This is a genomic window from Pseudomonas cichorii, from assembly GCF_019719005.1.
Lineage (GTDB): Bacteria > Pseudomonadota > Gammaproteobacteria > Pseudomonadales > Pseudomonadaceae > Aquipseudomonas > Aquipseudomonas cichorii_E.
In genome coordinates this window covers 1-57,671 of record NZ_JAIGPJ010000019.1, presented here as the reverse complement: position 1 = coordinate 57,671, position 57,671 = coordinate 1, and the positions used below count along the sequence as shown (strand labels likewise).

Sequence of the window (57,671 nt, the reverse complement as noted above, 5' to 3'; positions counted from 1 at the left end):
GAAGAAAACCCTGAGCACCTTGCTTACCGCTTCGGCACTGCTGCTTGCAGCCCACACGGCACAGGCTCACCAGATCTGGTTCGAGCAAGCCCCGGACCGCAGCATGACCTTCTACTACGGCGAATATGACAGCAATATGCTGGAGGTCACTCCTGGCGGCATGGATCGCTTCAAGGCACTGGAAGCTCAGTGGACAAGTGCATCAGGCACGACTCCGCTGAAAATGAAACTCGAGCGCGACCACTTTTCGGTTGCTCAGAAGCCAGGCAAGAATGATTCATGGCTGGCCTTCGACAAGCAGTATCCGATCTTTCAGGTCAAGGACGAAGGCAAGACCGTCAGCGCCTACTGGACGCCAGCCACCCGCTGGGTCAGCGACTTTCGTGTACGCGAGCCCGAACTGGACCTGGATATCGTGCCGACAGGCGTCGTAAAGGGCGATGAAGTGGAGTTTCAGGTCTTTCACCTGCACGACCCGCTGGGCAATGTTCCGGTGAGACTGTCTTCCGGCTCAGGATGGGTGCTGCTGGCCAATACCGATGGCGAAGGCAAGGTCAGCTTCAAGCTGCCCTGGAAAGGCACCTATGTGCTGGGTATCGAATACCGCGACCGCTCGGAGGGCGGTGAGCGTGTCGGGATCGATGGCAACAAGGAAAAATACGACATCCTGGCCTATAGCTCGTCGCTTTCCTTCCACAAGGATACCGGCCTTGCGCCTCTGCCCCGAGCCGACTCAAGCCTGCCGGCTTCGGAAATCGCTCGTCTGAACAAAAAGTGATTGATGGAGCCTTGTCATGAAAGCTGTTTTCCAGACCCTGCTGGCCGTGACCTGCGCCCTGCTCATGAGCCAGGCCAGTGCCCATGGTGTCCCCCAGCCACAGCACGGTGGCCTGATCGAGGATGCCGGGCTGGTCGCCATTGAAATGGTTGCTGAGGGCGATACGGTCGATCTGTACCTGACTGATCACGATGAGCCCGTCAGTGCCGCGAATGTCACGGGCGTGCTCACCATCACCACCCGCCATGCCCGGACAAAGACCGATATCGTTGCGCTCAGCGGCAATCAACTGCAAAGCCGGGGCGTGAGTTTCAAATCGGGATCACGGGTCAGCGCCCTGTTGACTCTGGCGGACGGCAAGACCAAGGTCAGTGCGCGGTTCAAGGTTCCGTGATGGTTTGAAGGTGGCTTTGTGGGTGATCGATGTTACTTAAACTAACGAAAATGCCCTGCTTGCAGGACATTTCTTACGGACCTGTCCCTATCATCCGCACGAAGTTTCCTAGAAAATCCCAGCCCCTTGAGTGGGTGTTTTTGGCTCTCCAGGCTGTGCCGGTCACTGCTCATCAGTGATCGGGTTTAGCAGCCTGCGTTAATTACTCACCATGCAAGTTCGTTAAATAGAGACACCACGCAGTCCACTGCGAATTGGTTGAAGCATTTCGAGTGGATACCGCTCTCCCCGAACAACGATACCGATGAGCACCAATGCGCCGGAAGGCCATCTTTCGGCCCGAAGCGGACTCCTAATTTTTAAGCATAAGCGGGTTTATGCTCGCGCATGCATTCTGGCAATCGCTACAAACCACATTCTTTGGTAACTGTCTCTACCACAAGCGTTTCGGGCACCTGACCAGTATGCATGTCCAGGATTTTTAACGAGCAACCCTGCTCAGGGGTTGATTGGCTCATCTGATAGGTCGCTCCAGCTTTGGGAACGAAGCTGCTGACGTTCAAACAGGTTTTGCCAATCAGTGAACCCGGGGTGGGCTGGTGGATCTTTGTGCCCGAGCTCACGGCGATCAAGTAAATACGTCGATCAGGCTTGATAAAGAATCGATTTTTTTCGGGCTCCGACTCCGAAACGGCACCCAGTACACCGGTTTCGTCTGTGTCGGTGCAACGGTTGTCATAATACGCATCGTACGCCTGGAAGCCTCCAGAAATGAGGGCGTTGGTGCTCCACTTGGCAATCAGGGTTGCATGCGCAGCGTTTGGTGCTGGCTGCTGGTAGTGACCAACGCAGCCCGTCAACAAGGCCAAGCATAAGAATAGAACGGGTTTGATCAATTTCACACCGGTGGAAAACGAGGAAAGGAAGCAAGTTGGTTATCGACTGCTTTGTGGTAAGCAATAGTGCTGAGTTAAGGATTCTCCGATCAAGTCCGCAGGATGCCTTTTCAAAATCCAAAAGCATCGGCCATGCCTCAACAGCCCAAAGCCCCAGTATTCTCACTCGTCACTATCTGCAAAGGCACATGAACACAATGCCGCTTTAGATCAAAGACGGGTGCCTCCTGCAACTCGACCAGCAACCGGATCAGGGAGGTGCCGATTAGCAGTGGCTGCGAATCGATCACCAGGCTGACTACTCCCTGCTCAAGCGCCCTATGCGAGCTGGACGTCGACTCCAGCAGAATGCTGCAGATCGACGGCCGTTCGGGTAACTGGGCCAGTGCCTTGATGATGCCGTCGCCGCCCCCGCCTACAACGCACAGTCCGCGCAGGTCGTCATGGCGGGCCAGCAGGTCGAGGGTGGCTTCTTCGGTGATGTCATCGTTGTCCATGTTCACCAGCGGCTCCAGCAGGCGCAGGTGCGGTGCGTGTTGCGTGAGGTAGCTGCGCAGGCCGTCAACCCGGGCCTGATGCCCGAGAAAGCGATGGCCTCCCATCAGCACCCCGACGCATCCTTCGCGGGCACCCGAGATATGGGCGACCAGCCAGCCCATGGTGCGTCCAACTGAATGGTTGTCCTGACCGACATAAGGCCCTTGCGGGGTCTCGTGGAAGTCCGACAGCAGGGCCACTATCGGCACCCCGGCGGCGCGTATCTGCTGAATGGTCTGATTGATCAGCGGATGAGCGAAACTGACGACGCCCAGTCCGTCGTATTTCACTGCCAGTTGTTCGATCTGTCCGGCAATCACGGCCGGGGTACGGTCGGTGATGTACTCGAAGTGGCAACTGAGATTGGCATCGGTCCAGGCCCGAGCAGCCTCATTGATGGCAGCGGCAAGGTTGGCGTAGAACTCCTGAGCCGTGCCCAACAGCAGAATGCCAAAGCGATAGTGAGGGCGACGCTCACGGATTCGCTGGCCGATCAGCCGGGCAGCGAAATAACCGACCGACTCGGCCGCTTGCAGCACCTGCTCGGCCGTTTGCGGGCTGACCGGTGCCCTGTCGTTGAGCACCCGGTCAACGGTGGCAACACTCAATCCGGCGCGCTCGGCCACCGTGGCAATGGTAGGACGTTTCTTGTTATTCATCGTTGATCCCTTGATAGAAAACTATCATTCCGCTCCGGGGCTGGATGATAGCTTGATAGAGAATGAATTCAAGGGATTGAGTGACTTACTGCAACTGCCTACTCTTTTCTCCAGCGATGCAATCAAACAAACATCGCGGCAAGTTCCAACAATAAACATGCTTGCGGAGAATAATAAAATGCCTGAACACGATTCAGCCTTTGAACAGGATATTCAATACAAGCGCCGGGATTATCGACTGACCGGTCCAGAGGCAGCACGTGCCGCGCAAAAAGGTCTGGTCTCGGCCACCTGGTATCAATGCCCTGTCCCTCGCAAGCGCATGAAGGAATTGATGCAACGCAGCGATGGTCCGGCCCTGCTTGATACCGCGCTGTGGTTTCTGACGCTGGGGCTGTCCGGTTGGGGTGGCTACTGGTTCTGGGGAAGCTGGGCCTGCGTGCCGTTTTTCATTGTCTATGGCGTGCTGTATGGCACCGCCTCCAATGCCCGCTGGCATGAAACGGGCCACGGCACGGCCTTCAAGACCCGCTGGATGAATGATGTCGTTTATCACATTGCCAGTTTCATGTGCATCTTCGAGCCCCATGTCTGGCGCTGGAGCCATGCCCGTCACCACACCGACACCATCATCGTCGGCCGGGACCCGGAGATCGTCGAACCACGTCCGCCCAGCCTGTTGAAGATGTTTCTGAACCTGCTCAGCCTGCCCCGCGCACTGGAAACCTTTCGCGGTGTCCTGCGCCATGCCCAGGGCCATGCGAGTGATGAAGAACGGGATTTCATCCCTGAATCCGAGCTGCCCAAGGTCTTTCGTGCGGCGCGGATCTGGCTGGTGATCTATGCCCTGACCATCATGGCCGCACTCTATCTGCACAGTTGGCTGCCGTTGATGTTTATCGGTCTACCGTCACTTTATGGCGGCTGGCTTTCCTATCTTTTCGGTATTACACAACATGTAGGGCTGGCCGAAGACACATTGGACCACCGCACTAACTGCCGAACCATTTATATGAACCCTGTGCTTCGGTTCCTCTACATGAACATGAACTATCACCTGGAACATCACATGTTTCCCATGGTGCCCTATCACGCCCTGGCCCAACTTCATGCCGAAATAGTCGACGATTGTCCGCCGCCCTATCGCAGCCTGTTCGAGGCTTTCAGGGAGATCCTTCCAACGGTCTTGAAACAGCGCAAGGACCCGACCTACTTCGTTCGCCGTCCATTGCAGCCACGCCGGGAAACCAGTGAACAGGTGCTTGCCGAGTCCTGAACGCACCTCGCTGCCCCCCCCCCACGAAAACAACAAGAGAGATTGCCATGACCGACCAATGGATCGATGTATGTGCTGTGGACGACATAGACGAAGAAGACGTCATTCGTTTTGACCATGCCCAGCGCACCTATGCGGTTTACCGCTCTGCCGACAGTGAGTTCTTTGCTACCGACGGGCTGTGCTCCCATGAAGCCATTCACCTGGCCGACGGACTGGTGATGGATCATGTGATCGAATGCCCCAAACACAACGGACGCTTCGACTACCGCTCCGGCCAGGCATTGGGTGCTCCGGTCTGCGTCAATCTCAAGACCTACCGGGTCCGGGTCGAAGCGGGACGTGTCCTGCTCGGCCTCGGCCAGTGAAAGGAGCGTCCGTCATGTCTGCTCCATGGGTGATAATAGGCGCCGGTCATGCAGGTGGCCGTGCGGCCCTGACTCTGCGGGCCGAGGGTTACAGCGGTCGTCTGGTGCTGATCGGCGATGAAAGACACCTGCCCTACGAGCGTCCGCCACTGTCCAAGGAGTTGCTCAAGGGCACAATGGACCTTGCCGCATGCAGCCTCTGCGATGAGGCCAGGCTGGCCGAGCTGAACATCGAGCATCTGTCGGGCAACCCGGTGACAGCACTGGACCCGTCGCGCCATCGCCTGCAACTGGCAGACGGAAACTGGCTGGATTATGCCCGTCTGCTGATTGCCACCGGTGGCCGGGCACGGCAGTTGCCCGTTGCTGCACATCGGCCCGCCAACCTGCTTTATCTTCGCAGCCATGACGAAGCCATTGCCTTGCGAACGTCGCTCAAGCCGGGAACTCGTCTGGTGGTGATCGGTGGCGGCTTCATCGGCCTGGAGGTCGCGGCCACTGCCCGAGCCCTGGATTGCCAGGTGACCTTGCTGGAGGCCGGGCCGCGTCTGGCGGGTCGAGCCCTGCCGGAGCCTGTATCCGCCGCATTGCTGGAACTGCATGTGCGCAATGGCGTGAACGTGCGTCTGAATGCAGCCATTGAAACCTTGCAAGACACGCCCCGAGTCGAAGTCGTGCAACTGGTCAGCGGCGAGCAATTTGCCTGTGACCTGGTGGTAGCAGGTATTGGCATGCAACCCAATATCGAGCTGGCCAGAGCGGCAGGTCTTGAAGTCGGCCAAGGCATTCGTGTCGATGAACAATTGCGTACCAGCGCCCCGGATGTATTTGCTGCCGGGGATATCTGCGAGTTTCGCCTGCACCCAGAGGGTGACTTTCAGCGTCAGGAAACCTGGCGCAATGCCGAAGCCCAAGGGCGGCATGCGGCACTGAATATGCTGGGTGCCGAGCAACCATTCAACGATCTGCCCGGTTTCTGGAGCGATCAATACGACTGGGGGCTGCAAACCATAGGGCAGGTTTCAAATAGCGAGCCTGATGCCACACGTGCCACCTCAGCGGAGGGCTTCGTGCTGTTTTACCTCGACCCGCAGCAACGCCTGATCGGTGCCTGCGGCTGGGGACCGGGTAACAGCGTTGCCAAGGACATCAAACTTTGCGAACGGCTGATCGGCAGTCAGATCCGCCTGGATGCGGGGCAACTGGCCAATCCCGATAGGCCACTCAAGCAACTGCTGAGGAGCTGACATGCGTGAATTCCTGATATTTCAGTCACTCTGGGCAATGCTCGATCATCAGGGGCAGTGCGACCTCTCTCTTGAGGCGCAACTGGAGAAAATCGCGGCAGCAGGGTTTGATGGCATCACCGATCACTTCTGGGTCCCCGGACATGTGAAACGGCTAACCTCTGCTGCCAACGCTCAGGGCTTGCAGATCGAAGGCCAGTTGTTTCCCCGCACCGTGGACGATCTGGCCAGAGCCATCGATGTGATTTCACCTTACGGCTGTCACCACCTCACCCTGCAAGCGGATGTGCGCCCCCGTACGCTGCGCCAGGCCATCGACCTGCTCGAAGGCTGGCAGCGACTGGCCGAACAGGCAGACTTTCCGATACTGGTGGAAACCCACCGCTACCGTATCACCAGCGACTTGCTGTTCACCCTCGACATTCTGGCCGAGATGCCGGATCTCAAACTTCTGGCCGACCTGTCCCATTACGTTGCGGGCCGAGAACTGCCCCTGCCACCGGACAAGGAAGACGAGGAACACTTGCAGACCATTCTGCGCCACAGTTGGGGATTTCATGGTCGGGTCGCCAACAGTGAACAGGTGCAAATACCCATCACCTTTGCCCAGCATCGACCCTGGCTGGACTACTTTCTCAAGCTCTGGCGCTACGGCATCGAGGACTGGCTGAGCCGCCCGTTCGGCGAAACCGGCAGCCTGTCATTTACCTGCGAACTCGGTCCGCCACCCTATGCCATCACCGGCCCGGACGGACGCGATATCACCGACCGCTGGGCCGAAGCGCTGTTGCTCAAACAACTGATCGGCGAGGTCTGGCGGGAATTCCAGCCGGGGTACAACGGTTAACCGGCACCCGTATTTCTTTCCCGCTTCATCTGTACTACCAGAGTAAAACGGTCATCCGGATGAATGGTTTCGGACACCACCATCAAGGCACCTGAATCGTCGCGATACTGGCGAATGATCTTCAGGCCGGGTGAGCCCGTCTCGGCATTAAGGCTCCTGGCGATCTCAGGCGTCAGGAGCACCGCTCGCACCTGCTGGTCCACCACGTCGATATGGCGGCCAAAATGCTGTTCGATCAAGGCTGCAATCAACTCATCAGGATGCTGCTTGGCCAGTTCGATCACGGCCGAGTAGTCGTCCTGTGCGTAGACATCCGTCCAGCAAAGAGGCGCATTGATGTTCTGCTGGTCGACCCGAATGCTCGACACGCAAAAGTAATGCTCACCCGGTTCAAGCCCCAGACGCCGAGCCTCGGCGATATCGGCCACGAAATGACGAACATTCTGGATGCTGCGCACCTGTGTCTCAGCCAGATGCACCAGATCCGACACCGATGCCAGTGAGTGCGAATAGCCACCTCTCGGTGAACTGGCCTCGACCCGCGTCCCTACCCTCTTGCGTCGTGATACCAGGCCCTGGCTCTGCAATTGGGTAATGGCCGCGCGCACGGTATGACGGCTCACTTCATAAAGCTCACATAACTCGAACTCGGTGGGTAACAGGCTACCCACGGGGTAGCGGCCGCTGGCAATGCCTTCCAGCAAGTCCTTGGCAACAACCGCATAGCGCGTCTGGTTCATACCTTTCATCAGTCCCGATCTTTCTGCGAGTTGACAGTGTATCAGCGAGCAGGCAAGAATTATGTACGTACATTTATAATATGTCCGACCAATAACAACATATCAGGTACTTCTTCATGTCCAGCACCGTCTTCGACTCCGCCCTCTTTCGCGATATGTTCGGCACCGCCGAGATGCGCGCCGTGTTCTCCGACAAAGCCCTGATCGAACGCTATATCGAAGTCGAGGTTGCCCTCGCTCGTGCAGAAGCTCGCTGTGGCGTGATCCCCGCAGAAGCAGCCGAGCAGATCGCCGAACTGGCCACTTACTCGTCGCTGGATCTGGCTCTCATGCAGCATGAAACCGAAATCGTCGGTTACCCGATCCTGCCTCTGGTCGAACAACTGTCCAGAACCTGCGGCGAAGCCGGACGCTACGTGCATTGGGGTGCGACCACCCAGGACATCATGGACACCGCCGTGGTGTTGCAAGTACGTGCAGCCCTGGCCATCGTCGAGCGTGACATTCAGAGCGTGCGCAACCTGCTGGCCGGTCTGGCCCTGCGTTATCGCGACACGCCGATGGCTGGCCGGACGCACTTGCAACATGCCCTGCCGATCACCTTCGGCTACAAATGCGCGGTCTGGCTGAGCATGTTCGATCGCCACGCCGAGCGTCTGGTGGAGTTGCGCCCACGGGTGGAAATCGGCCAGTTCGCCGGTGCGGCAGGCACTCTGGCTTCATTGGGCGACAAGGGTCTGGAAGTGCAGGAAGCCTTGATGGCCGAGCTGGGGCTTGGTGTCCCGCAGGCGACCTGGCATGTGGCTCGCGATGGCTTGGCTGAAACCCTGAACTTCCTGGGCCTGGTGACCGGTTCGCTGGGCAAGATCGCGCTGGACATCATGATGATGATGACCAGCGAGCTGGGCGAAGTGTACGAACCCTTCGTCAAGGGACGCGGTGCCAGCAGCACCATGCCGCAGAAGCGCAACCCGATTTCCTGCGAGCTGATGTACGCCGCCGCCAAGGGCGTGCGTCAACAGGCGGGCCTGATGCTCGACGCCATGATTCAGGACTTCGAGCGCTCCACCGGCCCGTGGCAGGCCGAGTGGATCGCCATTCCCGAAGCCTTCGCCCTGAGCGCCGCCTCGCTGGGCCAGGCGACTTTCATGCTTGCCGGGCTTGAAGTGCGCCCCGAACGCATGCGCAAGAACCTGGACATGACCCAGGGCCTGATCGTGGCTGAAGCCGTGATGATGGGTCTGGCTCCGGCATTGGGCCGTCAGGTCGCCCATGACGTGGTGTATACCGCCTGCCGCATGGCCAACGATCAAGGCATCAGCCTGCTCGACGCCCTTCTCGCCCAAGGCGAAGCCACCGCACAACTGGACATCGAAGAACTCAAGCGCCTGACCGACCCGGCCAACTACCTGGGCCTGGCTCCGCAGATGGTCGATATCGCCCTGTCCCGAGAGGGCTCCGTCAAACGCTGACCTGCCGAAGGCCCGGTGAAAGCCGGGCCATTGCCTTTGCTTGCCAATAAAAACAATGAGAGTGCAACCATGTCCACGACCGCTAAAAAACCGTTCTACAAGGACCTGACCTTTCAGGTTGTCGCTGCAATGGTATTGGGTATCGCCTTCGGCTTCATGGCTCCGGAACTGGCGGCCAAGTTCAAGATCCTCGGCGATATCTTCCTCAAGCTGATCAAGACCGCCGTTGCGCCACTGGTGTTTTTCACCGTGGTTCATGGCATCGCCTCGGCCGGTGATATCAAACGGGTCGGCAAGGTGGGCCTGCGCGCCCTGATCTATTTTGAAATAGTGTCCACCATCGCTCTGGCGCTGGGTTTGCTGTGGGGCAACCTGCTGCAGATCGGCTCAGGCATGCATGACGCCCACCCGAGCAGCAATACCGCAGCGGCAGCCAGCGCGGCAATCGCCAAGGGTCACGCGCCAACTTCGACGCTGGACTTCATCTACGGGATCTTCCCGGACAACTTCGTCGGTGCTTTCTCCGGTGGCCAACTGCTGCAAGTGCTGGTGATTTCGGTGTTCTTCGGCTTTGCGCTGCTGGCGCTCAAGCCCGAGCGCCGGGAAGTCATCGAGGATGGCCTGAATCGCATCTCCGAGTGCTTCTTCGAGTTCATCAACCTGATCATGAAGTTCGCGCCGCTGGGTGCATTCGGCTCGGTGGCCTACGCCGTCGGCAGCAACGGCACGGCGGTATTGATGTCCCTGGCCAACCTGGTGCTGATGTTTTACGTCTGCATTGCGTTCTTCATCTTCGTTGTGCTGGGCGTGGTGTGCCGTATTTCCGGGTTCAGCCTGTGGCGGTTCCTGAAATACATCAAGGATGAAATCTTCATCGTCCTGGGAACGGCTTCGTCGGAAAGTGCCCTGCCACGCCTGCTACAAAAGCTGGAGAAGTTCGGCTGTTCCAAACAGAGTGTGGGCCTGGTACTGCCAACCGGCTATGCCTTCAACCTGGACGGCACGTCCATCTACATGTCGCTATGCGTGCTGTTCATCGCCAATGCCTACGGCGTACCGCTGAGCTGGGAGCAACAACTGGGCATCATCGCCCTGATGCTGGTGACCTCCAAAGGTGCCGCCGCCGTGTCGGGGGGCAGCTTCGTGGTATTCGCGGCAACCGTGACCGCCATCGGTGTACTGCCCGCCGAAGGCCTGGCGCTGCTGTTCGGGGTTTACCGCTTCATGTCCATGGCCATCGCCACCTGCAACACCATTGGCAATAGCGTCGCAACAGTGGTGGTTTCCAAATGGTCGGGCGAGTTTACCGAAGCGACAGCACAGGCCGAATACACCCGTGTGTTGGGGCGTAGTCCGCAGGCTGCGTTGTAAATTCAGTAGTGGGGCATCAAGGCCCCGGAGCAATCCGGGGCTTTCTTTATCCCTGCACACCTGCGCCAGTTGCCCTGATGACGATCATCTTCGTTCAGCCGCTCCGAACACCTCGAAACAGATTTGAAAAATCTCGTCGGGCTCAACGAGCACAAGTCATGAAACCTGTACCCACTGAACCCGATAATTTTCCAAGCTTCAAGGTCTGGCACCCAGACGACGAATGGCAGTCTCTATGCCCCCTCAAAGCGACGAAAGGCATAGCCATGTGCTATCCATAACGGTAACACAAGAGTAAATTTTGGATCCAAGGCAGCGCAATTCATCCGCAGGAGCACCGATGAAAATTCAGACTTGTTTGCTGGCACTCTTGATCCCTGTTTTCTCGGCCCATGCCGCCGAGAAAACCATTGTCGTTCCCAGCGACCCGACCGGAAACTACGCTCTAGTAGAAAAGAGCGGAAACGCCGGACAGCGTGTGGTCATCACCAAACGCGAAGGCTTTCTGGGCGTGATCTATTCAAAGCGCGTCTATAACTGCCAGAACCGCACGGTGAATCTGGTAGGTACCGGAGCAACGCTGGAGATCCTGGAACAATCGCGTCCGGTCAGCGGCATGGGCCCGATCATTCGTGACTCCACGGCTGAAGATATTCATGCCGAAGCCTGTAGCTGACAAGACACCGAAAACAAAAAGGGGCGCCTTCAACAGGCGCCCCTTTCTTTTGCACTCAGAGCCAGGCCTTTATCTGCTGGCTAACCGCGTTGGTTGAAATCCCGTAGCGGTCATGAAGCGTTGGCAAGGCTCCGGCATCCAGGAAGGCATCCGGCAGGGCAATCTGCCGGAAGGTCGGGGTTACGCCGTTGCGCAGCAGTACACCCGCCACCGCTTCGCCCAGGCCACCAATGATCGAGTGGTTTTCAGCCGTCACCACCAGTCGTCCCGGTTTGCGTGCTTCGGCCAGGATGGTCTGCTCGTCCAGGGGTTTGATGGTCGGGACATGCAATACCGCCACGTCCACACCATCGGCCTGAAGCTGTTTGGCTGCTTCGAGGGCGCGCATGGTCATCAGGCCTGTGGAGATGATCAGCACATCGTTACCGGTCCTGAGGGTTTTCGCCTTGCCCAGCTCGAAGGTGTAACCATATTCGTCCAGCACCAGAGGCACGTTGCCCCGCAGCAGACGCATATAGACCGGGCCTTGGTGCGCGGCGATGGCGGGCACGGCCTGTTCGATTTCCAGCGCATCGCAAGGGTCGACGATCATCAGGTTCGGCATGGCGCGAAAGATCGCCAGATCATCGGTGGCCTGATGGCTTGGGCCGTAGCCGGTGGTCAGGCCAGGCAAGCCGCAGACAATCTTGACGTTCAGGTTCTCTTCGGCAATCGCCATGCAGATGAAGTCATAGGCACGACGCGAGGCGAACACCGCATAGGTGGTCGCGAACGGCACGAAGCCTTCCCGGGCCATGCCCGCTGCGGCGCTCATCAGCAGTTGTTCGGCCATGCCCATCTGATAGAAACGCTCGGGATGCGCCTTGGCGAAGATATGCAGGTCGGTGTATTTCGACAGGTCGGCAGACAACCCGACGATGTCCTGACGCTGATCGGCCAAAGCCGCCAGGGCATGACCAAAGGGAGCCGAGCGGGTCGCCTGCCCTTCGGAGGCAATCGAGGCGATCATGGCCGAGGTGGTGAGGCGTTTCTTCGGCGCTTCGCTGCCGGGTGTGTTGTTTTTCAAAGTGCTCATACGGTTCTCCCGGTTTCCAGCCCAGCGTCCAGATTGTCCAGTGCAACATCCCACTCGTGTTCATCCACCCGAATGAAGTGGGTCTTTTCACGGGTTTCCAGAAAGGGAACGCCCTTGCCCATACGGGTATCGCAGATGATGACTCGCGGCTGTGCGCCGCTGTGATTGCGCGCCGCATCGAAGGCCTTGACCAACGCCTCCAGATCATTCCCATCCACTCGCTGGGTAAACCAGCCAAAGGCCTGCCAGCGGTCGACGATAGGCTCAAAAGCCAGGATTTCGCTTGAATGGCCGTCGGCCTGCTGGTTGTTCACATCGACAATGGCGATCAGGTTATCGAGCTTCCAGTGGGAGGCGGACATCACCGCTTCCCAGGTTGAGCCTTCATTCAACTCGCCGTCAGACAGCAGGTTGTAGACGAAGGAAGACGACTTCTTGCGCTTGAGGCCCAGGCAGGCTCCCACGGCGATGCCCAGCCCGTGACCCAGCGAGCCACCGGTGATTTCCATGCCCGGCGTATAGGCAGCCATCCCCGACATGGGCAGGCGGCTGTCATCCGAGCCGTAGGTTTCCAGCTCATCGGCGGGAATGATTCCGGCCTCGATCAGTGCGGCATACAAGGCAATCGCATAGTGCCCGATGGACAGGTAGAAACGGTCCCTGCCCTCCCATTCCGGGTCTTCGGGCCGATGGTTCATGGAATGGAAGTAGGACACCGCCAGCAGATCGGCAGCACCCAGCGCCTGGCCGACATAGCCCTGGCCTTGAACCTGGCCCATGAGCAAAGCATTACGGCGAATATTGTGAGCACGTTGCGCCAGGGTCAGGGCGCCGGTCGATGTATCAATAGCAGTCATTCGGGAAACTCCTCAACTTAGCGGTTGACCAGTGCAGCCGGGACACGCAGCACCAGAAAGGCACCAAAGACCAGCACGCCTGTAATCAGGTACATGCCAATGGCACTGGAGCCTGTAGTGGTCGTGATCCAGCCGATCAGATAGGGGGAACAGAAGCCGGCAAGGTTGGCAAAGCTGTTGACCGCTGCGATGCCTGCCGCCGCCGATACGCCACCCAGCAAGGTGGTGGGCAGCATCCAGAACAGCGACGACGCGGACAGAATTCCGGCAGCGGCCAGGCACAGGCTCATGATCGACAACAGCAGGTTGCCGCCCATTACGGCCGCCAGACTCAAGCCTATCGCCCCCGCAATCATCGGGATCACCAGGTGCCAGCGCCGCTCGCGGTGCTTGTCACCGCTGCGCCCCATCAGCAGCATCGCGAAGATGGCGCAGATATAAGGCACGCTGCTCAGCAGGCCGATGTGCAAAGGATCAGACACACCGGCATTACGCACCAGCGTCGGCAACCAGAAGGTGATGGCGTACTGGCCCATGACCACGCAGAAGTAGATGCCCGCCAGCAACCACAGACGCCGGTCGCGAATAAAGGCACCTGTGGATTCATGGACGACTTTCTGGCTGTTGTCTTCTTCAAGCTCACGCAAGACCAGCGCTTTTTCATCGTCATTGAGCCAGGTGGCCTGATGCACGCCATCCTTGAGATAGCCCAGCACCATCAAGCCGACCACCACAGTGGGAATGGCTTCGATGACGAACATCCATTGCCAGCCCGCCCAGCCGTGGTAACCGGCAAAGCTGTTCATGATCCAGCCGGACAGCGGCCCGCCGATCATTCCTGACAGCGGAATGGCGACGAACCACAGCACCGTCATGCGCGCACGACGATAGGACGGAAACCAGTAGGTCAGGTACAGCAACAGACCAGGAGCCAGACCGGCTTCGGCAACCCCCAGCAGGAAGCGCAACACATAGAACTGCCAGGCGGTTTCGACGAAGGCAAACAACGCCGAGATGATGCCCCAGGTAATCATGATCCGGGCAATCCAGATCCGGGCACCGACCCGATGCAGAATGATGTTGCTGGGCACCTCACACAGGAAGTAACCGATGAAGAACATGCCGGCACCCAGGCCGTAGACTGCCTCGCTGAGGGCCAGGTCGTTCATCATCTGCAATTTGGCAAAGCCGACGTTGACCCGATCCAGATAGGCGCACAGGTAGCACAGCATCAGGAATGGCATCAGTCGCCAGGCGGTCTTGCGATAAGCGTTGGAGCGCACGGTGGTGACCGCGTCCGCAGACAAGGTGGTCGTTGTCATGATGGTCTGATCTCTTGTTTTTATTGACCGCCAGGCTCGTGACCCGGCGGTATCATCGATACAGAACAGTACGGGCAGGATTGGCCCGCCCGGTTTAGTGAATCAGCATGCCGCCATTCACATCCAGAGTAATGCCGGTCAGGTACGAAGACAGATCGCTGGCCAGGAACAACGCCGCATTGGCCACGTCCTGAGCAACGCCCAGACGCCCGAGTGGAATGCCTTCGATAATGGCGTGGCGACGCTCATCCTGCATCAGGCCGCCGGTGATGTCCGTATGGATCAGGCCCGGCGCGATGGAGTTGACGCGCACATTGTCCGGCCCCAGTTCCCGCGCCATGGCCTTGGCCAGCCCCAGCACACCGGCCTTGGCCGCGCTGTAGTGAGGGCCGCCGAAGATACCACCACCGCGCTGGGCGGAAACCGAAGACATGCACACGATGCTACCGCTGGCCTGTTTGCGCATGGCCGGGATCACCGCCTGGGACATGAGCAGTGTGCCGCGCAGGCTGACATCCAGCACCTTGTCGTAATCGCTGCGACCGATGTCCAGGGTCTTGAGTGGCTGGGTGATACCGGCGTTATTGACCAGCACGTCGATGCGGCCAAAGTGTTCCAGAATGCGGGCCACCGCCTGAGAGACATGAGCTTCGTCCGCCACGTTGGCAGCAAGGCCCAGATGGCCTTCCCCCAGCGAAGCGGCGGCGTCACGGGCGGCAGACTCGTCCAGGTCCAGAATGACCACGCGAGCGCCCTGCTGGGCAAACGTGGCGGCAGTGGCTCGGCCGATGCCCCGTGCAGAGGCGGCGCCGGTGATGATTGCGATCTTGTCTTGAAGAATCATGGGCAGGGTTTTCCTGATTTGTTTTTATTGGATCGACCCAGGTCGAATCGATGACCCAGCTTGTGCCCCGCCCCGAAGCTGAGCAATAACGCGACTTTCAGCAAGTGCTGAAAAAAAATCAGCACTCGGCCAATGAATCGGTGATATTTGGACGCAAAGAAAAGCTGACCAAGGCCGGATACCCGCATGCATACCCCAGGCGACCCTTCACTCAATCTGCCACCGCTCAAGGCCATTCAAGCCTTTGAACAGACTGCCCGCTTCGGCAATGTGGCGCGCGCCGCCGAACAACTCAACCTGACGCCTTCGGCAGTCAGCCATCAACTGGCCAAGCTGGAATCCATGATCGGTCGCCAGTTGTTTCTGCGCACGGCAAGAGGCGTGAGCCTGACGCCGGTGGGTGAACAGTACCTGTCGGAGATTTCAGGGATACTGCACAGCTTCGCCGTGGCCACCGAACGGGCCGCCAGCGATATCAGTCTGGACTGTCTGCGACTGCATTCCGCACCCAGCTTCGGCTTTCTGTGGTTGATGCCGCGCCTGGAAAGATTTCGCCAGAGTAACCCCGATATTCAGCTGAATCTGTCGTGTTCCTACGAATCCCTGCATTTCAGCCGCGACAAGATCGATGTGGACATTCGCCATGGGCTACCCGACTGGCCAACGCTGGAAGTGCGCACGGTGCGCAACGAACAGATCGCGGTCATGGCTTCGCCTGCCCTGCTGCACAGGAGTCCCATCCACAGCGCAGCAGACCTGCTCGGCAGTCCACTGATCCTGTCCGAAGCAACGCTTATCAAATGGCCACAATGGTTTGCCCGGCACGGCCTTTCCCGCCCGGAAAAACCCTACCCGCTGAGTTTCGACCGCTCGTACATGGCCCTCGAAGCGGCCAGTCAGGGTCTTGGCTTTGCTCTGGAAAGCACCCTGCTGGCCCAGAAGTATCTGGCCAGAGGCGATCTGGTGGTTGTATCACCCGAAGAGTTGAGCGCACCCATCACCGCCCACCACCTGGTATTCCCAAAGGCCCATGCCGGTTTTCCCAGGGTGAAGCGGTTTCTGGAGTGGATGCAGAGTGAGTTGGGTGGGGATTTTTCGTATTGAGGATCTTTGAATCGCGGCCTGATCCGCGCTCATCAAACATGAACCAACGCCATGAACTAAATGAAACTTCGTAGGAGCGAATTCATTCGCGAGACGGTATTCCAGGCGATAAATTTTCTTGGGATGTACCGGCCTCTCGCGAATGAATTCGCTCCTACTTCGATGGCTCTAAAGAACCCCTAGCAACGCCCAGACCCTTCTTGCCTCGGCATCGGAAGTAATCAACTCCGAAAGCAGTTCCTTGAGGGGTTTGTTGCCCCACTCCACGCCTTTGCGGATCAGGTAAGGCACCGGGCTGTGGGGTTCGTTTCTGGCCAGGTAATCGGCTATCAGCAACAATTGCCGATAGGCCTCTTCACGATTGCGGGGCTCGCTGAAGGCCCGTGCTGCGGCGTTCGACTCAGGCGGGGTATCGAGGGTCATGTCGGCAGAGGCCTCTTCGGTTTCCGGCGGCAAGGGTTGTGGGGGATGCATGGCGATGAATTCCTTGAACAGTACCGACAGGGACTCAAGCGCCAACTTCAGTGGTGCGTAAGACGGACCATCCTCGGCAAAATACCCTGTACTCCAGCTATCCAGCGCCTCCAGTTTCTGCAACGCCCTCTGGGTGATTTCATGGCTGCTCAACCACCAGGCAACCGGCGTGGCGCGCACCCGTTCATTGAGCCGGGCCTGGTCGCTGGCAGCGTTTTCGGCGGCTATTTTGGACGCCTTGCTGTCGTTGATCTGCACTCGGTTGCGTTGCAGTTTCTGCCAGTCACTCAGGACATAACCGGCAAACTCGCCTTCCCGGCTCTCGAACAAGTGGAATTGCGTGCGCAGCAGTTCGGTATAGCGACGCACGATCCACTCAAGGGGCGTCGCGCGCCATGACAGGTCGCCATCAGCCGGTTGTGGATGCAGCTCCTCTGGGTAGCGCTCGCACAGGCCGATCAGCAGGCTCAAGGCATCAACGATTCCAGAGCGGGCGTCCTTGTGCAGCCAGGCCTCGCCCAGCCAGCCGGCAATCATCAGGTCCTTGCTTTCCCTGAGCATGACCGCGGTCGCAATCGCTTCAACCTGCCCCCAGTCGGCACGCTTGATGTCCGCCTGCCAGACACCCATCGGCAAGCTGGCATCGTCTTCACGGCGCAACTGGCGCAAGCGGTCGTAGATGGGCTCGTGGCGCAGGTTCACGCCGCAGGGCGATTGTCCGAACAAGGGTTCCAGCAGTTCGCTGACCCGTGATGAAAGCTGACTCATCGATACACTCCAGCATCAACTACAGAACGAGGGGACGAGCCGAATGGCGAGCGAGGTGCCTGCACCGGCAAGGGTTGGATCGACAAAGGGGCTTTGCCGCCCTGGCTCATCAGCGACAGGCGCACGAACATCAGGGTCTGGTTTTCTTCATTGGCCGGCGCATGGACAGGCACTTCAAGTGACAGTGGGAATTCCGTGTAATCGACGTTGGGCTGACGTTGCACCGACACATGGGCGCTCATCAGGCGCAGCAATGACCACGGCCCAAGGTATTGCCACTCGGCTTCCAGCCCGTTGACACGCAAGTCGGACTGCAACGGATCGTTGACCGGGCGCTGAGTACCATCCCGGGCCCAGCGCAGGATCAGGCTGAGCGGCTGACCGACATTCCAGTGCAGGACCTGCTGTGCCTGGCCCGGATAACTGATTTCACGGTTTCCCGATACCAGTTTCCAGTTGATGACCTGATCGGCACCGCGCTCACTGTCACGATCCGTGCGCCACTGGATTTCCATGTCCGCGCCCACCAGCCCGGCCTTGTCACGCATCAGCAACGCGCCAAGCCAGGGTCGGGCCAGCTTCAGGCGTTCAAGAAACTCGGCAGCCGCCGCCCGGTCCCGGGACTGGGCATTCTTGAGCCCGTCCTGAGCCTGTGGCAAACGCTCGTCGATCAGGGTCAGGAAATGCTGAACCCGCGCCGGGTCGGCATCCGCCGCGCTCAGGTCATGAGCGAAGGGGAAGCGTCCCGACAGATATTGATTGAAGTAGCTGGCCAGTGCGTTCCAGGCTGCAGTGCCCTGCTGTTGTTGCAAAAGCTGGCAACGGCGCAGAGCCGCCTGTTGCAGGTTCAGCCAGCGCTGGGTCAACTGCCCGGTGCTGACCGGCACATTGGCCGACTGCAGAATGGTCAGGCAGGTGTTCTCGTCCATGTCGTTGAAGTCGCGACTGAGCAACTGAGTGATCAGGGCCGGAGAGCTGGACGGGTTCTGTGCCTTGTACTTGTTCATCTCCTCGCTCAGGGAAGCGAACCGGGTCACTTCCTCGACGCTGACCAGCGGCAGGTTCTGCAATTGAGTCTTCAGCCACTCCACCGCCGGTGCATGTTGCTCGGTGATCTTGGAGATCACCGCGAACTGCTGGTCCAGGCCGCGTTTGAGATCCTGAGCATCCGTGGCGCGCAACAATTGCAGACCAAAGTTCTTGCCGCCATCCCATTCACTGATGTCAGCACGATCCCGGAACAGCGGTTGTTCCAGCACCATGTCGGTCGCCGTCGAGATATCAGCCAGTGCGACCCGGTTCAGGTAGTTCTGAAGGCTGATGGCGAGCTGGGGATGCTTGAGCTCGATAAAGGCCTTGTGCAGCGCCAGTGCCTGATCGGTACGGATATCGAAAAGCCGGACGTCCTCTTCAGATCCCGACGAAGACGCATGGGTACTCAGGCTCGACCACATGGAATCTGCGGCGGCCTCTTCGGCAGTGCTCAACATGGCCGGGCGATACATGGCCGGAATATTCGGCAGTTCTTCACGGGCATACAGCTTGTAGCTGTTGTAGTGATTCAGGGCGATGCTCAGGCCGTCGTTATCGATATGCTGCGCCGGCCCGTTTTCACCGCGGCCGTCCTGACGCAACGCGCTGGCCACGAAGTCGCGGCGCAGCAACGAGTTGATGGCCGCATGCAGTTGCGAAACCCGCTCCTGCAAGGTCAGTTGCCCACTGCCACTCTGGGTCAGCAGGCTATTGCTTGCGGCGCCCTGAGCAATCCATTGCCCTTTGAAACTGTGCTGCAACTGGGCCGCCTGGCTTTCAAGCTCCTGGGCAACCTGCGGCCCCAGCAACTTGCTTTGCCTGACACTGTCCATCATCGCCAGATAACCGGGCACCAGTTCCTGGCCTTTGCCACGGCTCCAGGTGGCATTGGTCAGGTCGATGACTGCCTGCAAATCGTCGATCAGGTCCTTGATGCGTTCCAGTTCTTCAAGATCGTTCTCGGTACTCGACTCCAGACGCTCCAGATGCAGCTTGAGATAACCGGCGGCGGTGATGAAGTTGTCCGCCCGGTAATATTGAACCAGCCACTTCTCCATGAGCTTGGTGAAGTTGGTGGTCACTTCCTTGCGATGAGCCAGTAGGTCCAGCGGTTGCAGAGATGAAGCGCCCTTTTCCACCATCAGCCGGTTATAGAACGACTCGCGATGCAAGGTGCCCGCATTGAGGTTCAGGCTCAAGGCGTTATTGCTCAAAGGCACCAACTCATCCAGCGGCGTTTTCTGGTTGCCCAGCGACAGGCTGTACAGATTGCTCATCTGCTCCAGACGGGTTGCCCGCTCCACCAGATCCCTGGCCTTGACGTAACTCTGCCACAGCGCTGGGTCGTCGCCCTCTTGAGCGGAGCGCCGGTCACTGTCGGTGATCGCCAGCAATTCTTTGGTCTGAGCCAGCAGCAAGTCATGCAAGGGCTGGCGCATGTGGCTCATGGACATGTGCCGCAATACTCCGTCCAGACGGGTATCCAGCGAAGAAAACCAGGAGCTTGGGTAAACCGGAGAAGCGAAATGCCAGCGCGGCGCATTCTGCAGCACATTCCAGAACGCCTGCACATTGCTGCGGGTCAGTTCCTGGCGGTGAGCGTCATCGCTGACCTGTACGTAATTGCGCTGAGCCTCTTGCAGCAGGCGGGACAACTCATCGGCTTCATCTATGGAATAGCGCCAGACCCAGAGCATGGAAATGCCCCAGACCACGCCAAAGACCAAGGCACCAATGGCCGTGACCCGCTGCCAGCGCCGACGCAGATGCAAAAGGCGCGGCACAGGTTGCGCAAGGCCGCGCTCGGCATTGATGCGATGCTGCCAGAGCATTGAGGCGAAGACGCTCTGCATGAGCGGCGCATCGGTTGCCGACAGCGTTTCATGACCCGGAGCCGATGCCTGATCGGCGGTGAAATACAGCCCCCGAAAACGTACCGCCTCGCCTTGGGCATTGCCCTGAAAGACCGGCTCCAGCAGCATTTGCAGGGAACGGCGCAAATCCTTCAGACGCTCGGGCAGGAAACTCAGCTCACCACTCAAGTGGCCCGACAACGCCCCCACCTGAACAATGGCTTCCGAAAGTGCCTGCACCACGGAATCGAGCGCAGTATCGCTCCACTGTGATTGCCAGACCATTTCCGGGTCATAAGGCGAACTCCAGCCCAGGATCTGCTGGCGAGTATCCTGAGGCAAGGCCATGACCAGATCCTGAAAGCCGGGAATCTCGTCCATGCCGTTGATCACCACGTACACCGGCACACTGAGCCCAAGGCGTTGCAGCAGATCGATAAAGCGCCGACGCGCCGCCAGCCCGAGTGAGGCCGCGCGCTCACCATCCAGAAGATCGGCAGCCGAGATGTTCCAGACCACTCCGTCCAGAGGGCGCTGACCACGGATGCGCAGCAACAGGCCCAGCAGGCTAGCCCAGCCGTTACCCTGAAGCTTCATGCCTTCTTCGGGCATGAACAGCGACTGCGGCACCACCAGCACCGCGCCTTCGGGATCGGACCACCAACGGCCAAACCATGCGGGCTTGTCCGTTGGCGAAAGATTCCAGGCCGAGCACAACTGGGAGCCCTGAGCCTCATCGCCCACCATCAACAGCCAGGAAGTCTGGTAGTGATCGCGCACGCCCTGATCCTTCTCCATCTGGCGCACGGCAAAATGGAAACTGCGAATCGCCGCACCGCCACGGGTACGCAACCACCAGATGCACAACAGCACAATCAGCAGGACGATAACGATGCCGATCACCCAGCCCAGCATTGCCAGCGTCATGACAGGCTCTCCACAACGGCAAAGGGCGTCGCCAGATGCAGGACCGGCTCCAGACGCTGGCCGATGTCATGCCAGAACAATTGACCGATACCGATAAACAACAGCGTGAACGCCAGAATCACCAGTCCCAGACGCAAGCCGTCAGGCAAGGATTTACGCAGCGGCAACTGACGCGGCGCAACACTGGAAGGTTCGGCCAGCAACTGGCTGACATTCGCGTAGTCCGGCTCGCGCTGGCGAGTGAAGGTAAACAGCGCATGACGCCATTTTTCGTGCAGGGCCTGACCGCGCTCCCCACGCAAGTGGCCGTGAAAACCGAGGATCAGGCACAGCAGGTAAACGTTGCCCAGATCGCGATTGGTGGAAACCTGCTCATCGAGCAAGCGCTTGATTTCCAGCGGTAGCCGCTGACCGGCCTGACGGCTTGAATACAGACGCGATTCAAGGGGCTTTTCCTGCCAGGCGCTCTGCCCTGACCAGTCGGCGTACAGCAGGGTTTCGTCCACCAGCGCGACAAAGGCATAAACCATGGCTTTCATCTGCTGAGTCGCGGAATCCCCCACATTGGAGAATGCATTGCGCCACAGACGACGCGTGATCCGGGTCGAGAGTTCGGCTACGGCCTCCACCAGCTTCGGGGTATCTTCGCCACTCTTGTCCAGTTCGTTCCAGGCGGTCAGCCACTGCTGCCACGCCTCGCGAAAAGCGCTACTCAACGGTGCATCCTGCATGACGCGCACCCGCGAAACGGCATTCCCTTCAGGCATACGACTTCCCTACCGTACTCAGGCGGATTCGTTGGTGGTTTTGTCGATGAACAGAACGACTTGCCAGGGGCTGACCGCGCCTCCTGAAATGGATGAAACGATGTGCAACGGCTGAGTCGGGTCGAACCACTCGCCACTGGCCTGGATGACAAACAGCCGCGTGTCATCGCCCGTGCTGTAGGCAACCTGTTCCTGACGACTCATCGCCTGATGGGACAAACCGCTCATGCGCTGGCGTGCCAGCACCGGAATGTGCGGCCCGGAAGCGATGATTGCCCTGCCCAGCCAGTCGGTTGCCGCCTGCGTGGCCGCACCGGCCGGCATGCGCAAGCCGACCACCAGTCTTTGGCGAGGCTTCTGCTCGGGCAGCGTAATGGAAAAGACATGCTCGGCCTGCTCGAAAGGCACACTGCGAAAGCCGACTCGCACCTGCTCCAGAGTGTGCTCCAGCCAGGTCAGCACCTGATCGTAGCCGCGATACAGATCGAGAAAATCCAGCGGCGCATAAGCTGGCACACCCGAAACCGGGTCCAGTGCCGACCAGCTACCGGTCATGCCGAGCAACAGCCCATGCAAACCTTGAGCGGTAGCAACGCGACTGTTCAAGGCACCTTCCACTTCGGGCAATCTGGCCCAGAGCGCAGCCGATTGCAGACGGATTTCTTCGGCATCGTCCTGGTTACCCGCCTGCTGGGCCTGACGCAAACGGCCGGCGAGAAACATGCATTTCTCCCGGGTCCGGGCGCACAGCTCGGCCACGCGACGCCCCAGCAAGGACTCAGGCAGGATCAACGGTGTCGGCGCGACATAGGGCAATTGAACGAAACCGCCACCTTCTTTACGCACATGCAGCAGAGGCAGGCAGATGGAGTCGGCCCTGTTGGCCTCGGTGACCAACCGTGGATTGGGTCGCCAGACAGTGATGGTTTCCGGGTTCTCGCCACTGGCCAGATCCGGCAACGAATCGCCGAGCACCGATTGCAAGCGGCCCTTGAGCGGCAACAACTGACCGGCGCGCCACAAGGGGCTGACCGCCAGATAAACCATCACGGTGGACGTCGGGGATGCTGCAGCGGCCTCGTTGATATCAAGTTCCACCATCGACCCCGATCCGGCACGAATGCTCAGGGGCATGCCATCAGGCAAGGTGGCGTCCAGCGCCAGAATGCGAACCTGCCCGGCAAACAGGGCCGAAGGATCCAGATCAAGATTCGAAACACCCCAGTACCAAGGATTTGATGCCTGGGCCAGATGGGCGGCCAGCACTTCGGCCCGCAAGCCTTGCAACTGAAAATGCTGGGGCAGCAATTGCATGCCTTCGTGCCAGCAGACTGCATCAGGTAGCACGCTCATAAGGTTTCCTTGACATCCTGTGTGTGGCGCATGGTCAGTGCGACGCAATACTCAGTGAACATTTTCGTCGAACAGCGTCATTTCCCGGCTATCGAATTTCAGCCATATCCTTCGCTGACCATCGAGCCGCAGACGGTGCGCGCCGGGCGTATTGTAATTGGCAAAAACCAGCAGCCCCATGGAGGGCTTGCCGTCCAGCGGGAAAGTACCCGATTCGATCAGTTGCCCCGGCACCAGCTCCATGCCCCAGACAGCCATGAGCTGGCGGTAATCGCGGCGGTATTGTTCACGCTCGCTGAACCACTGGCTGGCGGTCAGGCCGGACAGTTTATTGAGCAGGTCGGGGTCATTGACGGAGATGAAATCGACAGCGACAGGCGAGTCATCGTTGGCGCGCAGGGCTACGTCCAGGACGAGTGAGTCGACGCTTACCTTTGGATCCAAAAACGAACAGCCCGTGAGCGTGAAAACAGCCAGCAATACGGCAATCCATTGTCGGTATTTGAACTGTTTTACGGTCATGATTGTCCAAGAAAAATTTTGTATTGCTTTTGGGCGTTCCTGTTATAGCATCAAGGCCAATTCGCCACCATGACGAATTTAGACGATTGCAGAAATAGACCCGTGCGGATCTGTTCTGCGGTCAAGCAAGGGAATGCGAGCATTGGGAAACCGTTGCATTGCGCCCGCCTTATGCATCGGAGTTCAGCCACCATGGCCGAGAGTACTCAGCACAAGCTAGACAGGGTTCGCCCGCCTCGTGTTCAGATCACCTACGACGTAGAAATCGGTAATGCCATCGAGAAAAAGGAACTGCCGCTTGTAGTCGGCATCCTGGCCGATCTGTCAGGCAAACCTGATGCTCCTCCTGCAAAACTGATCGATCGACGTTTCGTTGAAATCGATCGCGACAACTTCAACGAAGTGCTCGCCTCCATCGCTCCACGTGCGGCCATCCAGGTCGACAACACCCTCAGCGGCGACGACAGCAAGCTCAACGTCGAACTGCGCTTCGGCCATATCGACGATTTCGATCCCATCAACCTGGTCAAGCAAGTCACGCCTCTGCGTCGCCTGCTCGAAGCCCGTCAGCGTCTTCGTGACCTGCTGACCAAGCTCGACGGCAATGACGATCTGGACAAGCTGCTTCAGGAAGTCGTCGCCAATACCGAAGGTCTGCAACAGATCAAATCGGCCCGCCCTGAAAGCGAAACGGGAGCGCCACAAGCAGGTACCGGCACAGCCGAAGAGTCGCCTGCCGAGCCGCAAGCCTGATTGTCATCGCCCACCCATTCGCTGAGGATTAACCATGGCCACATCAACCAGCGCTGAGAATCAAGGCAGCGAAGGCTCAACCCAGACATTGTCCCTGCTGGACAAGATCATCGCCGAAGGCCGCATGGCCCATGACGACAGCCAGCAAGGCTACGCTCGCGACATGCTTGCCGAGTTCGCCACCCAGGTCCTCGATGAAGGCATGGCGATCGACAAAGACACCGTCGCCATGATCAACGACCGCATCAGCCAGATCGACTCGCTGATCAGCGACCAGCTCAACGAGATCCTCCACCACGAGGACCTGCAAAAGCTCGAAGCATCATGGCGCGGCCTGCACTCACTGGTGCAGAACACCGAAACCAGCACCCGCCTGAAACTGCGCCTGCTCAACGTCTCGCAGAAAGAACTGCAGACGGATCTGGAAAAAGCTGTCGAATTCGACCAGAGCGCGCTGTTCAAGAAAATCTACGAAGAAGAATACGGCACCTTCGGTGGCCATCCGTTCAGCGTACTGGTGGGCGATTACACCTTTGGCCGCCACCCGCAGGACATCGGCCTGCTGGAGAAGCTGTCCAACGTTGCAGCCGCCGCCCACGCGCCGTTCATTGCCGCCGCCAGCCCGCGCCTGTTCGACATGAGCAGCTTCACCGAACTGGCCGTGCCTCGTGACCTGGCCAAAGTGTTCGAGAGCCAGGAACTGATCAAGTGGCGCTCCTTCCGCGAAAGCGAAGATTCGCGCTATGTCTCCCTGGTACTGCCGAACTTCCTGCTGCGCCTGCCTTACGGCCCGGACACCAGCCCGGTGGAAGGCATGAACTTCGTGGAAGACGTCACCGGCACCGACCACAGCAAATACCTGTGGGGCAATGCGGCCTGGGCTCTGTCTCAGCGCATCACCGAGGCCTACGCCAAATACGGCTGGTGCGCGGCGATTCGCGGTGCTGAAGGCGGTGGCGCGGTCGAAGGCTTGCCAGCGCATACCTTCCGCACGTCCTCGGGCGACATCTCGCTCAAGTGCCCGACCGAAGTGGCGATCACCGACCGTCGCGAAAAAGAACTCAACGACCTGGGCTTTATCTCCCTCTGCCACAAGAAGAACAGCGATGTCGCTGTGTTCTTCGGCGGGCAGACCACCAACAAGCCCAAGCTCTACAACACCAACGAAGCCAACGCCAACGCCCGGATTTCCGCGATGCTGCCGTACGTGCTCGCCGCCTCACGTTTCGCTCACTATCTGAAAGTGATCATGCGCGACAAGGTCGGCAGCTTCATGACCCGCGATAACGTTCAGACCTACCTGAACAACTGGATCGCGGATTACGTACTGATCAACGACAACGCGCCCCAGGAAATCAAGGCCCAGTACCCGCTGCGTGAAGCCCGCGTGGACATCACCGAGGTTCCCGGCAAGCCTGGCGCCTATCGCGCCACGGTGTTCCTGCGTCCGCACTTCCAGCTGGAAGAACTGACTGCCTCGATCCGTCTGGTCGCCAGCCTGCCACCTCCGGTAGCAGCCTGACCCTGAGCCCTGCGGGCCTGGCTCGCAGGACTTCTCCCCCACTTTCTTTTTGCCAATTTGCAGGAGTTACACCCGATGGATGCGATCATTCTGGATCTGGGTGACGATATTAAAGGCGACAGCATGCTGGAAGGCTTCACGGACAAGATCGAAATCATGTCCTACAGCCATAACGTTGCCATGCAAGTGACCAACGACGTCAGCAACTCGGAACGTACTTCGGGTAAACCCCATGTCGGTGAGTTCACCCTGACCAAGTTCGTCGACAGCTCCACACCCAACCTCAACAGCTACTGCTGCGCGGGCAAGCCCATCGCCACCGCCAAGATCACCATTGGCCGCAACGCCTCCGAAGGCAGCGGTCAGATCATGCCGTTCATTGTCTACACCCTGGACAACGTGGTGCTGTCCAACGTCAGCGTCAGCGGCGGTGCCGGTGGCAAACCGGTGGAAACCATTTCGTTGAACTTCACCAAGATCAAATGGGAACTGACGGCCCAGAAAGACGATGGCACCAAGGAAGGCGTGGCTGGCACCAGCTGGGACCTGGCCGCCAACAAGAAAGCCAGCTGAGAAAGGTAACTCGCCATGCCAGGCACAGGCATTCGTCCGCCGCTATTCGAGCGCCTGGCTTTCAGCGAGGAGCAGACGCAGCACACGAGGTTTTTCGACCGACAGGCCCTGGCCGACTCGGTCCGGACCGAACTGGTGCGTCTGCTCAATACCCGCCGTGCCTCCCGCAACATGACCACGCCACCAACCCTGCTCGACTACGGCATCGCCGACTGGAGTGCCCTGCAAGCCAGCAACAGCGATGACCGACGCCGCATCACACGGGAAATCCGCGCAGCAATCACTCATTTCGAGCCACGACTGCACCTTAGCGGTGTGGACGTACAAGCCGTACCCGGACGCCCTCGGCAACTGGATATACGCCTGAGCGGCACCCTGCGCCATGACCGTCAGGAATGGCCTGTGGCATTCGCGGTGCAGACCTCGCAAGCCGGGCTGGAGGTCAGCCATGAGCGATTCGATTGACCCGCAACTGCTCGACTATTACCAGCGCGAACTGACCTGGCTCAGGCATGCCGGCAGTGTATTCGCCAATCGTTACCCCAAAGTCGCCAAACGCCTGGAGCTGTCTCCCGGCGAAAGTCAGGACCCGCATGTGGAGCGCCTGCTGGAAGGTTTCGCCCTGCTTGCTGCGCGCCTGCAACGACGCCTCGATGACGACTACGACGAATTCAGCAACGCCCTGCTGGAACAGCTTTATCCGCTGGCCATCAGGCCCCTGCCCTCGTGCAGCATCGTGCGGTTCGAGCCGGACCCGAGCAAAGGCAACCTCGCAGCGGGCTATGCATTGCCCCGTGACACGCCCTTGTTCGTGACCACTGCAAAAGGCGAAAGCATTCACTTTCGCACCAGTGCCGAAGTGACCTTGTGGCCCATTCAGATCAGCGAAGCCGTACTGCTCAATGCGGAAGAAACACAGGCCCTGACCGGTGTGATCCAGGCCCGCTCGGCACTGCGCCTGAGTCTGGAGTGCCTGGGAGAAACAACGGACTGGGCACACCTGAGCATTGAACACCTGCGCCTGCATCTGGACGCCTCGCCGGTAGTGAATGCCGCGCTTTACGACTTGCTGGGGGCAAATGCCGTCAAGGTCTTGAGCGGCTCGCCAGGCACTCAGCCAGTTGCTCATGGCGACCTGCCGGAAATTGCCGGTTTCGCCAACGACGAAGCCCTGCTGCCGGAAGAAGATGGCGTACATCCCGGCATGCGTTTGTTGGCCGAATATTTTGCCTTTCCGGAAAAATTCCACTTCTTCGATATTCCCTTGAATACGGCCCATGTCGAAGGTCGCACGCTTTATCTGTATATCGTCTTCGACCGTGCGCCACAGGCTCGCCTGCATCTGCAAGCCAGCGATATCGCCCTGGGCTGTACTCCGGCGATCAACCTTTTTCCGCGCACCTCCGAACCACTGCGCCCGGACGGTACGCAAAGCGAATACCGACTGATTGCCGACAGCCATCGCGAGAACAGCGTCGAGATCCACAGCATCCGTGGCATGCGCGCCGCTTCGCCTCAAGGTGCACGCCCGGTGCCAGCCTATTACGGCAGCCAGCACAGCCTGGGTGACAGCAACCTCTACTGGCATGCCCGACGCATCAGCGGCCTGACGCCCAACCGACTGGGCAGCGACCTGATGCTCAGTCTGGTCGACACCCGCTTCGACCCGCTGCTCGATGCGCCCGACTACAGCCTGACAGCCGAACTGCTTTGCACCAATCGCCATCTGGCCCAAAGCCTGAGCGCAGGTACTCCACTGAGTTTCGAGCGACCCGGCCCGGTGGCCAGGGCCAGCCTGATCAACCCGCCAAGCTCACAAAGCATCCCTCAACTGGGTGGCGAATCACGCTGGCGGCTGATTTCGCAACTGAACCTCAACCACCTGTCACTGGTGGAAGGCCCCAAGGCGCTGGAAGCCCTCAAGGAAATCCTCAGCCTGCATAACCTGCGCGACGAGGCCAGTGCCCGTCGGCAGATCGAAGGTTTACAAAAAATGACCTGCGAGCGGGTCATCGCCCAGGTGGGCGAAGATGCCTGGCGCGGCTGGCGCAACGGGCTGGAAGTCAGCCTGCAACTGGACCCGGAACACTTCGTCGGCAATAGCGCCGTGCTCTTTTCCGCCGTGCTGGCACAATTTTTCTCGCTCTACGCCACCGCCAACCGCTTCGTGCGCACGGTGCTGGTCAACTCGGACAAGGAGGTCAAGACATGGCAACCCCAGGCCGGCATGCCCCTGTCCCTCTAAGCGAGGTATTGCGCAAGGAACCACAGGCTTTCGAGCTGTTGCAGGCCTTGCTGATTCTGGAGCGCGAGCAACCCCAGGCTTCGCCACTGGGCACCGGCACCTCGCCCCAGGCCGAAGCCATCCGCCTGCGCGGCCCGCTGACACCCTTGTTCGCCTCCAGCGAAGTCGAAAACCTGACCCAGGAACCCGGCCAGCAACCGGTACTGACGACGCCGATCTTTGGTCTGGGCGGCCCCGATGGTCCGTTGCCCTACGCCTTTCAGGAATGGCTGCAACAACGCGCCCGCGCCAAGGATCATGCGCCAGGCGAATTTCTCGACCTGTTCCAGCATCGCCTGCTCAGCCTGCTCTATCGGGTGCTGCGCAAGCATCGCGTGGCGGTGGGATTTTCCGTGCCTTCGGCCAGCCCGGTGCAGGCGCAGCTGCGCGCACTGACCGGCTTGCTGCCCAAATCCCTGCAGGAACGTCAGGCACTGCCAGACGCCGCGATCATGGCGCGCAGTGCCTTGTACTCGGGTGGTCGTCGTTCGATTGCCGGTTTCGCAGCCATCGTGCGCCAGCATTTCGGGCTGCCGGTACAGATCAGCGCCTACGAAGGCGCATGGCGCAGCATTCCGCCAGCCAGTCGCAGCCTCCTGAAACCCGGTGGCCGCAATCTGAAACTGGGCAGTACCGCCATTGCCGGGACCCGCGTCTGGGATGAGCATGCCGGCATTCGCCTGACCATCGGCCCGTTGCAGAACGAACAGGCCAGACGCCTGCTGCCCGACGGCGAAGCCCATCAGCAACTGGCAAGCATGGCCGCCCTGTATTTCGGTCCCGATCTGGACTGCTCGCTGACCCTGCTGGTATCAGGCGCAGAACCGATGGTCATGAATCGCGAGAACCCGCCGACCCTGAACTGGAACGGTGGCTTGCGTAGAAAACCCAATCAAGACGTGCAGCGTATCGATACCCGGCTGCGCCAAGCGGAGATGGCCTGAATATGGAACTCGGCAGCCTGATAGCACGCCTCAACGCCGACAGCCGCCGCGCTCTGGAACGCGCCGCACAGCGCTGCCTGCAACGGGGTCATCACTACGTTGAAATCGAGCACCTGCTGCTGGAGCTGCTGGATATCGAAGGCGGCGACTTTGCCTGCCTGCTGCCGCGTTTCAGTCTGGAACGCGATGCGCTAACCGCCGAAATCAACAAGGCGCTGGAGCTGTTCAAATCCGGCAGCACCCGCACACCGGCCTTGTCCGCGCAAACCATCGGCCTGCTGGAAGACACCGTGATGCAGGCCAGCGTCATGGGCCAGCAAAGCATTCGTTCGGGGCTGTTGCTGTTGGCGCTTCTGGACCGGGATGAACGCCGCAGCCTGCTGCTTAACAGCGCATCCTCATTGCTGCGCATTCCTCGGGATGTGCTGCGCAACAACTTGCAGGAATGGGCACAGTCTTCTCGCGAACACATCGCCATCGCAACACCCGGGCAGCCCGACAAAGCTCCGACCAAGACTGTCGAAGACTCGACCCTCGACCAATACACCCAGGACCTGACCGCCGATGCCCACGCCGGGCGCATCGACCCCATCGTGGGCCGCGACGGTGAAATCCGTCAGTGCATCGACATTCTGCTGCGCCGTCGCCAGAACAACCCGATTCTGGTGGGCGCACCGGGGGTGGGTAAGACCGCCGTGGTCGAAGGCCTGGCGCTGCGCATTGCTGCCGGTGATGTGCCGCCGTCCTTGCAGGATGTCAGCCTTCGGGTGCTCGACCTTGGCCTGCTGCAAGCCGGTGCCGGTGTCAAAGGCGAATTCGAGCAGCGCCTCAAAGGCGTGATTGATGCGGTACGCAGCGCCGAAAAGCCGATCATCCTGTTTATCGACGAAGCCCACACCCTGATCGGGGCCGGTGGGGCCGAAGGCGGCAGCGACGCCGCCAACCTGCTCAAACCCGCGCTGGCTCGCGGCGAACTGCGCACCCTGGCCGCCACCACCTGGATGGAATACAAGAAGTATTTCGAGAAAGACCCGGCCCTGGCCCGGCGTTTCCAGTTGGTACAGGTGGAGGAACCGGACGAAGCCACAGCCGTGGAAATGCTCCGTGGCGTGGCGACCAAACTGGAACAGCACCATGGCGTGCAAGTGCTGGACGCGGCGATTCACGATGCGGTGAAACTCTCACACCGCTACATCTCCGGGCGGCAATTGCCGGACAAGGCCATCAGCATCCTCGACACCGCCTGTGCCCGTGTCGCCCTCGGCCAGCACGACGTGCCACCGCCACTGGAAAGCCTGCGCCATCGCCAGCAAAGCCTGAAAGAAGAACTCGAACGCCTGCGTCGCGAACAGGCCACCGGCCTCGATCATCGGGAGCGCATCACCACGCTGGAAAGCGAATCGGGCAGCAACCTGCAAGCCATCCGTGAACTGGAAGTGCGCTGGGGCGAAGAGCGTGAGGCCGTACGCGAGCTGTTGGAAACCCGCCGCGAACTGCTCGCCCTGAGCGAGCGCGTCGACGCCAATACCGACCTCGCCAAACGCGACCCGGACACCGACAGCCGCATCGACTACCTGGCCTCCGAACTGGTGCGCCTGGAAGCCGGTCTGGATGCCATTCGCCAGGACGATCCGCTGGTGCCGGAACAGGTCGACTCCAAGACCGTCGCCGCCGTAATCGCAGGCTGGACCGGCATTCCGATCGGCAAGATGCTCGCCGACGAAGCCCATGCCGTACGAACTCTGGGCCAGCGTATGGGCCAGCGAGTCATGGGCCAGAAAGCCGCCCTCGACACCATCGCCCAACGCCTGCAAGCCTACCGCGCCGGCCTGACCGACCCGCAGAAACCGGTGGGCGTGTTCCTGCTCCCCGGCCCTACCGGCGTCGGCAAGACCGAAACCGCCTACGCCCTGGCCGATGCCTTGTACGGCGGCGAGCGCAACCTGATCAGCATCAACCTTTCCGAGTACCAGGAAGCCCACACCGTCAGCCAGCTTAAAGGCGCGCCACCCGGTTATGTGGGTTACGGCACCGGCGGCGTGCTGACCGAAGCCGTACGCCGCAAACCCTATTCCGTGGTGCTGCTGGACGAAATCGAAAAAGCCCACCCGGACGTACTGGAAGCTTTCTATAACGTCTTCGACAAAGGCGTCATGGAAGACGGCACCGGCCTGGTGGTGGACTTCAAGAACACCGTCATGCTCGCCACCAGCAACGTCGGCGCCGAACTGATCCTCGACACACCGACCGCCGAACTCGACAGCGACCCGTTCAACGAACGCCTGCACAAAGTCCTGCTACAAGCCTTCCGCCCTGCCTTTCTTGCGCGCATGACCGTGGTGCCTTATCGCCCGCTGGATGAAGGGACGCTGGAAGGAATCGTGCTGGCCAAGCTGGAGAAACTGCGCGGCCGGTACAAGGCCGCGACGGGTAAACAGTTTGATTTTGATAACGGGATTGTGAAGGCCGTGCTGGCGAAATGCAGTGGGGCTGGGGCGAGGGATATTGAGAATGTGCTGATGAAGCAGGTGACGGGGAAGTTGGCGGAGTGGGTGTTGGAGTGAATAACCCCCTTCTTTCTGTTTACCATTATTGAAGATTGAAAATCGATATGACGACCATTACCTTTGACCTCGCGTCCATCTCCGTACTGGACAACGGCTGGAACGGAAAAATCACCGAGTTTGGCAAAGACTACATGATCCTGACAGGCACAGGCAGCCATACCCAGATCAAGAATCTAGGCGGCGGTAACTACGAAGTAAAACGCAGGCAAGGCGATAATATCCAAACGCTTGCCCCACTAAACATTTCAAGCATGACCACTGCCTACTTGACTAATGGGTACCGTACGAGCCTGGCAGTCCACAACACTCCATTTTCTACTTCGATCGACTACACAAAAATCAAGCTGGACCAGAACTGGCTTAATCAGTATGTTTTCGACTCTGTTATCTTACGGGTCCCCGGCGCTGATAAATCGGCAGCCACCCAAGAGAACATCAAGGCTTTCAACTGCTACTGGTGTGGGTTTGTGTACCCTGCCTGGACGATGGAAATCGACCACATCAAGGCACAAACCAAGCCAGAAATGGCACTGATAAAATTCTTGCGCTTACTCGGCGGCACAAATCATCAGAACACCAACCATGCTGATCGGCGAGCTAACCATGTTGCAAAGTGGAATCCTAAAACCCATGCCAACACTAATGGTTTTATAGACGACGCATCTGCATTCCATAACTATCTGAATATGAGAGAGGAAAATTTCAACGAGAACAAGAGTACGATAGCCTTCAAAGATATTGCAATGCTGATTCACCTGTTCGACGACATGAACGCCTTTCATGTCAGCAAAGGGATTGGAAGCACCAAACATCAAGTCAACAGCCAAAGCCCTCTATGGAAAATAATCCACAGCGGAAACAATCTGGTACCTTCATGCTCGTTCTGCAACAGAACAAAAAGCAAGAAAGGCTGACAACAATATTTTCCATTAACAACGAATAGCCCCCCTGAGCATGAGTAAAGACATCATGGCAAAAACACCAAAAACCACATCTGTAATAATCTGTTGAATTGAGGGAAACCGAGCATCATTGAATCCCGTTTTCTATCAATTTTGATATCTTACATGCGTTGATTGAGCTATGTACTTTTCGTATAAAGCATTACGCTGAAGTCCTGCTATTCAGCAATATCTACTTGAGATGAAAGAATGCCCCGCTCCACCGACACCACAACCAGCCTCTCTCTGACCGGCTCAGCCCTCACCGAGCTGTATCCAGACGTCATCAGCGGCGAGGAATCCCTCAATGCGCTGGGGCAGTATTTCCTGCATGGTCAGGCCGACACTGCGTTGACGCTGACTTCTGCAATCGCCACTCACGTCACCGCGACGTTGCATAACGATGCGATGCTGCGACCGATGGATGCGTTGGTTGCGGAAATCCGTCAGCTTCCAGCCGACGCCACGGCAGATCGGTATCAGGTGTTGTTGCGCCCATGGTTGTGGTGGCTGACGCTGGCGAGCAATAACCGGGTATTTCAGAACCTCTCCACGTCGGACATCGTGACGTCGATCTTCACTGACCACGGTTTCAGCGATCACAAGCTGTCGCTGACCGGCAGCTATACGCCGCGTGAGTATTGCGTGCAGTATGGCGAAACCGACTTTGCGTTTGTGTCGCGCCTGCTGGAAGAGGAAGGGATTTTCTGGTTTTTCACCCATGAGGAAGGCAAGCACACGCTGGTGCTGGCGGACAACAACGATGCGTTTCCGGCGATTCCCAACGGGCCGGCGGTGAAGTATCTGGGCCAGGGAATGGGCAATAGGGAACTGCACGGGATTCGTTCCGGGCAATTGGTATTGCAGGCGGTTTCCGGGGTGTATTCGGCGTCGGATTACGAATTCACCACGCCTACCACTTCGCTTTACAGCAAGGCTGAAGCCAAGGCCGGGGCGTTGTCGATGTATGAGCATCCGGGCGGTTATATCGCCAAGGCGCGGGGCGATGCACTGACCAAGCAACGAGTCGATGGGCTGCGCAGCCAAGAGAAACGTTTTGTCGGTGAAAGCGACTGTCGCTGGCTGGTGCCAGGGCATTTTTTCACCCTGAGCGGCCATGACGATGCGACCCTGAATATCGACTGGGTGGTGACGGCAGTTACTCACGAAGCCAGTCATGAAGGCTATCGCAACCGCTTCGAGGCCATCCCCAAGGCCACGACCTTTCGGCCTGCGCGGGTGACGCCCAAACCGCGCATGCACACTCAAACAGCGACGGTGGTCGGCAAATCCGGCGAGGAAATCTGGACCGACGAATATGGCCGGATCAAGATCCAGTTCCCGTGGGACCGCGACGGCAAGAGCGATGAAACCAGTTCCTGCTGGGTGCGCGTGGTACTGCCCTGGACCGGCAAGGGTTTCGGTATGCAGTTCGTGCCGCGCATCGGTCAGGAAGTGATCGTCACCTTTATCGACGGCGACCCCGATCGGCCATTGGTCAGCGGTTGCGTGTACAACGGCGACAACGCCCTGCCCTATGCCTTGCCCGCCAACCAGACGCAATCGGGGATCAAGACCAACTCGTCCAAGGGCGGCGGCGGTTTCAACGAACTGCGCTTCGAGGACAAGAAGGACGCCGAAGAAGTCTTTCTGCAAGCCCAGAAGGACTTCAAGACCAATGTGCTCAACGACACCACAGTCACCGTCGGCCACGATGAAACCCTGACCGTACAGAACGCACGCACCCGAACCGTCAAGGAAGGCGATGAAACCGTCACCCTGGAAAAGGGCAAGCGCAGCGTCACCCTCCAGACCGGCAGCGACACCCTGGATGTGAAGGACACGCGCACCGTCAAGGTCGGCGGCGACCAGACCCACAGCACCGGCGGCAACTACACCGACAAGGTCACAGGCAATTACAGCCTGACCGTGGACGGCAACCTGACCCTCAAGGTCAGCGGCACCATCACCCTGGAAAGCGGCGGCAGTTTCACGATCAAGAGCGGTGCCGATCTGGCCGTGCAGGCCAGCACTTCGATCACCCAGAAGGCGGGAACGGCCCTGACCAATCAGGCGGGGACATCGCTGGAAAACAAGGCCGGCACGACCCTGACCAACGACGCGGGTATCAGCCTGACCAACAAGGCCGCCGCTTCACAGACCGTGGATGGCGGCGGCATGCTGACCATCAAGGGCGGTCTGGTGCAAGTCAATTGAGATCCTGAGCCATGGCCAAGACTGAAACAGTGGATGTACAAAGCGGTGATGCACAACTGGCCGGACGCCTCAACGACGGCCAGCTGGACGGGCCGCTGCGAATCGAAAAAGACAACCGTCCGCTGGCCAATCTGAATTACAGCCAGGGCGAGTTGCAGGGCATGAGCCTCACCTATCACCCCAATGGCCGGATTTCCGCGCAACTGCCTTATGTGAACGATAAGCTGCATGGCATCGCGAACTTCTATTCCCCCGAAGGCCTGTTGCAGCGTCGGGCCACGTATCGCATGGGCCTGCTGCATGGCGAGGCCAGCATTCATTACCCTGACGGGCAACTGGCGGAACTGGAGCACTACAAGGACGGAGTACGCGATGGGCTTTATCAGCGTTTCCACACCAACGGCCAAGCCTCCTTCAAGGCCCGCTACCTGAATGGCCAGTTGCTGGATCAGGAACAACAATTCGCCGATGACGGCCGCCCACTGGACGCCAAGGGCAAACCGGTTTCACGCCTGCGCTGGTGGTGGATGAATAATGTGTCGCCTGCGCAGTCCTGATCAGGATCTCAGGTAAAACGCAAAGGACAGTTCGAGTACCTTGAAGAAGGCCTGCGCAATCACAACACCCAGAATTATCCAGACAACCGTCAACTTGACCAAGGTCCAGGTATTTTCGCCGGTGAACCGTTTCAACCCTGCAAAGTAAATCAACAGGCCGATGATGATTCCGACGATATACAAAGGCTTGTCGAGGCCATCAAGAACAGCACCCATCCCATGGGAAAACGCCGCAACCAGTATCGCCGGGATAATACCGAGAGCGATATTCATCATTCGAGAAGCAAGGGTCAGGGACAACGTATTTAAAACAATCGAAAGCACAGCAAACATCAAATCGTCCTTGGATAACGCCTCAGGGAATCAACATCTGCACCTGCCCCGGCATCACAATCTTGATCAGCCCGGCCCAGTTGCACATCAGCATGCTGTTGGAATCAATGGCCGGCATGCCGCCCAATAACACCGTTGGCGCACCGCCCGGAATCCATGGCGAGGCCGTTGCGGGTATGCAAGGCATGGGCGTGAGCACGCCCAATGCTGCTGCCGTGGCCGCGATCACCATGGGGTTGGCCGTGCTCATGCACATTCCGAAGGTGGGAATGTTGACCAACGGGATATGATCCATGATGGTCGCCGCCGGCATACTGCTGGTCAGCACGCGATTGGTCGGCAACACGTTCAAAACGGTAGGTGCCGCGCCGAAGCTGCATTGCAACGTGGCACCGGCACAGACTTGCGGGCATGACATCGACAGATACCTTCGGGGAAATCAGAGGAACAAAATAGCGCACAGCCATCAGCCTGCCAATCCACCCCCGGTAGGAGTGAATTCATTCACGAAGCGGTATTCCAGATGAAAATATTCATTGGCTGTGCTGACGTCTTCGCGGATGAGTCCGCTCCCACAGAGTTCAAACCTCTGTCAGCCACTCCTGCAATAGCTCGGTTGTACGCTGCGGATATTCCAGAGGCGGCAAATGCCCGCACTCGGCAAGGACAACCAGACGCGAACCGGCAATACCCCGATGGGTGAACTCCGATTCTGCCAGAGGTGTTATTTCGTCATTCTCGCCAACGACGATCAGGGTCGGCACGCTGATCGTCCCCAGAAGCGAACTGTAGTCCTGACGCTCGATGATCGCTTGCTGCTGGCGGATGAAACCTTCCCTGCCAATGGTCTGCGCCATGTCCATGACCTGTTGTGCAGCGGCAGTGCCTATGCAACGGGTATGAATGATACGCGGCAGCAAGTGAGGCGTTACACCCATGAACTTGCCCAGTTGCGCCAGCTCCAGCAGGCCACGCCTGACTCTGGCCCGATCCTCGCTGTCTGGCCGGACCATGGTGTCGAACAACGCCAGCGCCACCACCCGCTCGGGAGCCTGGCGCATGATTTCCATGGCCACATACCCGCCCATCGACAAGGCCGACAGAGCAAAAAATGGCGGAGCCTCGTCCAGCGTGCGTCGGGCCATTTGCGCGATGCTGTCGTCCTGGGCCAGGTCTGCAACGAAAACCCTGCGGGAAGGCTCGAAGGCCGCCACTTGATGAGCCCAAAGTCGCTCATCGTTCAGCAAGCCGGGCAAAAGAACGAGAGGAATGTTATTGCAAGCCAACGTGGCTCTCCTGGGGCAAAAGAAAAATACTCATACATGACATCTTCCGGGCCCCATTCGGCACATCATTGGGGCACTTTACTGTCAGCAGGCCCTCCACGCGCCTCCAGCAACTCCACAAACCGCGTAAGACTCTGAGAAACCGTGCCTCTGCGCCACACCAGCCAGGTCTGCAGAAAACGGAATTTCTCGGACAGCGGCCAGATACTCACAGTGGTGCAGCCAGGCATGCTTTCGAGCATGCTGCGTGGCATCAATGCCAGGCCAGCACCCGCGCTGACACAGGCCAGCATGCCGTGGTAGGACTCCATTTCGTAGATCTTGCCCGGCACTGCGGCGTCTTCGGTAAACCAGCTCTCGAAGTGATGGCGATACGAGCAGTTGGCGCGGAAGGCGTAGATACTTTCACCGTTCACATCCAGACCTCGGGTGACGGGAGCATGGTTGAGCGGTGCGATGATCACCATCTCTTCCTCGAAGACCGGCACGCCTTCCAGCGCCGGATGCAGCACCGGTCCATCCACGAACGCCGCCACCAGACGGCCAGACAACACGCCATCGATCATGGTGCCGGATGGCCCCGTGGACAGGTCTAGCTCGACCTTGGCGTATTGCTGGTTATAGGCCGCCAGCAACGCCGGAATACGCACCGCCGCCGTACTTTCCAGCGAGCCCAGGGAAAACGGGCCTTGGGGCTCTTCACCGGAAATAGCCATGCGGGCCTCTTCCACCAACGCCAGAATGCGCCGGGCGTAGTCCAGAAAATTCCAGCCAGCCGGTGACAGGCGCAAGCGATGCTTTTCACGTATGAACAACTCGACACCCAGATCGCTTTCCAGTTGCTTGATGCGCGTGGTCAGGTTCGAGGGCACCCGATGGATGTGCTGCGCGGCGGCGCTGATGCTGCCCTGCTCGGCAACGGCCTTGAATATTTCAAGCTGGACAAGATCCAATTCATTCTCCAAACGTGAACGATACGATCATTATTATTCAGTTTCGCGAAGCATAGCACGACGATACTCTGGCCCCATTCCCACCCACAAGAGGATGGCGTCATGACACAGATTTCCAGCCACACCCATGCAATCTCGATCAACCCGGCCAACGGCGAACAGATCGGCCACTATACGTTTGAATCCGACTTGGCACTGGATGCTGCGCTTTCTCGCGCAACTGACGGTTATGAGCTGTGGAAACGCAAGACGGTCGATGAACGCGCTCAACTGCTGATTGCGCTAGGCAAGGCATTACGCAACAACGCCGCCGCAATGGCGCAGATGATCACCCGGGAAATGGGCAAGCCCATTGCTCAAGCCCGTGGCGAAATCGAAAAATGCGCGCAGCTTTGCGAGTGGTACGCCAGCCATGGCCCGGCCATGCTTGCTCCGGAACCGACACTGGTCGAGAACAACAAGGCGCGTATCGAGTACCGCCCGCTTGGCCCGATCCTGGCTGTGATGCCGTGGAACTTCCCGGTCTGGCAGGTGCTGCGCGGTGCTGTTCCGGTCCTGCTTGCCGGCAACACTTACGTGCTCAAACATGCGCCCAACGTGATGGGCTGCGCCTACCTGATACGCGACGCACTGCAACAGGCCGGTTTCCCGCAAGGTGTGTTTGAAGTAATCAACGTGGCCCAGGAAGGCGTATCCCGCGCCATTGCCGACAAGCGCATTGCTGCCGTGACACTGACCGGCAGCGTACGTGCCGGGACGGCGATTGGAGCACAAGCGGGTGCAGCGTTGAAGAAATGCGTACTGGAACTGGGCGGCTCCGATCCCTTTATTGTGCTCGACGATGCCGACCTGGACGAAGCCGTGAAAGCCGCCGTGATCGGTCGTTATCAGAACACCGGACAAGTCTGTGCAGCCGCCAAGCGCCTGATCGTCGAGCAGGGCGTTGTCAAAGCCTTCACCCGCAAGTTCGTCGAAGCCACTCGCCTGCTGGCAGTGGGCGATCCATCGAGCCCTGAGACTTACATCGGCCCCATGGCCCGTTTCGATTTGCGTGACGAACTGGACCAGCAGGTGCAAGCGACTCTCGCCGAAGGTGCGACCTTACTGCTGGGCGGTAAAAAGGCCGAAGGCGCTGGCAACTTCTATGAGCCCACAGTGCTGAGCGATGTCACCGATCAGATGACGTCTTTCAGAGAGGAATTGTTCGGCCCGGTGGCGTCGATCATCACCGCCCGCGATGCCAGGCATGCGCTGGAGCTGGCCAACGACAGCGAGTTCGGCCTGACTTCGACCATCTATAGCCGCAACGTCGAACTGGCTGAGCAATTGGCTGACGAGCTGGAAACAGGCGGTGTGTTCATCAATGGCTATTGCGCCTCCGACCCGCGCGTTGCCTTTGGCGGTGTGAAGAAAAGCGGCTTTGGTCGTGAGCTTTCACACTTCGGGGTGCGTGAGTTCTGCAACGCAAAAACCGTCTGGCTGGATCGCTGCTGATGGATTCAGGGGAGCCTTGCGCTCCCCTTTTCTACCGCCTGTTATTCCTCGTCACTCTCCACCCGAATCAGATCGCCGATAGCATAAAAAGTCCCGCCAGCGATGTAGTGCAGGCTGCGCCAGCGAGGATCAGCCGTCTCAAATGCCCAATGACCATCCTTGAAGGCTCGCTCATCGGCCCAGGCCGCCACCACTTCACCGATGAACAGGTCATAAGTCTGCTGGTTATGGGGCTCGGGTATGAGCTTGCAGATCAGCCAGGCCGAGCAACCCGCCACCAGCGGCGTATCATGCCCTTCGATACGAAACAGCTCGACGCCGGACTTTTCCAGCTTGTCCGGCATAAAGCTCAGACTTTGTGTGCCCACGTCATAGACCTGTTGCACCTGCTCCACCGTCGGCACCTGCAGAGCGAAGTAACCGCTCTTTTCGACAAGCCCACGGGTTCTGGTCATCTTGTCGATGACCATCGTGACCTTGGGCGGAGAAAAGTCCAGGGCACAGGCCCATGAAGCTGACATGACGTTATGCGTCCCGCCATGGCTGGAGGAAACCAGCACGGCAGGACCGTGATTGATCAATCTGTAGGCCTTTTCCAGATCGACTGGGCGAATACGGTTATCCACGAAAACTCCTTCAGAACGGGCAAGCGCAAAGGCGCATTCTACTGACTAAGAAGCATTTCTGTAGGACCAATCGATAACCTTGTTCATCCTCGCGCTGACGGCTCCCAACGACGGAAAACGACGCTGGCATTCACACCACCAAAGCCGAAGCCATTCGATAGCGCATGGGTCAGCGGTAGTTTGCGGGCGGTCAGGCCGACAAGGTCAAGCCCGTCTGCCGCCTCATCCGGTTGATTCAAGTTCAGCGTGGGCGGCACGATCTGATCACGCAGCGCCAATACCGTAAAGATGGCCTCAATGCCGCCCGCCGCACCCAGCAAATGCCCGATAGCAGACTTGGTCGAGGTGATCGCCACACCAGATCCGGCACCAAACACCGAGCGGATGGCGGCCAGCTCGCCCTTGTCGCCCACTTGAGTCGAGGTGGCGTGGGCGTTGATGTGCTGAACCTCATCAGGACTCAAACCGGCCTGTTTCAAAGCCTGCTGCATGGCGCGCCGTGCTCCGCCGCCATCCTCAGGACCAGCCGTCAGATGATAGGCATCGGCGCTGGTGCCATAGCCCACCAGTTCCGCCAGCGGCGTGGCACCACGTGCCAGGGCGTGCTCAAGAGACTCGATGACCAACAGCCCGGCACCTTCGGACATGACAAAGCCATCACGGGCACGATCAAAGGGGCGCGAGGCTTCCTGCGGCTGCCCGGCAAACCCGGTGGACAGGGCACGAGCTGCGGCAAAGCAGCCCAGGGTCACTCGATCAATCGCGGCCTCTGTCCCACCGCAAATAGCGATATCGGCCTCACCGCTCCTGATCAGTCTTGCCGCGTCGCCAATGGCTTGCACGCCTGCTGCGCAAGCGGTCACCGGCGCGCCGAGCGGACCTTTGAAACCGTGCCTGATGGAAACATGCCCCGCTGCCATATTGGCCAGAAAGGACGGTGCGGTGAATGGCGACAGCCTGCGAGGGCCACGGGCATCAGTGGTCCTGACGGCATCGGCGATGGCACCGAAACCACCCACGCCCGATGCAATGATGGTCGCTGTACGCTGTTGCTCTGCTTCATCGGTCGGGTGCCAGTCTGCCTGTTCCAGCGCCTCATGGGCGGCCACCAGCGCAAACTCGATGAAGCGATCCATTTTCTTGCGGTCCTTGGCCGAAATGAGACGGTCCGGGTCATAACCCGCAATAGCGTCTTCCTCCAGCGACGGCACCTGCCCGCCTACCGCAACACCTGTGCCCTCGGTGATGTCCTGCGCCAGGTTGCGAATGCCGGACTGTCCTGCCAGCAGTCTTTTCCAGACCTCCTCCACGCCACATCCCAGTGGCCCGACAATCCCGACACCCGTCACTACGATTCGTTTTTGAGCCGTGAAATCAGTCATTCAAAACCTCTTCATTACACAGTGGCAGCACGACACTGGTCATGCTGCCTTTTCGGTTGACTGGGTGTCAGGACGAATCCTGAACCAGATGGCATACATGGCCGGCAGGAACACCAACGTCATGATGGTGCCGCCAAAGGTGCCGCCGATCAGGGTGTAGGCCAGCGTTCCCCAGAACACCGAATGGGTCAGCGGGATGAAAGCCAGGATTGCCGCCAGCGCCGTCAGCAGCACAGGACGGGCACGCTGCACGGTGGCTTCCACCACGGCACGGAAAGGGTCGAGCCCCTGGGCCTTGTTGTCCTGAATCTGGCCGATCAGAATCAGGGTATTGCGCATCAGGATCCCCGACAGCGCGATCAGACCCACCAGGGCGTTGATGCCAAAGGGTTGCTGGAAAAGCAGCAGGGTCGGCACCACCCCGATCAACCCCAGCGGTGCAGTGAAAAACACCATGATCATGGCCGAGATCGACCGCACCTGAAGGATGATGATCAGCAAGGTCAGTGCAATCATGATCGGGAACAGCGGCAGCATCGCCTTGCTGGCCTTGGCCGACTCTTCGCTCGAACCCGCCTCCACGATCCGGTAGCCATCGGGCAGCGCGTCGATGACCGGTTGCAGTTGCTTCAGGGCAACGCTGGACACATCGGGCGGTTGCAGACCCTCGGCGATGTCGCCGCGCACCGTGATGGTCGGCGTACGATCCCGGCGTCGCAGAATGGGGTCTTCCATCCGCACATCGACATCGCCCACCTGAGACAACGGAATACGCTGCCCTGCCGAGCCCACCAGAGTGAAACCGGCAATCTTCGCGGGATCGAGGCGAATGTCACCCGCTGCGCGACCTACCACCTGCACCGAGCGGATATCTTCCCGAACCGCTGTGATGGGCACGCCCGTGAGCAGAAACTGCAACTGTTGCGCGACGGCATTCGACGTCAGGCCCACTGCCTGCAGGCGGTCCTGATCCAGCGAGAAATGCAGCACAGGCACCAACGGTCCCCAGTCGGTATTGACGGTCCTCATCATCGGGCTCGCCTGCAATACCTTCTGAACCTGGCCAGCGATTTCGCGCAACTTCAAGGGGTCAGGCCCCATCACGCGATAGGCCACGGGGAACGGCGAATACGGACCAAACACCAGTTGAGTCACCCGGACCTGCGCCTCAGGCGCCAGACCTTCGGCAGCCGCCTCACGAATACGGAACTTGAGGGTTTCACGTGCCTCCTGGCTGTCCGTGAGGACCACAATCTTGGCGAAGGATGGATCAGGCAGCTCCGGCGCCATGGCCAGATAGAAACGCGGTGCGCCCTGGCCGATGTAGGACGTGACGATCCGGGCTTCCTTCTGCTTTTGCAGCCAGGCTTCGACCTTGGCAACTGCAGCACTGGTCTGCTCGATGGAGGTGCCATATGGCATCTGCACTTCGATCAGCACTTCCGGCCGGTCAGAGGTCGGGAAGAACTGTTTCTTGACCAGGCCCATGCCGATAATCGCCACCACAAAGGCCGCGATTACCGTACCGGCGACCAGCCATTTACGCGCAATCACGTTTTTCAGGAAACGGCGAAAACGGTTGTAGTTGGGCGTGTTGTAGATAGCCTCATGACCGCCCTCCACCTGCTTGAGTTCAGGCAGCAGCTTCACACCCAGGTAAGGTGTGAACACCACGGCGACAACCCAGGACGCAATAAGCGCAATGCCGACGATCCAGAACATGTTGCTGGTGTATTCGCCAGCCGTGGACTGGGCAAAACCGTTGGGCATGAAGCCGATAGCGGTCACCAGCGTGCCGGAAAGCATGGGCGCCGCGGTATGGCTCCAGGCATAGGCCGATGCGGCCATGCGGCTGTAGCCCTCCTCCATTTTCACTACCATCATTTCGATGGCGATGATTGCATCGTCCACCAGCAAACCCAGCGCCAGGATCAGCGACCCCAGGGTGATTCGGTCGAAGTTCTTGCCGGTGGCCGCCATCACCACGAATACCACCGCCAGCGTCAGGGGTACGGCCGCCGCGACCACAACACCCACGCGCCAGCCCATGCTCAGGAAGCAGACCAGCATCACCACCAGCAAGGCGATGAAGAACTTGACCATGAATTCATCGACCGATGAGCTGATGTTCACCGATTGGTCGGTCACCTTGCTCAGGGTCATGCCCAACGGCATGCCGTCATTGATTTTCGTGGTTTCAGCGTCAAGGGCCTTGCCCAGATCCAGGCCGTTCCAGCCTTCGCGCATCACGACACCCAGCAACAAGGCTGGCTCTCCGTTATTGCGTACCTGAAAGGTCGCCGGATCTTCATAGCCGCGCTCGACCGTCGCTATGTCCGACAGCTTCAGGGTACGGCCCTGTACCGAAACCGGTGTGTCACGAATCTTTTTCAGCCTGTCGAAAGCACCATCCAGGCGCAGAAAGACCTGCGGCCCCAGTGTTTCAATCGAACCGGCCGGGGTGAGCACGTTCTGGCTGTTCAGGGCAGCAAAGATTTCCTGCGGAGAAATGCCCAGCGTCGCGAGACGATCATGGGAGAAGGACACAAAGATCCGCTCGGCCTGCTCGCCAATGATGTTGACCTTTTTCACGCCTGGCACATGCAGCAGGCGCTGGCGCAGAGACTCGGCATCGCGTACCAACAGCCGTTGCGGCTCGCCTTTGGCTTTGAGGGCAAAGAGTGCAAAGGTCACATCGGAGAATTCATCATTGACCATGGGGCCGATGACACCTGCCGGCAAGAGCCTGGCTTCGTCACCGATTTTCTTGCGCGCCTGATAGAACTCTTCCTGCACTTGCGAAGGTGGTGTGCTGTCGAGCAACGACAGCATGGTGAAAGCCATGCCAGGACGCGTGTAGGTTTCTGACCGGTCGTACCAGCGCAGTTCCTGCAGGCGCTTTTCCAGCGGCTCGGCGACCTGATCCTGCATTTCCTGCGCCGTAGCCCCGGGCCACACGGTAATCACCGTCATCTGCTTGACCGTGAACGGCGGGTCTTCTGCACGTCCCAGGCCGAAGAAAGCCAGGATCCCGGCAGCGGAAATCAGAAAGATCAGGAACAGGGTGACGGAGCGCTCGCGAACGGCGAGCGCCGACAGATTGAAACGCCCTTCGCTCATGGCTGGCTCCCGACGACTCTGGCATCCAGTGTTTCGCTCAGCCGGACCTGATCGCCGTCATGCAGCAGATGGGCTCCCAATGCCACCACTTGCTCGCCGACCTTTAGATTGCCGGTTATCCGTACCACATCGTCATGCAGGGCAAGCACCTGAACGGGTTGCCAGCTCACCTTCAAAGGCTTGCCGGAAAGGGTCCACACGCCGGTACCGGTGCCAGGATCGTAAAGCGCACCCATGGGTATTTGAAGAGCTTGAGCGGACGCTGCGCCATAAGCGATCTGCAGACTGACCGTCGCCCCCAGCGGTGCGCTGGCCATCGCGCCCTCGAGTACATACCTCGCCTCGAAAGTGCGGGTCACGGGATCGGCGGCGTTGGAGAGCAGACGCAATCTTGCAGGCACGGAACCCAGGCTGCTGCCATAAAGGGTGGCTTGTGCCACGGAGCCCACAGCCGGACGCAGGGTTTCGGGCAAGTGCACGATGGCCTCACGCTGTCCCGCCCGGGCCAGCCTCACCACCGGTTGCCCGGCACTGACAACCTGACCGGGCTCGGCCAGGGTTTCCACCACGACGCCATCCGCATCGGCCAGCAGAACGGCATAGCTGGTGGCGTTTCTGGCCACATTAGCCTGGGCTTGCGCAGCACTGAGTTGCGCCTTTGCAGAATCCGCCGCTGCTTTTATCTGGGCGTAGGTAGAAGCCGAAACGGCGCCGGTAGCGACCAGATTCCGATACCGCGCTTCGTCATCGACAGCCTGTCTGGCCAGTGCCTGCGCGGCAACAACCGCCTCTTGCTGCGCTTTCGCCTGCAGGCTGAGGTCCACCGGGTCGATACGCATCAGCGGCTGACCTTGCCGGACGCTCTGGCCGGTATCGACCAGGCGCTCAAGCACCTTGCCCGATACACGAAAACCCAGATCGCTCTGAATCCGCGCCGCGACGGTGCCGGTGAAGGAACGCGAGATATCCGTTGACTCCTGAACCGTCGCGACCCTGACCAGCGGCGCCTGAAGGCGTGGATCAGGGACGACGGAGGAGTCGCCACACCCTGTCAGGAAGAGCGGCAATAAACAAAGGGCAATGGCAGCAGGTCGGCGACGAGACATGAGGGCACGAGCTCAGATTGATGATCCAGAGCCAGATTTTCATTCCAGTGACCAATTAAGTCAATAGTCACAACTTGTAGTTAAGGCGCCATGCTGCGCAAGATCAATGCCGACAGATGGACGGTTGTCTCATCGGCCCGATCAAGGCTGTACTGCAACAACACCGGGTTGATATAAGGCCACATCACCAGATAAATGGCATTGCTCACCTCATCCAGCGGTGTCTTGCGCTCGAACTCGCCAGCCTCCCGACCTTCCCGGACAATCTGCTCGATCAGTTGCCGCAGCCGCATTTCATGCACACGCGCCGAAGGCCACTGATCCCTGGCCGAGACAGCAGCAATGTCAAAGAGCTTGCGGTCATGAAAAAACAGACTGCTGCCCGCCTCTACCAAGGCCTTGAGCACTCTGCGCAGCTTTTCCGAAGCGGTGGGCGCATCCACTACGGCGGCATCGACGATTACCATGATGGCGGCCAGTCGATTGGTACAAATCACCTCACCAATAGCCTGCTTGGAATCGAAGAACTTGTAGATATAGGCCTTGGAAAAGCCGATGGCACGGGCCAGGTCGGACACCGTGGTTTTCTCGTAACCATAATGACCGAAGTGCTGGGTGGCGGCTTCGACGATCTGGTCGCGAACGCTATGATCCGAAGGACCGCGTGAGGGGGATGCATTCATGTTTTCAGTCATTTTCCCGGCCTGGCCTGCGTGACGCTGATTGACAACAAGTGACTATATTGCAATTTGGTCATTACTTTCTACCTTCTGGCCCTCTCGCAAATGAATTCGTTCCTACCTGCTTGCTATCCATTCATGAAAACAGCTCATGACTCCATCCCGTATTGCGAGCTTAATGAATCCCTGACCATCTTCTATGATGCCTGTTCAACTCTGTTCCTGCTCTCAAGGACTCCGGATGAATGAGTCTGCACCCCACGTGATCGGCCTCATATTGGCTGCCGGACGCAGCCGACGTTTTGCGGACGACAAGCGCCGGGCGCTTCTGCCCGACGGGCGCAGCATGCTGCAAGCCAGTATCGACACTGCCAGACAGTCTTTCAGTGAGGCCTGGGTGGTGTTGCGCAGCGATGACGATGCCCAGGCGCTGGGGATTGTGCCCGATGTTGGCATCGTGCGCAGCGAACAGGCCGATCTGGGCATGGGACACAGCCTGGCCAGCGGTATCGAAGCACTGATGCCCTCACCCGCCATCGCAGTCGCCATCCTGCTTGCCGACATGCCCTGGCTGCAAACGGCGACCCTGCGCAACCTTGTGCAACTGGCCGATCCACAACGTATCGCCCAGCCGGTATACGCCGGACAGCGCGGGCACCCGGTCATTATCGGCCGCCATTTCTGGCCAGAACTTCTTTTGCTCAAAGGCGATCAGGGCGCAAAGACATTGCTGGCAGCCAATGCCTCGGTATGCGACCTCATGGCAACGGATGATCCCGGCACTGTGCGCGATGTCGATACGCCGGAACAACTTCATTTGGACTGAAATCTGGGAAATACAGACCATGAAACACTTAGCCGCTGCGACCTTTCTCGCGTGTTCAATGGCAGAAGCCAGTCAAGACACACCCAAGCCGGACCCCAAGCCTTCACCGGATGTTCTGGCAGTCGCGCCACAGTTATATAGCTACACGACAGACGTACTGTTTGCCGAAGTCTGGAAACGCAAAGACCTTGAACCCCGCGACCGCAGCCTGATCACCCTTGCCTCTCTGCTGGCCGGCGGTCAAACGGCGCAGATGACCGGTCATATCAATCTGGGCCTGGACAATGGCCTGAAACCCGGCGAAATCAGCGCCTTGATCACTCATCTCGCGTTCTACAGCGGCTGGCCAAATGCAATGTCGGCAGCGGCTGTAGCGAAAACGGTCTTTACCGAAAGAGGGATCACGAGCGAGCAGTTACAGCCCTCGAAGGAGCGACTGACGCTGAACGAGGAAAGCGAGAAAAAACGTCGGGAGAGCGTCGATAACGCCGTTGGCTCTGTCGCACCGGATCTTGCCCGCTACACCAATGACGTTCTGTTTGGCGATCTATGGCGAACTACCGATCTCAGCCCAAGGGATCGCAGCCTGATCACCGTCGCAGCGCTTATTACCCAGAATCAATCGGCGCAGCTGCCGTTTCATCTGAACCGCGCCATGGACAACGGCCTGACTCAGGCCCAGGCTTCGGAAGTGATCACCCACCTGGCGTTCTATGCCGGCTGGCCGAAAGCGATGTCTGCCGTGCCGGTGCTCAAGCAAGTGCTGGATTCGCGCAAGAGCTGAAATCCGCTCAAACCAGAACCCTGCAGAGTCGCCGTGGTGATTCTGCAGGGTTCGTCAAAGCCTCAACAGTCATTTATCCAGGGCAGCCGCCTGAGCGTATTCCTGCTCACTGACCTGCTGCATCCAGTCCACAACCTTGCCATCCAGAGACTCGGCAATGGCGATGTGGGTCATGCCGGTTTTCGCAGTCGCGCCATGCCAATGCCTGGTATGAGGCGGAATCCATACCGTATCGCCAGGCCGGATGGTCCTGATCGGTTGCCCTTGCTGCTGAACCAGGCCGGTACCGGCGGTGACGATCAGGGTCTGACCCAGTGGATGGGTATGCCAGGCCGTGCGAGCGCCCGGCTCGAAGGTGACCGTTGCGCCACTGACACGTGCATCACCGGTGCCCTTGAAAGGAGCATCCACGCGCACCTGGCCGGTGAAGTAATCCGCTGGACCCTTGGCCGAAGGCTGAGAGCCGTTTTGAGTGACAGTCACAACCGGACTCGTCTCGCTATGGGCCTCGGCTGCCAGAAGAGAAAGGGAAAGTGCTGTTGCTGCGAGCGTCTTCAAAGACAGTACTCCATCTATATGGATGAGCGCTCCGCGGGGGCATGAAGGACGTCATCAGAGAGCTGCCTGGCTCATGCCCACTCTGTAAGCGGCTGCGTCGGGTTTGCCGAATCCCTTTACGGTGACACGACATGCCCCAATCTATCAGCCTGAAGAACCAGTGATTAGTCAGCTGAATCCGCTAACCGCCATGAGCCAGCTTCATCAATCACGGCATCAGGCTGCGCTGGAACGCTTGACCGTCACGATCAGGATGCCGCCGATGATCGCCATGATCCCGGCAATCAAGGTCATCGTCAGTTGCTCACCCATGAAGATCACCGACATCAACAGCCCCACGACCGGTACACCAAGCATTGCCGTCGACATGCTGGTGCTGGAAAGCCACATGCTGGCGGCATTGACCGCGCAAAAGCAGAACGCTGTTGCCAGAGGCCCCATGAAAATCAGGATCTCCCACAAGGTTCTCGAGCCATCGCCCGTGAAAGGCCCTTCGGTGAAGTAAGCCAGTGCGATCAGGGGAATGGTGGCCACCAGCATCTGCCAAGGGGCCAGTTGGTAAGCACTAGCGGTGTTCTTTGAGTAGCGCAGATGCAGGATGCACATTGCCCAGCAGAACGAAGCCGCCAGCAGCATCAGATTGGCTTTCACCAATGCGCCGTTGCCCCAGTCCAGCGTCAGGGGATTGAACAACACACAGACACCGACGCCACCCAGCAATGTGCCGATCAGTTGCCGCGTGGACAGCTTTTCGCGCAGGAACATGACCGCTATCGGCGTCACCCACAACGGCGTGGTGTAGGCCAGAACCGCAGAGCGCCCGGCCGGTACCTGAGTCATGGCAATGGCGCCCAGCACGGTGAAGGTCAGCATTTGCAGCAGGCCGACACTCAGGATCAGCGGCAGATCCTGGCGGGTGGGCAGCCGCAGCTTGCCGGTCACCAGTTGCAATGCCAGCAGACAGGCTGCGCCGCTCGCAAAGCGCAGGGTCGAAAACCAGACCGGTGTGATGTGCTCAAGGCCAGCCTTCATGACCGGCCAGTTGGCGCCCCAGATCAGGATTGCCATGACCAGCAGAAGTACACCCTTGGCCTTGGGAGAGGACACCAGACTTTGCGATTGAGCCGAGTCAGTCACCATGGCGTTGTGCTTGCTTGCGTCTGGCATGTTTTCCCTCTTCTGTAAGCGTGTTCAGAGGGAAAAATTTTAACTGGCGTCTCGGGAGAAAGTTTCTCCCTTCTTGGCTATAAATCCATCAGATCAAAGATGTAATCTCTGCAAAATTAAGATTTTGAAGAGGTTTATTCTTTTGAAAAAACTGGATCGAACCGATATCAGCATTCTGAACACCCTGCAGCAGGATGCCGGGATCACCAATGCGGACCTGGGGCGTTCGGTAAACCTGTCACCTACGCCCTGCTTCAACCGGGTCAAGGCCATGGAAGAAGCAGGCCTGATCAAAGGCCAGGTGACGCTACTGGATCCCCAGGTATTGGGTCTGCATCTCAATGTCTTCATCCATGTCAGCCTGGAAAAACAGGTCGAAAATGCCTTGCGATTGTTCGAGCAGGCTGTAGCCGACCGCCCGGAAGTGATGGAGTGCTACCTGATGACCGGAGATGCCGATTATCTGCTGCGCATTCTGGTGGCCAACATTCAGGACCTGGAACGCTTCATCCTGGATCACCTGTCGAAGATTCCGGGGGTCGCGAATATCCGTTCCAGCTTCGCCCTCAAGCAGGTGCTTTACAAAACGGCGTTGCCACTGCCACCCAACGGGCTGACCCTGGCCGAACCTAGATAACCTGCGTCATCAGTCAGCGCGTCACGGCGAAGAAAACAGCCCTAAACTTCGGGCCAGACAGGCCGAAACAAGAAAGACAGGCGCTTTCAGACGCCGCAAAGGGTAAAAAAACGCCTTTGTGCGCCCGGTCAATCGCCGATCAGACGGCAATACTGGATACATTCAGTAATATTTAGCGTGCTATCGATAGCAGGAAAACGCGCTGATCGTTACATGAACGGCGCGCAAAAAGCAGTTTCTGGATGACATCAGGCACGACAGAGTAGGCAGGATAAGGCTCTAGAACGTGATGGCACCTCGCGCCAGAGGTTCACATTATGCGAAAATGCCGCGTCATCGCCGACTTGGAGCGCCAGCCAGAACATGGCAGCATGCGCGCCCTCGCCGAATCTGACGATGATGAGCTTATGACACGCAGGTCACCGTAGCATGTCGCAGCAGCCTTGATGACGGGCAAGACACCACAGACGTGTCTATGAATACCGGCTCCGTGTCGGAACTCCGTGAGGAAGCTGATGGGCATGGTTTGCGCGTGCAGGGAGGATGTCTTCGCTGCGCATGGAGCCATACCAACAGAACTATGTGTCACTCAAGCCGCTGAAGCCAATGATGATAAGAAGTCAGCGCAGGAGGACATAGAAAGTGAGGTCTAAGCGTTATTGTATTGGCCTTGTATGTCCATCTCTAGTCCTTGTGGGTGCGAGAGTTTGTCGCATGCGGCTAAGCATGCAACACGCCACAGCGCCCATGAGCTGAAGTAGAGAGCGGATGGCGTTTATCATATGGATCACAGTATGTTGAAGAAAATGAACACGGCTCTGCTGGGGCTGGCTATGTCGATGGGTCTCATGCCCTTGCATGCGGCTGAAGCAAAAAAAGTAGACGTTTTGCTCATCGGGGGAGGAATCATGAGTTCGACCCTGGGTATCTGGCTCAATGAGCTGGAGCCAGGCTGGTCGATCGAAATGGTTGAACGTCTTGATGGTGTCGCCCAGGAAAGCTCGAACGGCTGGAACAACGCCGGTACGGGTCACTCTGCCTTGGCCGAGCTGAACTACACGCCAGAAAAAGACGGCAAGATCGACGTCTCCAAGGCCATCGAAATCAACGAATCCTTCCAGATCTCCCGCCAGTTCTGGGCGTGGCAGGTCAAGAACGGTGTGTTGAAAAACCCGCGTTCGTTCATCAACTACACCCCGCACATGAGCTTCCTGTGGGGCGACAAGAACATTTCGTTCCTGAAACGCCGCTATGAAGCCCTGAAGGTCAACCCTCTCTTCAGTGCCATGCAGTACTCCGAAGATCAGGAGCAGATCAAGAAGTGGGTTCCGCTGATGATGGAAGGGCGTGACCCAAACCAGAAAATCGCGGCGACCTGGACTCCGATCGGTACCGACGTGAACTTCGGCGAAATCACTCGCCAGTTCGTGGGCCATCTGAAAAACCAGCCTAACTTCAATCTGCAACTGTCGAGCGAAGTCGAAGACATCAAGCGTAACGCTGATGGCTCGTGGCGCGTGTCCTACAAGAACCTGAAAGACGGTAAAGAAACCGAAACCGACGCCAAGTTCGTATTCATCGGCGCGGGCGGCGGTGCACTGCACCTGCTGCAGAAGTCCGGTATTCCTGAAGCCAAGGAATACGGTGCCTTCCCTGTCGGCGGTTCGTTCCTCGTGACCGAAAACCCGGCGATCGCTGATCTGCACATGGCCAAGGCCTATGGTCAGGCTTCGGTTGGCGCACCTCCGATGTCGGTCCCTCACCTGGACACCCGCGTACTGGATGGCAAGCGCGTTATCCTGTTTGGCCCATTCGCGACCTTCTCCACGAAGTTCCTGAAAGAAGGCTCTTACCTGGACCTGCTGACCAGCACTACTTTGCACAACGTATGGCCAATGACCCGCGTCGGCATCAAGGAATACCCACTGGTTGAGTACCTTGCCGGCCAGTTGATGCAGTCCGATGACGATCGCTTCGCGGCCCTGAAAGAATACTTCCCTAACGCCAAGAAAGAAGACTGGCGTCTGTGGCAGGCAGGTCAGCGCGTTCAGATCATCAAGCGTGATGAAGAGAAAGGCGGCGTCCTGAAACTGGGTACCGAGATTGTCAGCTCCAAGGACAACAGCATTGCCGGCCTGCTGGGCGCATCGCCAGGTGCATCGACCGCAGCTCCGATCATGCTGGGCGTTCTCGAGAAGATCTTCAAAGACAAGGTTGCAACCCCTGCCTGGCAGGAAAAACTGCACCAGATCATCCCAAGCTACGGCACCAAGCTGAACGATCATCCTGATCAGGTTGCCAAGGAATGGGCTTACACCAGCGAAGTCCTGCAACTGCCAGCTCCTCCAGCTGTTGGCGCTGCAGCACCAGCGGCGGCTCCGGCAGCAACACCTGCCAAGCCACGCGAAAGCAACGCCGCGACTGATATGGCGCTGTAATACAAAAGCCCCATCAAACCTGGTTTGATGGGGCTTTTTCTTGAAGCCGCTCTACCGCACTCCCCCTCTACTGTCCTGACACCTACTTCGCGAACAACTGACTCATATCCTTGAACGCCTTGAACTCAAGTGCGTTGCCGCAAGGGTCCAGCAGAAACATGGTCGCCTGCTCACCCACCTGCCCCTTGAAGCGGATATAAGGCTCGATCACAAACCGTGTCTCGAATGACCTCAAACGCTCGGCAAGTGCCTCCCACTGCCCCCACTGCAACACGATGCCAAAGTGCGGAACAGGAACATCATGGCCATCCACCGGATTGCTATGCGCACTTTCCTGCACTGCGTTCTTCGGCGCTTCGTGAATCACCAGTTGATGGCCATAGAAGTTGAAATCGACCCAATGATCGCTGGAACGCCCTTCTTCCAGACCAAATACCTGACCATAGAAAGAACGCGCAGCCGCAAGATCGTAGACCGGGATCGCAAGGTGAAAGGGTGAAAGGCTCATCAGGAACTCCAGGCTTTTTGGTTTTATCAACCGCAAGGGCTTGCCCGCGGCTGTTCAAGTACTGGAGAAATCATAGAAGCAGCGACTAACCAATAAAATCAATATATATTTCTCAGATTAACAAAAGAGATTTATCAATGATTCGCGAGCTGAAGACCCTTGTCGCGGTCGCACAGGAAGGCACTTTCGCTGCCGCCGGAAACCGCATCGGCCTCACCCAGGCAGCCGTCAGCGCCCAGATGCAGCGCCTGGAAACCGAACTGGGCTTCCCGTTATTCGACCGCAAGGGCCGCACGGCTCACCTGAACCGCATGGGACATCAGACTCTCCTGCAAGCCCAGGAACTGATCCGCCTGTACAACAACCTGGGCTCGACAGCCTCCGGGCAACCCGAAAGCATCCTGCTCAACATCGGTGCAATAGCCTCGGTCCAGCGCTCGCTGTTACCCGACGCACTGGCAGCCTTTCACCGCCAATGGCCACAGTGCCGCACCCGTGTGATACCCGGCGTTTCCATGCAACTGCTTAACCTGGTGGATGCCGGCGAGATCGACATGGCCGCCATCATCCGCCCACCCTTCGCCCTGCAAAGCGATCTGCGCTGGACAGCCCTGGCCAGCGAACCCTATCGCCTGATTGTCCCGAGCCACCTGCCAGGCGATGACTGGACAGAACTGCTCTCCACGCAACCCCTGATCCGCTACGACCGCACCTCGTTCGGCGGCCGGCAAGTTGATCGCTTCCTGCGCCAGATGCACTTCACCCTGCGCGAAACCTGCGAGCTGGACGAACTGGAAGCCATCATCAAACTGGTCGCCAATGGCGTAGGCGTGGCACTGGTTCCACAGACCGCCGATCACAGGCAATGGCCTGCCGAAGTCCGGGCACTGGAACTGGGCGCTCACACATTTCATCGGGATGTAGGGCTTGTGCATCGCACCAAGGAGAATCTGAGCGAGCCCGTGAGGCTATTGATCGAGTTGGTGGAGGGACTGGTGCAGAGAACGTGACGGGGAAAGAGTTGCAGATGTTGTAAAGGGAGCCCAGGAAATAACCACCAAAGCCCCCAACCTGCCTGACACTCACGCCGCCATCGAAGCTGCTCGTGCCGGGCAGTGGTTGCCGATGAAGTGCGCCTGCTGGCACAGAATACCGGCAAGTCGACCAAGGAAATTGCAGGAGCGCTCTGCTCAAGACCAGCGGCAACCTGAACAACCTCGCAGCAGGCTTGCAACGGGAAGCGGCCAGGTTTCAGGTCTGAGTTCTGAAGGCTCAGACTTCTAACGAGTGCAGGAGTCTGGTTCTGTATCCGCACATAACAAGCTCAGACTCTGACAAAACTCCGAGAACGAGAAGCCGAGAGCCGAAGAGGCAGTAAGCCTCCTCGGCGACTCAGTATCAGGTAAACAGGTCGACACCCAGCTGGAAAGCGACCCAGAGCGCCAGGCATGTTGCGAAGAACAATGCGATATTTTCAAACAGGTTATTGCGATATTTCTTGTCCAGCAGCGACTTCTGGTTGGACATGATCAACAGGCCCAGCGAAATGACCGGCAAACCAATGATGTTCAGCGCACTGACCCCAATGGTCAAGGTCACGAAATCCGGCATGCCAGGCAGCGACCAGATCAATGGCGTTACCAGAATGAACAGCATGAACCACTTATGCATGGGGTCATGGTGAAACTCTTTACCGTACCTCTCGCGACGAGCAGGACTGACATGCTGGAACGCATCGGTAATCAACATCGGGAATGCAGTGGTTTTTCCTGAAATACTGGCGAACAGAGTCGCGAATACGCCTATAAAGAACACATACCAACCAGCGGGGCCAAAGAACATTTCCAGCGCCTTGCCCAAGTCACCCAGGGTCTTCACCTCGATACCGTTTGGCCGCAGAATTTCCGCTCCGACAATCCAGATGGCCAGGTTAATGACGATCCCGACGAACACGGCAAACAATAAATCGTTACGCTGAACACGCTTGTGCTGCGGCCCTACCCAGCCCTTCTGGCGCATGACATAGGGATGCACGAAGTTTGCAATGGAACCCGCAACCGCGCCGATCACCGATACCGCAACCAACAGCGCGCCATGCACACCTTCATCCGGCGGGATACTGAAACCAATGGTTCCTTTGACGATACCCACAACATCCGGGCCGGACATGACAGCCAAGGCGATAAAGGCCAGGGTCATGACAGCCAGTAACAACTTCATCACGCCTTCGATCATTGAATAGATGTTGCGACCGACCAGCATCCATACAGCCAGCACCACCGCTACCGAACAGAGCAATGGGTGGTCGATCTTGAACAGCATCGCCAGCGACTCACCTGCCCCTTTGATCATGTAGGCATTCATCAAATGCCCCATCAGCAAGGCATAAACAAGCATGAACCAGGCAAAAAAGGGATTCAGTTGCGCATAACCCTGAAGGATTGTCATGCCTTGGTTGTTGCACAACTGGAAGCGAGCAATGATGTTTACGATCAGGTATCTCAGCAGCAGAGAAACCGCCAACACCCACATCATCGCGTAACCGTAATTCGCTCCTGCGACGGACGACGTAATCAGATCACCTGCACCTAGCCAGGACAGTACGGCAATGATGCCTGGCCCCAGCAGTTTCAGCATTCGTGTAAATCGATTTTGTGCGCGCCCGGATGCCTGACCTTCAACGGAAGGAATGCTTGCCATAGAGGATGTCTCCATTATTGTTTTTGTTAGATCCGTCGCAGTCGAACACAGCTCATTAGACGTCGTACAACAATTCTGAAGAAAATGTGTTTTTAGATATTTCAACCCCAGGTTGTCAGTTAGAGTTGATGAAGGTTTCTCAGTGCTTATGGCACGTGAAACCATGCGGGTCGTGTGCATGCATTACTGGAAGAGCTGCAACAAAACGCGACTGGGGTGATCCTCGACCAGAAGGGTGACTACACCCCAAACAATACAGAAAAGGCCGAGGCATCATTTGAAGCGATGGCTTAAAAGCAAACGCCAATACCCTAAAGGGCTTGCCTTTGTGAGGGGGGCTGACTGCGTAAAGCAACTGAAGATGGATACGATTCTCATGATGCACGCCTCTAAATCGATTGATTAGAGACGGCGCCGGATCGTCAAAACAGGGTATCCGCTCCACAAACCCCACCTACCGCAAGATAGGCAGTTCGTTTACCGTTGCATTTCCGGTGAGCAGTTCCACGGCAACAGCGCTTCGTAATCTTCTACCGATTGAGCATGTGGCAACCGC

General features: G+C 58.5%; 51 protein-coding genes and 1 pseudogene (1 of these 52 running past the window's edge). 27 read left to right on the top strand and 25 right to left on the bottom strand.

The annotated features are described in order from the left end of the window. Both K5D32_RS15270 and K5D32_RS15265 read left to right on the top strand, forming a co-directional pair. Positions 1–778 carry the 3' portion of a DUF4198 domain-containing protein gene (locus K5D32_RS15270; RefSeq protein ID WP_221600846.1) on the top strand. Its footprint begins 2 nt before the window's first position, so only the last 778 of its 780 coding nucleotides appear in the window; only part of the start codon is in view: it crosses the left edge, with 1 base visible at position 1; it ends in the stop codon at positions 776–778. A gap of 16 nt (positions 779–794) precedes the next feature. Further along, positions 795–1,172: a hypothetical protein gene (locus K5D32_RS15265; protein WP_221600845.1), complete on the top strand. Its 378-nt coding sequence runs from the start codon at positions 795–797 to the stop codon at positions 1,170–1,172. A gap of 404 nt (positions 1,173–1,576) precedes the next feature. Here the strand turns inward: K5D32_RS15265 and K5D32_RS15260 are convergent, their stop codons facing one another. Together K5D32_RS15260 and K5D32_RS15255 are read right to left on the bottom strand one after the other, a co-directional pair. After that, positions 1,577–2,074, bottom strand: a complete 498-nt coding sequence (locus K5D32_RS15260; protein WP_221577784.1) for a hypothetical protein — start codon at positions 2,072–2,074, stop codon at positions 1,577–1,579. A gap of 131 nt (positions 2,075–2,205) precedes the next feature. Beyond that, a complete protein-coding gene (locus K5D32_RS15255) occupies positions 2,206–3,264 on the bottom strand; it encodes a LacI family DNA-binding transcriptional regulator (protein ID WP_221600843.1) in 1,059 nt (352 codons plus the stop codon). Between the two features lie 178 nt (positions 3,265–3,442). On the opposite strand from K5D32_RS15255, the gene K5D32_RS15250 reads away from it, so the two are divergent. From K5D32_RS15250 to K5D32_RS15235, 4 genes are read left to right on the top strand one after another with little or no spacing between them, the layout of a single operon-like run. Next, on the top strand, positions 3,443–4,540 hold the full coding sequence (locus K5D32_RS15250; protein WP_221592838.1) for a fatty acid desaturase family protein: 1,098 nt from the start codon (positions 3,443–3,445) through the stop codon (positions 4,538–4,540). A 47-nt stretch (positions 4,541–4,587) separates the two neighbouring features. Then, positions 4,588–4,908 carry a MocE family 2Fe-2S type ferredoxin gene (locus K5D32_RS15245; protein WP_221577787.1) on the top strand — a complete coding sequence of 107 codons (321 nt, stop codon included), beginning with the start codon at positions 4,588–4,590 and terminating at the stop codon, positions 4,906–4,908. A gap of 14 nt (positions 4,909–4,922) precedes the next feature. Next, positions 4,923–6,155 carry an NAD(P)/FAD-dependent oxidoreductase gene (locus K5D32_RS15240; protein WP_221592837.1) on the top strand — a complete coding sequence of 411 codons (1,233 nt, stop codon included), beginning with the start codon at positions 4,923–4,925 and terminating at the stop codon, positions 6,153–6,155. A gap of 1 nt (position 6,156) precedes the next feature. Next, a complete protein-coding gene (locus tag K5D32_RS15235; RefSeq protein ID WP_221600841.1) occupies positions 6,157–7,002 on the top strand; it encodes a sugar phosphate isomerase/epimerase in 846 nt (281 codons plus the stop codon). On the opposite strand, the gene K5D32_RS15230 is transcribed toward K5D32_RS15235, so the two are convergent. Then, positions 6,999–7,742 (bottom strand): GntR family transcriptional regulator, encoded by a 744-nt coding sequence (locus K5D32_RS15230; RefSeq protein WP_221577848.1) that lies wholly within the window; start codon positions 7,740–7,742, stop codon positions 6,999–7,001. The genes K5D32_RS15235 and K5D32_RS15230 overlap by 4 nt on opposite strands. Positions 7,743–7,858: 116 nt before the next feature. On the opposite strand from K5D32_RS15230, the gene K5D32_RS15225 reads away from it, so the two are divergent. The 3 genes from K5D32_RS15225 to K5D32_RS15215 all read left to right on the top strand — a co-directional run bounded on the left by K5D32_RS15225 (position 7,859) and on the right by K5D32_RS15215 (position 11,261). Beyond that, positions 7,859–9,214, top strand: coding sequence for an adenylosuccinate lyase family protein (locus K5D32_RS15225; RefSeq protein ID WP_221600839.1), 1,356 nt, complete (start codon positions 7,859–7,861; stop codon positions 9,212–9,214). A 69-nt stretch (positions 9,215–9,283) separates the two neighbouring features. Then, positions 9,284–10,585 (top strand): cation:dicarboxylate symporter family transporter, encoded by a 1,302-nt coding sequence (locus K5D32_RS15220; RefSeq protein WP_221577791.1) that lies wholly within the window; start codon positions 9,284–9,286, stop codon positions 10,583–10,585. 340 nt (positions 10,586–10,925) lie between these two features. Further along, positions 10,926–11,261, top strand: coding sequence for a hypothetical protein (locus K5D32_RS15215; RefSeq protein WP_221600837.1), 336 nt, complete (start codon positions 10,926–10,928; stop codon positions 11,259–11,261). A 55-nt stretch (positions 11,262–11,316) separates the two neighbouring features. Here K5D32_RS15215 and K5D32_RS15210 read toward each other — a convergent pair whose 3' ends face one another. The 4 genes from K5D32_RS15210 to K5D32_RS15195 all read right to left on the bottom strand — a co-directional run bounded on the left by K5D32_RS15210 (position 11,317) and on the right by K5D32_RS15195 (position 15,359). Next, positions 11,317–12,336, bottom strand: a complete 1,020-nt coding sequence (locus tag K5D32_RS15210) for a transketolase family protein (RefSeq protein WP_221577793.1) — start codon at positions 12,334–12,336, stop codon at positions 11,317–11,319. Beyond that, entirely contained in the window at positions 12,333–13,193 is an 861-nt protein-coding gene (locus K5D32_RS15205) for a transketolase (protein ID WP_221600835.1), read from the bottom strand. The genes K5D32_RS15210 and K5D32_RS15205 overlap by 4 nt, the downstream gene beginning before the upstream one ends. A 17-nt stretch (positions 13,194–13,210) precedes the next feature. Further along, positions 13,211–14,515, bottom strand: coding sequence for an MFS transporter (locus K5D32_RS15200; RefSeq protein ID WP_221592830.1), 1,305 nt, complete (start codon positions 14,513–14,515; stop codon positions 13,211–13,213). Between the two features lie 94 nt (positions 14,516–14,609). After that, positions 14,610–15,359 (bottom strand): SDR family NAD(P)-dependent oxidoreductase, encoded by a 750-nt coding sequence (locus tag K5D32_RS15195; protein WP_221577796.1) that lies wholly within the window; start codon positions 15,357–15,359, stop codon positions 14,610–14,612. A gap of 186 nt (positions 15,360–15,545) precedes the next feature. On the opposite strand from K5D32_RS15195, the gene K5D32_RS15190 reads away from it, so the two are divergent. Next, positions 15,546–16,463 (top strand): LysR substrate-binding domain-containing protein, encoded by a 918-nt coding sequence (locus K5D32_RS15190; RefSeq protein ID WP_221600833.1) that lies wholly within the window; start codon positions 15,546–15,548, stop codon positions 16,461–16,463. A gap of 168 nt (positions 16,464–16,631) precedes the next feature. Here K5D32_RS15190 and tssA read toward each other — a convergent pair whose 3' ends face one another. From tssA to K5D32_RS15165, 5 genes are read right to left on the bottom strand one after another with little or no spacing between them, the layout of a single operon-like run. Beyond that, entirely contained in the window at positions 16,632–17,705 is a 1,074-nt protein-coding gene (tssA, locus tag K5D32_RS15185) for a type VI secretion system protein TssA (protein ID WP_221600831.1), read from the bottom strand. Then, on the bottom strand, positions 17,702–21,517 hold the full coding sequence (locus K5D32_RS15180; RefSeq protein WP_221600828.1) for a type VI secretion protein IcmF/TssM N-terminal domain-containing protein: 3,816 nt from the start codon (positions 21,515–21,517) through the stop codon (positions 17,702–17,704). Before K5D32_RS15180 ends, tssA begins: the two co-directional genes overlap by 4 nt. Continuing rightward, on the bottom strand, positions 21,514–22,284 hold the full coding sequence (locus tag K5D32_RS15175) for a DotU family type IV/VI secretion system protein (protein WP_221577800.1): 771 nt from the start codon (positions 22,282–22,284) through the stop codon (positions 21,514–21,516). The genes K5D32_RS15180 and K5D32_RS15175 overlap by 4 nt, the downstream gene beginning before the upstream one ends. An 18-nt stretch (positions 22,285–22,302) precedes the next feature. Beyond that, positions 22,303–23,637, bottom strand: coding sequence for a type VI secretion system baseplate subunit TssK (tssK, locus tag K5D32_RS15170; RefSeq protein WP_221600826.1), 1,335 nt, complete (start codon positions 23,635–23,637; stop codon positions 22,303–22,305). 51 nt (positions 23,638–23,688) lie between these two features. Then, positions 23,689–24,159, bottom strand: a complete 471-nt coding sequence (locus K5D32_RS15165; RefSeq protein WP_198725905.1) for a type VI secretion protein — start codon at positions 24,157–24,159, stop codon at positions 23,689–23,691. A 192-nt stretch (positions 24,160–24,351) separates the two neighbouring features. On the opposite strand from K5D32_RS15165, the gene tssB reads away from it, so the two are divergent. The 10 genes from tssB to K5D32_RS15115 all read left to right on the top strand — a co-directional run bounded on the left by tssB (position 24,352) and on the right by K5D32_RS15115 (position 36,517). Further along, positions 24,352–24,912, top strand: coding sequence for a type VI secretion system contractile sheath small subunit (gene tssB / locus K5D32_RS15160; RefSeq protein WP_025259751.1), 561 nt, complete (start codon positions 24,352–24,354; stop codon positions 24,910–24,912). A gap of 34 nt (positions 24,913–24,946) precedes the next feature. After that, positions 24,947–26,434, top strand: coding sequence for a type VI secretion system contractile sheath large subunit (gene tssC / locus K5D32_RS15155; RefSeq protein ID WP_025259750.1), 1,488 nt, complete (start codon positions 24,947–24,949; stop codon positions 26,432–26,434). A gap of 75 nt (positions 26,435–26,509) precedes the next feature. Beyond that, positions 26,510–27,007 (top strand): Hcp family type VI secretion system effector, encoded by a 498-nt coding sequence (locus K5D32_RS15150; protein WP_117164857.1) that lies wholly within the window; start codon positions 26,510–26,512, stop codon positions 27,005–27,007. 15 nt (positions 27,008–27,022) lie between these two features. After that, positions 27,023–27,472 (top strand): type VI secretion system baseplate subunit TssE, encoded by a 450-nt coding sequence (gene tssE / locus K5D32_RS15145; protein ID WP_221577802.1) that lies wholly within the window; start codon positions 27,023–27,025, stop codon positions 27,470–27,472. Further along, complete coding sequence (gene tssF, locus K5D32_RS15140; protein ID WP_221600824.1) at positions 27,456–29,252, top strand: type VI secretion system baseplate subunit TssF; 1,797 nt, start codon at positions 27,456–27,458, stop codon at positions 29,250–29,252. The genes tssE and tssF overlap by 17 nt, the downstream gene beginning before the upstream one ends. Then, positions 29,216–30,235: a type VI secretion system baseplate subunit TssG gene (gene tssG / locus K5D32_RS15135; RefSeq protein ID WP_198725911.1), complete on the top strand. Its 1,020-nt coding sequence runs from the start codon at positions 29,216–29,218 to the stop codon at positions 30,233–30,235. The genes tssF and tssG overlap by 37 nt, the downstream gene beginning before the upstream one ends. A gap of 2 nt (positions 30,236–30,237) precedes the next feature. After that, positions 30,238–32,799 (top strand): type VI secretion system ATPase TssH, encoded by a 2,562-nt coding sequence (gene tssH, locus K5D32_RS15130; protein WP_221600822.1) that lies wholly within the window; start codon positions 30,238–30,240, stop codon positions 32,797–32,799. A gap of 47 nt (positions 32,800–32,846) precedes the next feature. After that, the gene (locus K5D32_RS15125) at positions 32,847–33,716 is read left to right on the top strand and encodes a hypothetical protein (RefSeq protein WP_221577806.1); all 870 of its coding nucleotides are present in this window, start codon (positions 32,847–32,849) and stop codon (positions 33,714–33,716) included. Between the two features lie 237 nt (positions 33,717–33,953). Continuing rightward, positions 33,954–35,960: a type VI secretion system tip protein VgrG gene (gene tssI, locus K5D32_RS15120; RefSeq protein WP_221600820.1), complete on the top strand. Its 2,007-nt coding sequence runs from the start codon at positions 33,954–33,956 to the stop codon at positions 35,958–35,960. Positions 35,961–35,971: 11 nt separating this feature from the next. Continuing rightward, on the top strand, positions 35,972–36,517 hold the full coding sequence (locus K5D32_RS15115) for a toxin-antitoxin system YwqK family antitoxin (protein WP_221592822.1): 546 nt from the start codon (positions 35,972–35,974) through the stop codon (positions 36,515–36,517). Here K5D32_RS15115 and K5D32_RS15110 read toward each other — a convergent pair whose 3' ends face one another. The 4 genes from K5D32_RS15110 to ptrR all read right to left on the bottom strand — a co-directional run bounded on the left by K5D32_RS15110 (position 36,518) and on the right by ptrR (position 39,089). After that, positions 36,518–36,850, bottom strand: coding sequence for a hypothetical protein (locus tag K5D32_RS15110; RefSeq protein ID WP_221577809.1), 333 nt, complete (start codon positions 36,848–36,850; stop codon positions 36,518–36,520). A gap of 22 nt (positions 36,851–36,872) precedes the next feature. Next, the gene (locus tag K5D32_RS15105) at positions 36,873–37,268 is read right to left on the bottom strand and encodes a DUF4280 domain-containing protein (RefSeq protein WP_221577810.1); all 396 of its coding nucleotides are present in this window, start codon (positions 37,266–37,268) and stop codon (positions 36,873–36,875) included. A gap of 163 nt (positions 37,269–37,431) precedes the next feature. Beyond that, complete coding sequence (locus K5D32_RS15100) at positions 37,432–38,136, bottom strand: alpha/beta fold hydrolase (protein ID WP_221600818.1); 705 nt, start codon at positions 38,134–38,136, stop codon at positions 37,432–37,434. 65 nt (positions 38,137–38,201) lie between these two features. After that, positions 38,202–39,089 (bottom strand): putrescine utilization regulator PtrR, encoded by an 888-nt coding sequence (gene ptrR, locus K5D32_RS15095; RefSeq protein ID WP_221600815.1) that lies wholly within the window; start codon positions 39,087–39,089, stop codon positions 38,202–38,204. A 102-nt stretch (positions 39,090–39,191) separates the two neighbouring features. Between ptrR and K5D32_RS15090 the strand changes: the two genes are divergently transcribed. After that, positions 39,192–40,583 carry an aldehyde dehydrogenase family protein gene (locus tag K5D32_RS15090; protein WP_221600813.1) on the top strand — a complete coding sequence of 464 codons (1,392 nt, stop codon included), beginning with the start codon at positions 39,192–39,194 and terminating at the stop codon, positions 40,581–40,583. A 41-nt stretch (positions 40,584–40,624) separates the two neighbouring features. Here K5D32_RS15090 and K5D32_RS15085 read toward each other — a convergent pair whose 3' ends face one another. From K5D32_RS15085 to K5D32_RS15065, 5 genes are all read right to left on the bottom strand, one after another. Continuing rightward, positions 40,625–41,209, bottom strand: a complete 585-nt coding sequence (locus K5D32_RS15085; protein ID WP_221600811.1) for a flavin reductase family protein — start codon at positions 41,207–41,209, stop codon at positions 40,625–40,627. Positions 41,210–41,292: 83 nt separating this feature from the next. Beyond that, on the bottom strand, positions 41,293–42,591 hold the full coding sequence (gene fabF / locus K5D32_RS15080; protein ID WP_221600809.1) for a beta-ketoacyl-ACP synthase II: 1,299 nt from the start codon (positions 42,589–42,591) through the stop codon (positions 41,293–41,295). A 39-nt stretch (positions 42,592–42,630) separates the two neighbouring features. Next, positions 42,631–45,711, bottom strand: a complete 3,081-nt coding sequence (locus K5D32_RS15075; RefSeq protein ID WP_221600806.1) for an efflux RND transporter permease subunit — start codon at positions 45,709–45,711, stop codon at positions 42,631–42,633. Further along, positions 45,708–46,817, bottom strand: coding sequence for an efflux RND transporter periplasmic adaptor subunit (locus K5D32_RS15070; RefSeq protein ID WP_221600804.1), 1,110 nt, complete (start codon positions 46,815–46,817; stop codon positions 45,708–45,710). The genes K5D32_RS15075 and K5D32_RS15070 overlap by 4 nt, the downstream gene beginning before the upstream one ends. Before the next feature lie 80 nt (positions 46,818–46,897). Further along, positions 46,898–47,512, bottom strand: a complete 615-nt coding sequence (locus K5D32_RS15065) for a TetR/AcrR family transcriptional regulator (protein ID WP_221592812.1) — start codon at positions 47,510–47,512, stop codon at positions 46,898–46,900. Between the two features lie 226 nt (positions 47,513–47,738). Here K5D32_RS15065 and K5D32_RS15060 point away from each other — a divergent pair, with 226 nt between their 5' ends. Together K5D32_RS15060 and K5D32_RS15055 are read left to right on the top strand one after the other, a co-directional pair. Further along, positions 47,739–48,323 (top strand): nucleotidyltransferase family protein, encoded by a 585-nt coding sequence (locus K5D32_RS15060; RefSeq protein ID WP_221592811.1) that lies wholly within the window; start codon positions 47,739–47,741, stop codon positions 48,321–48,323. A 19-nt stretch (positions 48,324–48,342) separates the two neighbouring features. Beyond that, positions 48,343–49,107 carry a carboxymuconolactone decarboxylase family protein gene (locus K5D32_RS15055; protein WP_221577820.1) on the top strand — a complete coding sequence of 255 codons (765 nt, stop codon included), beginning with the start codon at positions 48,343–48,345 and terminating at the stop codon, positions 49,105–49,107. 69 nt (positions 49,108–49,176) lie between these two features. Here the strand turns inward: K5D32_RS15055 and K5D32_RS15050 are convergent, their stop codons facing one another. Both K5D32_RS15050 and K5D32_RS15045 read right to left on the bottom strand, forming a co-directional pair. After that, positions 49,177–49,626: a cupin domain-containing protein gene (locus tag K5D32_RS15050; RefSeq protein WP_260407402.1), complete on the bottom strand. Its 450-nt coding sequence runs from the start codon at positions 49,624–49,626 to the stop codon at positions 49,177–49,179. A 255-nt stretch (positions 49,627–49,881) separates the two neighbouring features. Further along, complete coding sequence (locus K5D32_RS15045; protein ID WP_221600802.1) at positions 49,882–50,832, bottom strand: DMT family transporter; 951 nt, start codon at positions 50,830–50,832, stop codon at positions 49,882–49,884. Between the two features lie 142 nt (positions 50,833–50,974). On the opposite strand from K5D32_RS15045, the gene K5D32_RS15040 reads away from it, so the two are divergent. Together K5D32_RS15040 and mqo are read left to right on the top strand one after the other, a co-directional pair. Further along, a complete protein-coding gene (locus tag K5D32_RS15040; protein WP_200992997.1) occupies positions 50,975–51,469 on the top strand; it encodes an Lrp/AsnC family transcriptional regulator in 495 nt (164 codons plus the stop codon). Between the two features lie 794 nt (positions 51,470–52,263). Beyond that, positions 52,264–53,907, top strand: coding sequence for a malate dehydrogenase (quinone) (gene mqo, locus K5D32_RS15035; protein WP_221592809.1), 1,644 nt, complete (start codon positions 52,264–52,266; stop codon positions 53,905–53,907). 82 nt (positions 53,908–53,989) lie between these two features. Here mqo and K5D32_RS15030 read toward each other — a convergent pair whose 3' ends face one another. Continuing rightward, on the bottom strand, positions 53,990–54,415 hold the full coding sequence (locus tag K5D32_RS15030) for a VOC family protein (protein ID WP_221592808.1): 426 nt from the start codon (positions 54,413–54,415) through the stop codon (positions 53,990–53,992). A 137-nt stretch (positions 54,416–54,552) separates the two neighbouring features. Here K5D32_RS15030 and K5D32_RS15025 point away from each other — a divergent pair, with 137 nt between their 5' ends. Together K5D32_RS15025 and K5D32_RS26290 are read left to right on the top strand one after the other, a co-directional pair. Continuing rightward, on the top strand, positions 54,553–55,425 hold the full coding sequence (locus K5D32_RS15025; RefSeq protein WP_221600800.1) for a LysR family transcriptional regulator: 873 nt from the start codon (positions 54,553–54,555) through the stop codon (positions 55,423–55,425). A 4-nt stretch (positions 55,426–55,429) separates the two neighbouring features. Then, positions 55,430–55,602: pseudogene (locus tag K5D32_RS26290) on the top strand (chemotaxis protein); the annotation flags it as partial. Positions 55,603–55,813: 211 nt separating this feature from the next. Here K5D32_RS26290 and K5D32_RS15020 read toward each other — a convergent pair. Next, on the bottom strand, positions 55,814–57,115 hold the full coding sequence (locus K5D32_RS15020; RefSeq protein WP_221600886.1) for an Nramp family divalent metal transporter: 1,302 nt from the start codon (positions 57,113–57,115) through the stop codon (positions 55,814–55,816). Positions 57,116–57,671: the final 556 nt, after the last annotated feature.

Coding starts and splice junctions, on each gene's coding strand:
- K5D32_RS15225 (WP_221600839.1), top strand. CDS start 7,859: ATGTCCAGCACCGTCTTCGACTCCGCCCTCTTTCGCGATATGTTCGGC.
- K5D32_RS15180 (WP_221600828.1), bottom strand. CDS start 21,517: ATGACGCTGGCAATGCTGGGCTGGGTGATCGGCATCGTTATCGTCCTG.
- K5D32_RS15060 (WP_221592811.1), top strand. CDS start 47,739: ATGAATGAGTCTGCACCCCACGTGATCGGCCTCATATTGGCTGCCGGA.
- K5D32_RS15065 (WP_221592812.1), bottom strand. CDS start 47,512: ATGACTGAAAACATGAATGCATCCCCCTCACGCGGTCCTTCGGATCAT.
- K5D32_RS15195 (WP_221577796.1), bottom strand. CDS start 15,359: ATGATTCTTCAAGACAAGATCGCAATCATCACCGGCGCCGCCTCTGCA.
- tssA (WP_221600831.1), bottom strand. CDS start 17,705: ATGAGTCAGCTTTCATCACGGGTCAGCGAACTGCTGGAACCCTTGTTC.
- K5D32_RS15075 (WP_221600806.1), bottom strand. CDS start 45,711: ATGAGCGAAGGGCGTTTCAATCTGTCGGCGCTCGCCGTTCGCGAGCGC.
- K5D32_RS15115 (WP_221592822.1), top strand. CDS start 35,972: ATGGCCAAGACTGAAACAGTGGATGTACAAAGCGGTGATGCACAACTG.
- K5D32_RS15265 (WP_221600845.1), top strand. CDS start 795: ATGAAAGCTGTTTTCCAGACCCTGCTGGCCGTGACCTGCGCCCTGCTC.
- K5D32_RS15025 (WP_221600800.1), top strand. CDS start 54,553: ATGATTCGCGAGCTGAAGACCCTTGTCGCGGTCGCACAGGAAGGCACT.
- K5D32_RS15255 (WP_221600843.1), bottom strand. CDS start 3,264: ATGAATAACAAGAAACGTCCTACCATTGCCACGGTGGCCGAGCGCGCC.
- K5D32_RS15020 (WP_221600886.1), bottom strand. CDS start 57,115: ATGGCAAGCATTCCTTCCGTTGAAGGTCAGGCATCCGGGCGCGCACAA.
- tssB (WP_025259751.1), top strand. CDS start 24,352: ATGGCCGAGAGTACTCAGCACAAGCTAGACAGGGTTCGCCCGCCTCGT.
- tssE (WP_221577802.1), top strand. CDS start 27,023: ATGCCAGGCACAGGCATTCGTCCGCCGCTATTCGAGCGCCTGGCTTTC.
- K5D32_RS15240 (WP_221592837.1), top strand. CDS start 4,923: ATGTCTGCTCCATGGGTGATAATAGGCGCCGGTCATGCAGGTGGCCGT.
- K5D32_RS15030 (WP_221592808.1), bottom strand. CDS start 54,415: ATGAGCCTTTCACCCTTTCACCTTGCGATCCCGGTCTACGATCTTGCG.
- K5D32_RS15190 (WP_221600833.1), top strand. CDS start 15,546: ATGCATACCCCAGGCGACCCTTCACTCAATCTGCCACCGCTCAAGGCC.
- K5D32_RS15045 (WP_221600802.1), bottom strand. CDS start 50,832: ATGCCAGACGCAAGCAAGCACAACGCCATGGTGACTGACTCGGCTCAA.
- K5D32_RS15105 (WP_221577810.1), bottom strand. CDS start 37,268: ATGTCATGCCCGCAAGTCTGTGCCGGTGCCACGTTGCAATGCAGCTTC.
- tssH (WP_221600822.1), top strand. CDS start 30,238: ATGGAACTCGGCAGCCTGATAGCACGCCTCAACGCCGACAGCCGCCGC.
- K5D32_RS15125 (WP_221577806.1), top strand. CDS start 32,847: ATGACGACCATTACCTTTGACCTCGCGTCCATCTCCGTACTGGACAAC.
- mqo (WP_221592809.1), top strand. CDS start 52,264: ATGTTGAAGAAAATGAACACGGCTCTGCTGGGGCTGGCTATGTCGATG.
- K5D32_RS15205 (WP_221600835.1), bottom strand. CDS start 13,193: ATGACTGCTATTGATACATCGACCGGCGCCCTGACCCTGGCGCAACGT.
- fabF (WP_221600809.1), bottom strand. CDS start 42,591: ATGACTGATTTCACGGCTCAAAAACGAATCGTAGTGACGGGTGTCGGG.
- K5D32_RS15245 (WP_221577787.1), top strand. CDS start 4,588: ATGACCGACCAATGGATCGATGTATGTGCTGTGGACGACATAGACGAA.
- tssC (WP_025259750.1), top strand. CDS start 24,947: ATGGCCACATCAACCAGCGCTGAGAATCAAGGCAGCGAAGGCTCAACC.
- K5D32_RS15110 (WP_221577809.1), bottom strand. CDS start 36,850: ATGTTTGCTGTGCTTTCGATTGTTTTAAATACGTTGTCCCTGACCCTT.
- K5D32_RS15175 (WP_221577800.1), bottom strand. CDS start 22,284: ATGCCTGAAGGGAATGCCGTTTCGCGGGTGCGCGTCATGCAGGATGCA.
- K5D32_RS15165 (WP_198725905.1), bottom strand. CDS start 24,159: ATGACCGTAAAACAGTTCAAATACCGACAATGGATTGCCGTATTGCTG.
- K5D32_RS15250 (WP_221592838.1), top strand. CDS start 3,443: ATGCCTGAACACGATTCAGCCTTTGAACAGGATATTCAATACAAGCGC.
- K5D32_RS15200 (WP_221592830.1), bottom strand. CDS start 14,515: ATGACAACGACCACCTTGTCTGCGGACGCGGTCACCACCGTGCGCTCC.
- K5D32_RS15215 (WP_221600837.1), top strand. CDS start 10,926: ATGAAAATTCAGACTTGTTTGCTGGCACTCTTGATCCCTGTTTTCTCG.
- K5D32_RS15235 (WP_221600841.1), top strand. CDS start 6,157: ATGCGTGAATTCCTGATATTTCAGTCACTCTGGGCAATGCTCGATCAT.
- K5D32_RS15210 (WP_221577793.1), bottom strand. CDS start 12,336: ATGAGCACTTTGAAAAACAACACACCCGGCAGCGAAGCGCCGAAGAAA.
- K5D32_RS15220 (WP_221577791.1), top strand. CDS start 9,284: ATGTCCACGACCGCTAAAAAACCGTTCTACAAGGACCTGACCTTTCAG.
- K5D32_RS15090 (WP_221600813.1), top strand. CDS start 39,192: ATGACACAGATTTCCAGCCACACCCATGCAATCTCGATCAACCCGGCC.
- tssF (WP_221600824.1), top strand. CDS start 27,456: ATGAGCGATTCGATTGACCCGCAACTGCTCGACTATTACCAGCGCGAA.
- K5D32_RS15055 (WP_221577820.1), top strand. CDS start 48,343: ATGAAACACTTAGCCGCTGCGACCTTTCTCGCGTGTTCAATGGCAGAA.
- tssG (WP_198725911.1), top strand. CDS start 29,216: ATGGCAACCCCAGGCCGGCATGCCCCTGTCCCTCTAAGCGAGGTATTG.
- tssI (WP_221600820.1), top strand. CDS start 33,954: ATGCCCCGCTCCACCGACACCACAACCAGCCTCTCTCTGACCGGCTCA.
- K5D32_RS15070 (WP_221600804.1), bottom strand. CDS start 46,817: ATGTCTCGTCGCCGACCTGCTGCCATTGCCCTTTGTTTATTGCCGCTC.
- tssK (WP_221600826.1), bottom strand. CDS start 23,637: ATGAGCGTGCTACCTGATGCAGTCTGCTGGCACGAAGGCATGCAATTG.
- K5D32_RS15150 (WP_117164857.1), top strand. CDS start 26,510: ATGGATGCGATCATTCTGGATCTGGGTGACGATATTAAAGGCGACAGC.
- K5D32_RS15230 (WP_221577848.1), bottom strand. CDS start 7,742: ATGAACCAGACGCGCTATGCGGTTGTTGCCAAGGACTTGCTGGAAGGC.